This window comes from Alkalimonas sp. NCh-2, assembly GCF_039631345.1.
Lineage (GTDB): Bacteria > Pseudomonadota > Gammaproteobacteria > Enterobacterales > Alteromonadaceae > Alkalimonas > Alkalimonas mucilaginosa.
This window is the reverse complement of record NZ_JBDIUV010000003.1, coordinates 57672-115342: the sequence shown is the minus strand read 5'-3', so window position 1 is coordinate 115342 and position 57671 is coordinate 57672. Positions and strand designations below refer to the sequence as shown.

Below are 57671 nucleotides of genomic sequence, written 5' to 3'. Positions count from 1 at the left end.
ATGCAGTTTAAGGAATTCCGATATGGCATTCAGTGAATCAGAAAAAGCAGCGTTGCTCCAAGTGAAGGGGGTAGGGCCTACGGTGGTAAAACGCTTTGAGGAAATCGGTATACATTCATTTGCTGAGTTAGCGCGCTATGAGCCCAAAGACATTGCGGAAAGAGTGGCGTCTATGCTCAGAACTACCTGCTGGAAGAATAGTCCTCAGGCCTTGTCGGCAGTACAGTCGGCAATAGACAGGGCAAGGCAAGGCTTGTAAAGGCAGGGTACCGCTTGGTTTATGGTAACCAGATAACACTTAGGCTATACTGCGTCCCCAAAATTCAGGATGAGGAACAGAGCAGTGGAGTTGTTCGGGGTTATCAAGTTAGTACTCATAATTATTATTTTGGTCGCATCTTTTTCCAGCTACCTGGTGTATCAGGGGCGCCGCAGGGACTCAGCTCGAACCTTATCCGCCATCCGTAATGAGCTCTCGCCCGAACGACGGCTGACGCCGCAGGAAAGAGAGACTCTTTCCCCGCTGTTGATAGACCCCCACAAGCACGAAAAGGCACTGCACCTTGAGGATGATGGTGTCTATGTGTTGGAAGGGGAGTACGCCCGACACGGATTGGATACTAATGGAGCGACCACCTGGCACGATACCATTGCCGGTGTGGAAGTCATTTTGCCTTTTGATGCGGAGCTTTTTCTAGAGTTGCAGAACCGGGCAGAAGTCGTCTTTGCCGGGCAATATGCGATTGTGTTGCGACTCAACAATGCATTTGAGCTGCTGGCAGGCCTGGAGCGGGATAAGCAGCGGCAAAAAGAGAACGCAGCCTGGGAAGCAGGCGTGCGGGGCACCTTGCACGATAGTACCGCTGATGAAAATCTGCCAACAAAAGAGTTGTCGTCAACTCAGGAGTCGGCATCGGACCGTGTCACCATACTGAGCCAACGGGATGAAACCCCCGCTGAAATTGAATCCCGGGAAGGCCGTGGTATCGGCATTTTGTCTGCTCTTTGCTGGACTCTGGGCTTTATTGCTCTGGCTATCGCTACTATCTATGATCTGCAATCATCACGCTATATCTGGATGGCTGTGGCGGCACTTTTCATTGGCCTGGGGCTGTGGCAGTTCTGGCGGCGCTGGCGTCTTCCTCCACCACAAAAAGTCAACCAAGTCGTGGGCCCTTTTCACCTTCATGCTCTTGTGACCGAAGCTCAGCCTGATAAAGTGACTGTCCAACCTATGTTGGGGGATAAACTGGCCTTTACCGTACCCGAACCCTGGCAGTTCGCCCTGGAAATGCCGCAAGGAGCCCGCATTGAAGCAGAGTTGCGGGTAGCGGATTGCAGCGCAGTTCGCTTTGGTAAGCAGCTGTCAATCGATGAGGAAGTACGTCGTTTTCCTTTAGTGTGGTGGGGGCGTCATTTTACCCTGGCGCTGGTGGGAGCGGTGGCTTTGATGTTTGCCTTGTACGCTTCCCCAGGCGTGCGGGCGGACTTAACGCTGGCAATGCATTGGCTCACCAATACCACCCCAGTGCTGTACACGGACCCCGACGCGCTGGCGGCAGAGCTGCCAACAAAAGGCGCGCTTATCACCCTTCAGGGGGAGGGCCGTTGTCAGGTTCAGCCACCTGAGTGGGACCGCAGCAGCATTAGCTGCCAACACCTGCGTTGGGGCGGTGCTATGCCTGTAGCACAAAACACTGTTCTGGAGCCGGCTGTCACAACGCTTAGCAAAGGTGATTTCATAAAGACCCGCCGCGACATACGTTTGGAAATGATGATGACGTTGCAAAGCGGGGGCGCGGGGCGAGGCACAAACCAGCCCCGGGTGGTGACCAATATTGAAGACATCGTAGCTATGGTCAATGCTGTTTGCCACCAGGTAAATGGTGAGGACAACCTGCAGGCATTTGGTAACTCCAGGCTACGGGATATTCCGTACCAGTGCCAGCAGTTACGTGATGGCCTGCTCGAAAGTATGCATCTGCCGGTGGATACGGAACCTGCCGACTGGGAAGCTATGCTAGGTATATTGGCTGAACCTTATGCTGATGGGGATGCCTGGGAGGCGGTGATTCTGGCTAATCAGGTGAATCGACTGCACCAACGTGGGAGAGGTCTGGCCAGCACGATAATAGCACACCGGGCAGAAATTCTGGCCAGCGAAATCATGGCCAGTCAGCAGGGTGGCATCCTGCTGGAAATAACCGATAGCAGCCCAACCGCTGAAACCCCTGGCCGGTCCAGAAGAAATCAGCCCGAACTCTGGTATGAGCTGCTTGCGCTGCTGGAACCTGCAAAGGTCGAGTCCTTTCAGATCACTGGCCTTGTGCTGGAGCTGGAAGAGGACTATAGCGGTGCTCCGGTGCTGGTGATCGATAGAGCGCGTCAGTTGGACCACCCCTGGCCAGCGACACTTCGAGCGCTGTGGCTGGTATTGGCTATGATGTTGCTGCTGATTCACGGCCCTTTATGCCTGCGTAACTACCTGGCAAAACGGGCGCGCACCCAAGCGATACAGCAGCGGTATCAGCGCACCTGATCGGGCTGTTTGGCGCCCCGGCTGGTGATGCCGGGGCTTCTCAACGTTACTTTGTTTACTTCCTGAAAAATTTAGGTATGGGTACGAGTGGTGGGTACAGCATGAATGGCTGTGCGAAATAGCACCTTCTGACAGAACTTTATCCGGGTAGTTGTTATACTTAGTATTTTCGAATTGGCTTTGCTTATGCTGCGCTTATCTTTTGTTCTCTGGTATTTTCTTGCTGGCAGCCTTGTTGCCTCGCAGCCGATACAGTTGATGCTGCCGTCTTCCAGCCATGCTGGTTCGGTGCAAAACCTTTACATAGAAAGTCTGTTACGTGAGTCCTTTGCCAGTTTGGGGCTGATGGTTGAGATTAGTTATAGCCAGCAAGAAATGAACAGCTCCCGCATTCGTCAATCGTTACAAACCGGGCGGTACATCAACCTGGCCTGGCTGGGGGCACGCCATCAGTCCGATCCTGAGCTTATCGCTATACCTATTGCCCTGTACAACAATGTGCATGGCCATCGTATTTTGCTGATCCAGCAGCAGCGGCAGGACGAGTTTAGCCAGATCACCAGCCTTGACCAACTGGCAGCTTTTGTTGGTTTGCAGCACCACAGCTGGTCTGACTACGAAATCATGATCAAGAATGGTTTAACCGTGGAGGGGGAGCTCAGTTACCCGGCGATGTACAAAGCGCTGGCAGAGGGGCTGGCTGATTACTTTCCTCGCTCTGCCATGACCATAGTGGCAGAGCACAGTCGTCATGCTGCTGAACATGTAGTGATTGAGCAAAGTCTGGTGCTGCGCTATCCAAATGAGTTTTATTTTTATACCCACAAAGCCGATATCGAACTGGCCAAACAGCTGGAGATTGGCTTACGTCACTTGCAGCAAAGTGGTCGTTTTCAGCAGTTATTTGAACAATTTTATGGCGACAGGTTGGATGCACTGGCGCTGGAGCAGCGTCGGGTGCTGGAGTTGCACCCCTAACTTTTTGGCCGAAATGGCTTGATCACATCTTCGTTGCACTCCAGGTAAGGCCCTTCCATTAAATCAATGCAGTAAGGCACGGCCGGAAACACCGCATCCAGGCACTGACGAATGGCTTTGGGCTTGCCGGGCAGGTTGATAATGAGGCAGCTGCCGCGCAGGCCGGCGGTCTGGCGCGATAAAATGGCGGTGGGCACGTATTTTAATGACTCTTGCCGCATCAACTCGCCAAAACCAGGCATCATCCGATCACACACCGCTTCGGTAGCCTCTGGCGTGACATCGCGTTTGGCCGGGCCGGTGCCACCTGTGGTAACGATCAGGCAGCAACCTTCACTTACCAAATCTTTCAGGGTTTGCTCAATCTGCGGCTGTTCATCCGGGACCAGCCTGTACTCGGCCTGCCAGTCGCTGACAAGGTAGTCTCTTAAGGTGTCACGAATCGCCTGGCCGGACATATCTTCATAAACCCCGGCACTGGCCCGGTCACTCACAGTAACAATACCAATCTTTGCTTGCTGTCCCATCAAATCTCCAAACTAATCATTCAACATTCAACATTCAACATTCAACACTCAACCCACTGCCATCCCAGCCAACTGCAACCAATAACCATTGCAATCACCGCCAGGCAACGGCTGCGGCGCCTCACCATGCAAATTGGCTTTAAATTTAGCCAGCCAGTCAAAAGTGCCTTCATGCTGTGGGCTTAACCGCACAATGTCAACCAGACCCTGCATCTGTGGTAACTGGTTGATCAGGTTGTAACGCTCACCAGACTGGGTTTGAATGCCATTGAGTACAAACACCTGCTTGCCATCCTGGCTGGTGACGGTACGTCCCTCGGGGTACTTGATGCAGCAGAGCTCGCACTGATCCTTGCTACGATTTTCCGAGCGGGCGGTAAAACAGCGACCCGACCAGGCCAGCGGCAAATGACCAAAAGCCAGCAGCTCGGTCTGAAAACAATCACGGATATCCTGAATGCAGCTTTGGCTGAGTAAATCGCGTAGCCACTGTTCGGATAACTCCACTGGCAGCACCCACCGCTGCAGCCCCATGCCAACCAAACGGCGCAGCGCATGCTGGTTGTAGCAGGAAATGGCTGGGCCACAGACAAAGGTGATGCCTTGCTCCTGCAGCATCTGAATGGCGCCGACATCGTTGGCCTCCACCAGAAAATCACCGTTTTCGCAGTAACGGCGCAGTTCTCGCAGCTCCGACGGGGCTTCCAGCAGCGTCATGGTGGACAGGCAAACCTGCTTGCCTGCTTCACGCAGCATATGGGCCAGTTGCAGGTAATCATCCAGTTTCAGCTCACGCCGCTTGCTGCAGACAGTTTCCCCCAGATAGACGATATCAATCGCGGAGTCCGCCGCCTGACGGTAAAACTGTTGCACTTGCGCTTTGGGCCAAAAATATTGGATGGGGCCAAGGGAAAACTTCATCAATAGACTCCTTATTTCCTAAGCTTTTATTTCCAGGAGCGGTGGTAAGCACCGAGCGTGGTCTGGCTGCCTTCGGATAAACCAGCCAGCACCTGTTGCCAGTTGGCCGCGACTTCAAAATGCGCTGGATCCTGCAGCAGTGTATCAATGGCCTGGCGCCAGACTTTGGTCAGCTGGGCAACGTACGCCGGGCTGCGCTGACGGCCTTCAATCTTCAGCGAGACAATGCCTTCTTTGTAAAGCTCTGGCAGCAGGCTCAGGGTATTTAAGCTGGTCGGCTCCTCCAGCACATGGTAGCGCTCTCCATCCACATCAAAACGGCCTTTGCACAACGTCGGGTAGCCGGCGGTTTCATCTGGCGCAAAACGATCAATCAACACGCCGTTTAAACGCGATTCCAACTGGCCGTCGTGTTCATCCCAGCGCACAAAAGCGGCTGGTGAGCAGGCACCGGCGGTATTGGGTGACTCGCCGGTAAAATAAGAGCTCAAATAGCAGCGGCCTTCCGCCATAATGCACAGGCTGCCAAAAGCGAAAACTTCCAGATCGATGCTGCAGCTGCGTGCCAGCGCCCGCACTTGCTGCAGCGACAGCACCCGAGGCAGCACCACCCGAGATACGCCGTACTGTCGGTAAAACTCAATGGCGGCGGCATTGGTGGCCGAGGCCTGCACCGACAAATGGCGCTCAACTTTGGGGTAGCGCTCGGCAGCATAACCCAGCACCGCCATATCGGCCAAAATCAAGGCATCGGCACCGGCTTTTACCGCGCTATCTACCGCATCTTGCCAGCGTTGCCAACTTTGCGGGTGAGCAAAGGTGTTGATGGCGACATGCAACTTTCGGCCATGGCGGTGCACATAGTCCGCCGCCTCGGCCAGTTTTAACTGGTCGAGGTTCAGCCCGGCAAAATGGCGGGCATTGGTTTCATCTTTTAAGCCGACATAGACGGCATCGGCACCATGTTCAATGGCGGCTTTTAAGGCTGGCACGCTGCCAGCCGGGCAGAGTAATTCCATAACAGTTCCTGCATCGTGGGAGCATTAGTTTGGCAGTGATAAAGGCGGCAAACTTTGATGTAGATTAAACAAGCGCCGCTTGTTTTCAGTATGATGAGTGTATCGGATCTGTGCTTTGGAAGTTATTGAATGATAAATAAAAAATGGGTTACTCAGCAGGTGGTAGCGCGCGGGCCTTTGTGGGTAGGCACTGCATTAAAGTATGTGCCGAAGCCAATTAGTAGCTTTGGGCTGGGCCGGCAGCTGAACTGGTTTTTTCGCCAGGAGCTGCAGCAGGGCGAACTGGATTTTCTTGCCGGGAAAACGGTGAAGGTGGAAGTACCTGATTTGAGCTATCAGTTTTACCTGGAAATGCAGCAGAGCCGGTTCAAAGTAAGCAGCGAGCAGGCTTCTGAGGATGTAGTGTTCCGTGCCAACAGCCAGTACTTACTGCAGCTGATCACTCAGCAGGCTGATCCAGATACGCTTTTTTTCCGCCGTAAACTGGCACTGCTCGGTGATACTGAGCTGGCGTTGTCGATAAAAAACTTGTTAGATAGCATTGAGCTTAATAAGCGATTGCCCAAATCCTTGGTAAGGGTGCTCACGCAATTGGCAACAGCTGTACCGGCGATGGAGAAGGGCCATTTAGCAGAAAAACCGGGCTAATTTTTGCACTGTATACCTCTGGCCTCTTGCTCTGCGTGCTCCAGGATCACAGGGCCGGTGCCAGATGCACCCAGAGTATCGTCCGGGTTATACAGCGGGCATTGGCTCATACTTAAGCAGCCACAGCCGATGCAGCCGGTCAGGTTATCACGCAGGGTTTGCAAGTACGCAATGCGGCCATCCAGCATGCGTTGCCAGTTTTTGGAAAGCAGCTGCCAGTCTTCCAGCGTTGGGGTACGGTTATTGGGTAAGGATAAGAAAGCCTGCTTAATCTCCTCCAGGCTAACACCGACTTTCTGTGCAGCTTTGATCACCGAAATCCGTCGCAACACTTCTGGCTTGAAACGTCGTTGATTGCCGGCATTTCGCCAGCTTTGGATCAAGCCTTGTTGCTCGTAAAAATGCAGGGTACTGACTTTTACCCCACAACGCTTTGCTACCACGCCAACACTTAACACCGCTTCTGCCATCGGTTGCTCCTGAATCTATTTACTATTTCTTTGCAAAAAAAGCTTTACCTCAACCATTATTGAGGTTTTATCCTGTTGGTCGACTTAATGCAAGGAGACTTTAATGCAATTAAATGCTGAGAGCTGGCAGAAGGAGATAATGGGATGAAGCTGGCAGTTGTGTTTCACTCTGCATCAGGTACCACCCGGCAGTTGGCACAGGCGGTAGCGGCAGGAGCGGCTGAGGTAGCTGGCGTTGATGTTGTGACGGCAGACATTGTGGGAGCTGATATTGTACAAGGGCGCTTTTGCAACAGTGCTCTGCTGCAGCAATTAAGCAGTGTCGATGCCATTGTTTTTGGTTCACCGACCTATATGGGCTCTGTATCCGCGCAGTTTAAGGCGTTTGCCGATGCCACCGGTGAGCTTTGGGCTGAACAAGCCTGGGCGAATAAGCTGGCCGCAGGTTTTACCATAGGGGCGAACCTGAGTGGCGATCAGCTTAATACCATTCAGTATCTGCAAGTTTTTGCCGGACAGCATGGCATGCTGTGGGCTGGTCTGGATATTCCTGGGGCAGGTTCTGCCAAGACTAGTGATCCGACAAAGTGGAACCGGCTAGGTGCTCAATCAGGCCTGATTGCGCATTCAGCGGATGGCAGTGTCCATAAAACCGATCTGATTACAGCGCAGTATCTGGGACAACGTGTAGCGCGGCTTGCTACGTCCTGATAACGGCGTGAGAACAGTGTGCTAACTCTGGTGTTTTCCAGCTGGATCCAGTAGGGTACGCTTTTAGCCGTGGTGGCTTGCAGAGCAATTCTTTACTCAAGAAGATTGGTTTATGGCGTATGAGGCGTTACAGCTGGAGCTGGCGAAGGAAACTGAGTTGGGGATTTTGATGTCTTGGTTTCATGACCTGCAAAGTTGCCGAGACTGGGGTGGGCCAGATTTTCGTTTTCCTTTTAGCAAACAAAGCTTCCAAGCCGATCTTCGCTGGGAACTGTATCGTGGCTATGTGCTGAAAGGCCGGAGCAATACGCTGCTTGGTTTTGGTCAGTTTTATCAGCGCAACGGGCGCTGTCATTTGGCCCGGCTCGTAATAGCGCCGGATAAACGAGGTCAGGGGCTTGGCAAAGTGCTGGTTAAGGCCTTGATGGCCGAGGGCTGCAAGCAATTGCAATTGTCCGGCTGCTCGTTGTTTGTGCTTAAACACAATGCCGCAGCAAAGGCATGTTACCAAGGTCTTGGCTTTCAACCTGCAGAGTATCCGGAACCCATACCTGAGTTGGCGGGTTGTGACTATCTTATCTGCAATTAATCGATCAGCCGCCTGATAGGCGGTTGCAAAAAGGAGAGAGTGATGTACCAAGGCAGTTGTCTGTGTGGGGAAGTCACCTTAGAAGTACTGGGGCCTATTGAGTCCATTATTCATTGCCATTGCAGTAAATGCCGTAAAAACAGTGGCACCGCCTATGCCACCAATGGCTTTGTCGCGACCAAGGATTTAGAGATTCACAGCGGGCAAGCGCATATTCGCTATTATGAAACCTCGCCGGGTAAAAAACGCCATTTTTGCGGCACCTGTGCCTCACCCATCTACAGCAGCAACGACCAGGTACCTGACAAAGTGCGGCTTCGGCTGGGTATTCTTGACTCGGATATTACTGAGCGACCCGGCTCGCACAATTTTGTCTCATCCCGTGCCAATTGGGATGATTTGGATGACGAATTACCGCGCTACGATGGCCACGAGCCAGGGCGTTAGTTCATAGGAGGGATGATGCTCATTATAGCTTCACTACTACTGGTGCTGTGTGGCATTGCTCACTCAATCCTGGGCGAGCGCTACATTCTTATTCGCCTGTTTCGACGAGATAATTTGCCGCACCTGTTTGGCGATGATCGGTTTACCAAAGGTACGCTCCGTTTTGCCTGGCATATCACAAGTTTTGCTTGGTTCGGATTTGCGGCACTCCTGCAATTGCTGCCAGACGCCACCAGCCTGCTTTTAACCGTCAGTTGTGTGTTTGCATTAAGCGGTGCGCTTTCAGCCTACTGCACCAAGGGGAAGCATTTATCCTGGTTGGTTTTTTTCGCCATAAGTGCCTTAACACTGCTTAGTGCGTTTTAAGGGCTGACAGCTATGAAAAAGAATCAACAGGAAACAGCCAACCAACAACCGGCCAGCATGATGGCACTGCTGACACTCATTGCATTGTTGCAGGGGCTGGCTTTACTTTATTTGCATCAGGCCATCGAACTGCATTATTGGCCACACAATCAGCCACCCTGGTTGTTTGCCTGTTACAGTGTGGCTTTTATCTGGCCAACCATGTTGCTGCTGGGGCTTGATGACAGCAACATCGGTACTTTAGTAAAACTCACTTTGCCTTTTGCGCTGCTCAGTGCATTGCTGGGTTACTACGTCGGTCTTCAGGTCGTTCCCCTTGAACACATTCGCTTTAACGCCTTGCTGTTCAGCTTCATAGTCACTATGGCCATCGCTACCTTTAAAGCCTTGATGTATAGCCAGCAGTGGGCCAGTGGTGAGCGCTTCAGCTACAGCGCTTTGTTTCTTTGGTCCTGGCGCAATTTTCTTACTTTGTCGTTGGCGCTGCTCTTTGCTGGCTGCTTCTGGCTGGTGCTGGTGTTGTGGGGGGCCTTGTTTCAGTCCATTGGGATCGACTTCTTCAAGGAGCTGTTTCAGCAGCGCTGGTTTTATTATCCTGCCATTGCGCTGGCGAATGGCTTCGGTGTTATTATCTTTCGCAATCTTAGCCGCATTATCGATACCATCGCACGGCTGCAACAGGCGTTGATGAAATTTCTTCTGGTGGTATTGTCACTGGTATCCCTGTTATTTCTCGGAGCCTTACCCTTTACTGGACTAAGCCCTTTGTGGGAGAGTGGTGGCAGCAGCCTGATTTTATGGATGCAGGCATTGATGTTGTTTTTCGTCAATGCGGTTTATCAGAGTGACGCAGACAACAGGCCTTACCCGCTGTGGTTGCACCGTTTTATTTATATTGGTGTTGCGTTGCTGCCTGTCTACAGCCTGATCAGCTTCTATGGCCTTAGTCTGCGTATTGACCAATATGGTTGGAGCCTCAGCCGGTACTGGGCTTACCTGATCTGGTTTTTGCTGGCGTTGTTTCCCCTTGGTTATTGGTGGGGTATTGTTAAATTCCGGGATCGCTGGACACAGCAACTGAGCCGTACCAACGTTGCTGTTGGGCTGGTTGTGCTGGCTGCAATGCTGCTGGTCAATTCACCATTACTGGATTTCAGAAAAATGGTGGTGGAACATCAACTGCAGCGGCTGGCGGACAACAAGGTGAGCGTTGACGAATTTGATATTCACTATTTCCGCCACCACCTGGCTCGTCCGGGGTACAAAGGTTTGCAAACTCTTAAGGCGCAGTATGGTGAAACTCATCCCAACCTGCTGTTAAGAATTAACGCCTTGTATGCCGATAGAGTCAATGACTTACCCAGCTCCAGCCGTGACGAGTTTATTGCTGCGATTACACTGTTAACCGATAACCCGCCAGATGAGTTGCTGACCGTGATTTATAAGCAGGAAACCAGGTCTCATTGGAGCATGCAGCATACACAGCGCTATTTCTTGCATGCCTTGGATCTAAACCAGAATGGTGAGCTGGAGTACCTCTGGATCGAAAAGCGTCGTAGCTACACTGAGATAAAACTGTTTTTCCAGCAAGATAACCAATGGCAATCAGCCTACATCGGTGGCTTTCGAACCGATCAGGATAATGCTGACAAGTTGCATCAAGCGATCCTAGCCGGTGAGATCGAGATTGTGCCATCACGCTGGCATGATCTTGTGATAGGTGAACAGCGCTTTCAGGTGAGACAGAATGATTAGTTGGTAGCTTGATGATAACCATTCAACAGCGACAAGACTCAACCCGGTTGCGCCGCCTTGCCTTTAGCGGGTGAGCCTGACAGAAGTGTACCCATAACAGTTGGGGCAGCATGTACTTAATGCGTTAGGACAATAAAAGTGATGTTGTATGTTTGAAAAATCAGTGCTGATCAGGCTCATGCAAGCCAGTGATGCGGATGCGGTTAGTACCATCTGCATGGCTGCATTCACCCAATCGGTGGCGGATACCTTGCCTGTAGAAGGGGTGGAAACCTTTGCCAACATCGCCGCAAGCAGTGCATTTTTGGCGCGCATGCAAGGCGATAACCGGATGCTGGTGGCAGAGCTGGACGGCAGCATTGCGGGGGTTATTGAGCTGAAAGAAGGGCGTCATGTCGCCATGCTTTTTGTCTGCCCCAGCTGTCAGCAGCAAGGCATTGGCAGAGCCTTGCTGCACGCAGCACTGGATGAGGCCAGGGTTGCTACAATAACGGTGAGTGCGTCCTTGTCTTCCGTTGCAGCCTATACAAAATTCGGTTTTGTAAGCAGTGGTGCTATAGCGGAGTCGGCTGGGTTAATCTATCAGCCGATGGTGTTGGAACGGCAGAAGGCCGCTACCGAGGGCCAGTAAACAATCACCTGATTTAGCCCGGCTGCACCGTCTTGCTTTAGCGGCAGAGGGGTTGCTGCAGGCGAGGACTTTTGGCCGGGTATGGCAGGGGCCCAGCGGGAAATGTAGCTCTCCGGTTATCTGCAGTTTGATACCATCTCGATTGTGTGGGTGGCTTGTGCTCACATCGAAGCTGTACCACAAGCTGCCATTTAAGCGCTCACTGAGCAAGGAAAGGATAATGAAATTTGTTGTATTGATAGTGAGTGCGGTGATTTTACAGTTCTCAACACAGGCTAATGAAGCCGAGTCCATTCGCGAGTGGGCTGCTATTGAGAGTCTGGTTCAGGAGCGGGGGTTCAATGGCTCTATTGTTATTGCGAAAGGCGAGCAGGTGCTTTTTCACCAAAACTTTGGTTATGCCGACGCTGCAGCTAGCATACCCCTTACGTCAAAGCATGTATTCAGTCCCGGCTCGGTTGGCAAAGAGTTTACGACAATCTCAATGATGCAATTGGCTGCCAGTAACAAGTTAACATATCAGGATAAAATCACAGACTATATCGACGGCTTGCCAGCCTGGGCCAGCGAAATAACCATTGAGCACGTGCTCACGCATACGTCAGGTTTGCCAGCTGTGCAGTGGAAGAAACATATCAGTACTGCCGATGCAGTGCAGCAGATCCAGCAGGGACAGCCTGTTTTTGAGCCGGGTGCCGGTTACCACTACACCAATTTAAATGTTGTGGTCCGTGCCTTGATAGTGGAGCGAATTACAGGCAAAAGCTATAGTGATTCTGTGGTTGATACCATTTTTAAAGTAGCAGGCATGACGGACTCCTTTCATCAGACTGACCGTCAGCCAGCAGCGAATACAGTGGTCGCGGGGGACTTTCCAACCCATATGGCTGGTCTGACTATTTATGTAACGCCACTTGATTTGTACAAATTTGAGCGTGCGCTCTGGAATGGTTCACTGGTGAAAGCTGAGCAGTTAAGACAGGTGTTAGAAGGGGATCGCTTATCGGGTCAACAAAACAGAGCCTATTTCGATTTTGGCCGGTTCATGCTCGATCAGGATGGCACTCTGCTTTCCTGGGAGCATGATGGCTCTAACCCCAGTCACCATACCATTAAACACCATGACTTCATCACAGGTTCTATCGTCGTGCTTATGTCCAGCGATGGCAATAAATCAACCTTGTATCAACTGTTGCATGCAATTCAGGCTGTTAAGCTGTGAAACTTTTGCACTGAGATAGCAGCCACCTTGGTGATGTTTAGATTGCTGATAACAGTAAGTGTGACAAGCGAATTACGATGCGTAAGTGCTGAAGCAGCGGCTTTGCTGGCAAAACACCAACCACCTCAACACTTGATAGCACATCAACTTGAACTAAGTAGATTCATCTATGAAACACTATGGCTTCTAATGAGCCATAGATGGAGCAAAATTGGCGAAATCGATGGTAAGAAGCTATTCGCGTTTTTAATGCGGCTGTCTTAACGATAAAACGCTTCCACCGTGCCTTTGATTTTCATCAGCAATGGCTGGCCGCGGCGGTCGACGGCTTTGCCGGCAGCGACTTTTACCCAGCCTTCGCTGATGCAGTACTCTTCCACATCAAAACGCTCTTTGCCGTTTACGCGGATGCCAATATCGTGCTCGAATATTGCTTTCACATAATGTGGGCTGCGTGGATTGACGGAAAGGCAATCGGGTAACTCTGGGCGTGCTGAGGTATCGGACATGGTTTGGCTCTGCTGCAAATTAAAAGTGCGTTATTGTAGGTAAATCCGTGGGGTTGCTCAAGTACAAACGCTGGCCAGGTTGTCTGTGATCGACTAGTGGGTTGCTATTAGCTAGCTCAATCTGTGCTCGATAGCGCGCAGCAATTGCACATCGATACCTTGATTGATAGTGATCGGATCCAACAGTATTTCAATATCCGGTGCAACGCTTTCGCTTTCTCCCCGCTATTCGTCATCCGGCGTATAAAAGTGGAAGAACGGCACTACATTGAAACCACTATCGATATAATTTGAGGCAATTTAGCGCAGGTAATGTTACTCTATTGTTATGTGGGTGTCTTGGAGGTGGCTGTATGCGGCGTGTTGTGGAGTTTAAGCAAAGGAAGCTCTGTGGATGGGGGGATGTCGATTTAGATGCCCTGAATGCACAAATTCAGCAAATCAGTGAAGAAGGCTGGGAGGTGCTCTCAGTTACTCCCAATACATGGATTACCGGCTTCGTGGTCTCTTATACTTTACTCATTGAGTGTAAGGCTTCAATGCAAGTAAAAGGCAAATCTACTTAGCGAACATAAGCAATACCTGAATAATTCGCCATTGGTCGAATACTTGCCATCTGCTGGCTGCTGTATCATGCTTGGTTGAATTTAACGCCCTGAAAGAGGTGCAGGCATGAGTGCGGTCTTTTTAATGCTGATGGGGCTTGGCGCAATGGCGCTGGGTTATTTTATTTATTCGAAGTTTATTTGCGAAAAGATCTTTCAGGTCGACCCTAACTTTCGCACCCCGGCGCACCAACTGCAGGATGGGGTCGATTATGTGCCGACCAACAAATACATTCTGTGGGGCCATCATTTTACCTCTGTAGCTGGCGCTGCGCCGATCCTGGGCCCGGCCATTGCTGTGATTTGGGGCTGGGTGCCAGCTTTTCTTTGGGTGGTGTTTGGCACCATTTTCTTTGCCGGTGTGCATGATGCCGGCGCCATCTGGGCCAGTAGCCGCAACAAAGCCCGCTCCATTGGTGCTTTAACTGGTGACATTGTAGGCAATCGCGCCCGCAGTATTTTTATGATTGTGATTTTTCTGGTGCTGTTGATGGTTAATGCCGTCTTTGCGGTGGTTATTGCCAATCAACTGATCAATTTCCCCAGTGCCACCTTGCCGGTGTGGGGCGCAATTGTGGTCGCGCTGATTATTGGTCAACTGATTTACCGCAAAATAATAGGTTTGCTGATGGTGACCATTCTGGGTGTCACCGCGCTTTACGGCATGATCTACCTTGGCCCTATGCTGCCGTTTTCGCTGCCGACAGAAACCGTGCTGGGCTTGACGGATCGCCAAAGTTGGATCGTGCTGCTGTTTGTCTACGCCGCCATTGCATCGTTATTGCCGGTCTGGGCCTTGCTGCAGCCGCGCGATTACATCAATGGCATTCAACTCTTTATTGGGCTGGGATTATTGTATGGCGCTGTGCTGCTGGCCAGTCCGGACGTAGTAGCGCCAGCGTTTAATAGTGACGTGCCAGAGGGCACTCCGTCCATTATTCCTTTGCTGTTTGTCACCATTGCCTGCGGCGCGATTTCAGGCTTTCATGGTCTGGTGGCCAGCGGTACCACCTCTAAACAACTGGATAAAGAGCCGGACCTACGTTTTGTGGGGTATTTTGGCGCCGTGGGTGAAGGGGCATTGGCACTGGCGGCTATTATTGCGGTGAGTGCTGGCTTTGCTACCCTGGCCGACTGGCAAGCCATTTACCATAATTTTGGTGAAGGTGGTGTTGCTGCCTTTACCCGTGGTGGTGCCAACATTCTGGAGCAGGGACTGGGGCTGGATACCGTGATGGCGCAGACGTTGCTTACCGTGATGGTGGTGCTGTTTGCCGGTACCACCATGGATACCGGGCTGCGCCTGCAGCGTTACATCTTTCAGGAGTGGGGGAGTATTTACCGCATTGGCTGGATGCAAAAAACGCTGCCGGCCACCTTGCTGGCGGTCGGCTGCTGCTTGCTGCTGGCCTTTGGGGCCGGCGGTGATGGGGCCGGAGGCATGCTGATTTGGCCGTTATTCGGTACCACCAATCAGCTGCTGGCTGGCTTAACCCTGCTGGTGATTACTGTGATGCTGGTGAAACTGGGGCGGCCGATGTGGTACACCCTGGCACCGCTGCTGTTTTTGCTGTGCATGACCACCCTTGGTCTTTTGATCCAGCTAAAAAGTTTTTATGACAAAGGCGACTGGTTCCTGTTCACGCTGGATTTGGTGATCCTGGCTGCTGCTATCCTGGTGATTTTGGAGGCCAGCTCGGCTTTAACCAAGCAGATCAAGGCCAATAAAGCGGCGGTCAGCAAGCCATGAAACTGGATGCCATCAAAGCCTGGTTTCGCCAGGCCAGCTTTTATGCCGAAGAAGCCTACAACGCGCCTTACCGCTCAGCCATTGCCCGGGCGAAGCGCGAGCAGGATGATCTCTTTATGCTGCTGGTATTCTCGGAAATGATGGGCGTGCCGAATCCGGCCAGTTATTACACCCTGGAGCTGCAACCTTTGTTGCTGGAGCGCTTTCATGACTGGCATCAGCGTATGGGGATGGAGCACTCACCATTGGATCAATTCCGATGCTGTTAACTGGCCAGCGCTTGCTGTTGATAGGCGGCAAAGGCGGGGTGGGTAAAACCACCGTCTCAGCGGCCTTGGCGGTGCTGGCCAGTCAGCGCGGCCAGAAGGTATTGCTGGTTTCGACCGATCCGGCGCACAGCCTGGCCGATGCCTTTGGCCGGGCGCCGATAGGCGATAGCATGACCCGGCTCGCCCCCAATCTGGATGGACTGGAGTTGGATCCGGATCGTGAGGTCGAGCAGCATTTGGCCAAAGTCAGCGCCCAGCTAAAGCGCTTTACCCGCCCTGAGATGTTCGTCGAAATTGAACGGCAGATGCGTCTGACCCGTCAGTCGCCTGGGGCTCAGGAAGCGGCGATGCTGGAGCGGATTGCTAACACCATCGAGCTTGGTTTAAGCGATTACGATCTGCTGATTTTTGATACCGCCCCAACCGGCCATACGCTGCGACTGCTCAGCCTGCCGGAAGCCATGGCAGCCTGGACGCAGGGACTATTGCAAGCCAATCAACGCTCCAAAAAGCTGGGCGATGTGCTGGAACACCTAACTCCCAAAGCCGGCCGTGATCTGGATAACCCCATGGGCGATCCCAACCAGCATGCCACCGCCGGGATGGATGAGCGCAATAAAGCCATCACCGAAACCTTGCTGGCGCGTCAGCGCTTGCTGCAGCGTACCCGTGAAATTTTACTGGATCATCAGCAAACGGCGCTGTTGTTTGTGCTGACACCAGAAAAACTGCCTATCTTAGAAACCATGCGAGCGGTCAGCAGTTTGCAGCAAGAGCAGCTGCCACTAGCCGGCCTGGTGGTGAACCGGGTATTGCCTGAAGACGCCGATGGCCATTTTCTGGCGCAGCGGCGTCAAACCGAGCAACAGCATCTGGCGCAGATCAACACTGAATTTGCCAAACTGCCGTGTTACCAGCTGCCGTTGCAAGCCACCGATATTCAGGAGCTTGAGGCATTGCAGCAGATGGCGGCTTTATTGAGCGAAGCCGGGTTTTAGTTGCACTCTTTCTGGTATACCATAGCCATACTTAGCTGAAACCCATAAGGATCTCCATGGAATACTATGTGCCGATCAAGCATTTGCATATGCTGTTTGCCTATTTAACGGCGTTGCTGTTTACCTTGCGCTTAGTGCTGGATGCGGTGGGCAAGCCAGGCTGGCGTCAGACACCGCTGCGCTTTATTCCACACATCAACGATACCTTGTTGCTGACATTTGCTGTGGCGCTTTGGCTGCTTGGTCCCTGGCAGTTGATGGCACATGGTTGGCTAGGGCTGAAAATTGTGCTGCTTTTCGGCTATATTGGCGCAGGTCTGGTGGCGCTGAAACCCAGCAAGCCTAAAGGTCTGCGGATTGGCTTTGCCGTGCTGGCGCTTGGCTTACTGGCGGCGATTTTCCACCTGGCCAAGGCTAAACCAATGCTGTTTGGTTAGGTATCGGCTATCAACTGATTGCGAATTAAGTTGCGCTCGACGCTTTGGCATAGTTTGCCAAAGCGTCGTAACTCATCAAACCTTGGCGCACGGCCTTGCCGGATGGCGCTTTCCCAAAAACACAGCTCCGAATCCACCATTTCCAGCAGCTTTTTCGGGCAACCCTGACAGTCGGTGTTGCGAATACCGCAGACATAAGTGTCAGGCTCGTACAGCGGAAAGCGGTTTTTGACCTCATCGATCAGCTGCAGCATGGCGGTTGCCAAATCAGGTTTTTTGCTCATGACTGTATCTGCATCGCTGCTCTGCGCGAACTGCAAGGCTTACTGAAACTGCAGCAATTCACCTTGCTTATTCACCGCCAGAAAATTCGCCACCTGGCCGGCTTCAATCCGTTGCACCATCAGTTTTAGTGGCTGAACCGCTTCGTCGGAGTTAGGTGCAAAGCCAGCGCGGCCTTCCATGCTGGAAATAAAGGCCAGATCCCAGTCGAGCTCGGTTTTTTTCGACTCATCAACAAAAGCCGCTAAATCCCGCACTTCTTCCGGCAGTTTATCGACACAAAGTACCGACTCCAGATAACCACCTTCGCCTTGCTCAAAGCGTGCTTTTTGCTCCGGGGTTGCGTCTTGGGGCAGTTGGACTTTTGCCAGCACAAACAACAATCGCTGCGGCTCGGCCTGATTACAGGCCATCTCAATAAACTGGGCGTAAGTTGAAAACACAGGAAGTACTCTTTTGTCCGTCAGAAAGGTTGCCATACTAACAATTAATCGCCTTGCATGTGACTGCCTGAAAGGGGTGGTGACCTACCTCTTTGGTTGTAGCCTTATGACAGACCAAAACTGCTACAATTACCTGAATTTACGACAGAATAGAGTGATTTAACGCCATGATTAGAGCGATCATTGATAATCTTGCCATCAGTAAGAAGCTGTATTTACTGTTGTTGCTGCCCACCTTATTGGTAATTTGGTTGGTCACCAGTCAGCTAATGACCAATTTTAATCAACTAAAAGTGAGCACTGCGGTCATTCAGGCGGTTGAGAATGCGTTGGTGATGAATGGGCTGACTGATGCACTGCAAGCAGAGCGGGGTGCCAGTGGGGTTTTTCTGGCCAGTCAGGGGGCTCGCTTTGCGGACAGACTGCAGCGCTTGCGCCAGCAGTCCGATGCGCAGATGCGCAGATGCGCACCTTTATGGCCTTGCAGGATCCCGAGCTGCAAGCGTTGCAGCAGCAACTGCAACAACTGACGGATCTTCGGCGTCAAATCGATCAATTTGCCATCACCAACACCGATTCTGCCGAGCGCTACACTCAGTTTATTACCCAGATGATAGCGCTCAATCACCAGTTGGAGCAGCAGTTGGTGCATCAACAGATGGCGCGTCAGTTGGCCACCTTGAATCAGTTTAGCGAAATGAAGGAGCGCGCCGGGCGGGAGCGGGCCATCCTGGGCCTGGTGTTTAGCCGGGATAGTTTTACGCCAGAGCTGTTAAGCAGGTACAGCAATAATCTGGGGGCATTTCATGCATTTGCGGCCAATTTTGAGCGGATGGCCGATGAGCCAATTTCCCAGCAGTGGCAGGCGTTGCAGCGCCAACCTGTGTTTTCCGAAGTAGCGCGTCTGCAACAGCTTGGTTTTAACGTACCGCCCGGGCAGTCGTTGCAGGTGAATGATGGCGACTGGTTTGAGGTATCTTCCAGCCGGATTGCACAGTTGGCGGAGTTTGAGCGTAGCTTGAACCTGCAACTGCTGCAAAGTGCAGAACTGGTGCAACAGCGTACTCTGTGGACACTGCTTGGCTTGATTATGGCTTTGCTGTTGGTATTTTCCTTGGTTATTGTGGTGACCGCGATGATTATGCGGCGTATTCGCTTTGCCGCGCAGGATATTGATGGCACCGTCGCCACTTTGGCACAGAGGGATTTGACGGTACGCTGCAACTACTCCGCAAAAGATGAGTTTGGTCGCATAGCCCAAAGCGTCAATCAAATGAGCTCTGAGTTAGCGCAGGTGGTACGGGAAATTGGCGAGGCTGCCAGCCAAATCGCAACTACGGCCGAGCAGGCATCGGCTGTGACTCAGGAAACCAGCCAGGGCGTGCGACAACAACAACAGGATACTGAGCTTGCGGCTACGGCCATGCATGAAATGAGTACCACGGTACGGGATGTTGCCAGCAGCACAGCAGAGGCTGCCGAATTATCTGCAAAAGTTCAGCTGGATGCAGCCAGTGGCCTGCAAAAATTACAAACTACCATTCAGCTGATTAAGGCTTTATCTGTTCAGGTTGATCAAACCTCGACCATTATCGATAAGGTTAAACAGGAAAGTGACAGCATCAGTTCTGTACTTGATGTTATCCGCAGTATAGCTGACCAAACCAATTTATTAGCGTTAAATGCTGCGATTGAAGCTGCAAGGGCCGGTGATCAGGGCCGTGGTTTTGCTGTGGTGGCCGATGAAGTACGCACTTTGGCGCAGCGGACTGCTACCTCTACGGGCGATATTCAGCGGATGATAGAAAGCCTGCAGCAAGGCTCAGAACAAGCAGCCCAGGCGATGCAACAAAGTTTGCAGCAAGCCAGTGAGGGTGCCAGCATTGTGGTTGAAACCGGTGATATCTTACAGCAACTGCTGTCAGGTATTGATGGTATGAATGATAAGAACATCCAGATTGCTTCGGCCGCCGAGCAGCAGAGTACGGTGGCAGAAGACATCAACGAAAAAATTATCCGGATCAGCGATGTGGCAACTCAAACCAGTTCTGGTGCGAGCCAAACGGCCGCGGCCAGTCAGGATTTGGCCAAGCTGGCGGAGCAGTTGGCTGGTTTGGTACAGCGTTTTCGCTTGGCTTAAATGAAACCCTGTGGCGGATAGCCACAGGGTTGGCGTTAAGATGTCACTGCTGCAGCGGGCACTACCAAGGTTGTTTGAGTCTGCTGAGGCATTCTGTGATAGTGCCGCAGCCCATGCTCTTTGCGCCGGCCGCTGCTAAAGGCCGAGACCCGTTTTAAATAGCCAATCACCCGGGTGCCGTGATCTACATCCAGGCTGCCGCAGTGGCTGCAATGGTGCAGGGTGCGTTTATCGATGGCTTCGCACTGATTGCAGATGGTGATTTTGACATTGACACAGAAATAATTGCAGCCGGTATGGGCGGCTATGTTCAGCATCGCCAGGTAGCCGTCTTCATCCAGCTTTTCATCCAGGTTCAGGTGCAGCGCCGAGCCACCGTCCAGGAAATCCAACAGCTCTTTGCCATGCAGCTGAAACTTATCCAGCGCATTGGTCTGCTCGTCTTCCACCACATAGAAGTAGGAGTTGTAGCAATCGCGTGGTACCTGATAGCCATCCTCCCGGTCCCATTTGGCGTTTTTAATCCCCAAGTTTTCAGCCGGCACAAACTCAGTGTTAAACAGATAGCCATATTTGGCTTTGGCGGCTTTGTTGGCGTCAAAAATGGTTTTTAGCTGCTCCCGTACAAAGGCGATGTAGGCAGGGTTGTTGCTGGCAACCAGGCCTTGCGATTCGGCTGCTTCCACCATGCCATTGATGCCGATGGTGAGAAACTGCTTATCCAGCGTGATAAAGCCAGCGTCGTATACGGTGAGCAGACCTGCGGCCAGATACTCTTCCATCAGCTTGCGGTAGGCCACCTGGTACTTGTGTATCTTATCGACTTCGGTGGCCAGATCGCGGCCATCCTGCACCAGCCGGTTCATATTGATGGTAATCACATTGATGGAGCCGGTGGCCACACCGCCTGCGCCCAGTGAGTAAGAAAAGGTGTTGTCGCTGATTTCGCTGCGCAGCCGGCAGCAAGAAGCCAGCGAGTCGGCATTGTCCGACAGATAAACAAAAAAGGAGCTGTCGTTGGCCAGTTGTTTGGCCATGCTTTTGGCAAAGTGCTGATCTTTGCACTGGCCCTGTTCGGTCAGCATGGCAACGGTAACCACCGGGAAGGTCAGGATGGTTTTTTGCCGCTCTTCATTAAACCAGTCGAGGAAAAAATGCTGCAGGGCATTCACCGACGACCAGTTGGGTTTGGTCAAGTCGTCATCCGGAAAAACAAAGTTGCCAAACATGCTGTCGAAGTAGTGCTGATCGTACACCGAAATGTTCCAGAACACGCTTTGATAACCGCGGGCGGCGGCAGGCTGGTTCAGCGCATAGACCACATGCTGCAAGTGATTGGCAATCAGCTTGGGGTGGGTTTGCAGGTAGTTGTCGCCGTAGTCTTTGCGGGCAAAGTAGTCGAAGTAGGTGAGGAACTCGACGGTGGCGACAGCGCCGGCAAATTGGCTGCTGATGGCAAACACAAAGTTGACGAAACAGCCGCAGAACGACTCCAGATGCTGGGGCGCTTTTGACTCACCGCCGAGCTTGGTCAGGCCATCGCGCAGGAAGGGGTACAGGGTCACCGAGACGCAGTAAGGCTTTAAGCTGGTTTCATCGTGCACATAGATCTCATGCTGCTCGATTTGGCGGCCGTACTCTTGTGCCAACTCAGGGCCAAACAGTTCAGCAATCTTCTGGCTGACTTTGCCACGATTGACCTGAATAAAGATGTCTTTCATCATTTCGGCTTCTAGGGTGGCGATGTTTTTCTGGGTAACATTGGCGTTGGCATCCATTTTCGAGCCATCGGCGGCGTTTTGCGCGCTTAGGTAATGGTCGATAAAATCCAGTTTTTGCTGCAGTTGGTCAGGTTGTAAACGTAACATAGTCAAGCTCCTTGCTTAGCGGATAAAACGGTGGTTCAGGCTTTGGCCTGTGCGTAAATCCACCAGTCGTTGGTTGGTAGTAAGGCTGTCCAGGCCACCGCGCTCAGGCAGCCAGCGGCCGGTTTTTAAATAGGTCAGTTCAGCTTTAAGCTTTGGCTCGATATCATCCAGCCCGGTGTAAAGGCAGGTGCGAAGGCCGTGCCGGCGCGCCAGCTTCAGCTTGCGTTCTAGTTCCGTGCTGTGCCATTCACCGCCCAAAAACAGCACACAGCTGATCAGGCCCCGGTACTGGTTCAGACGTTGCTCAAAGTAGTCATCGGTCAGCAGGGTGCCCTGGCTTGCATCCCAGGTCTCGGTGCTGTGGCAGCCTTTGCAGCCAAGTGTGCAGCCGGTGATGGTGTAGGCCAGCGAGACCTCCCCTGGAACCTCCTGCCAAACAACCTGTTCGATACTAAAACGCAGCATAAAAACCCATATATAGTGTTATTAATTTTTTTTGTATCTATATCTTGTGTTTCAGGGTAGGCCTTCTGCGGATGGAAAGCTTGATCTGGATCAAGGTTTAGCGGTCGCTCAAAGCTGCCAACTCCTCAGAGCCGCATCTTTGCTGGATCCTGTACCCCTTCATGGATAGTGCTGAGCCAAAGCGAAAAAAACCGCCCACTGAAAACCAGGGGCGGTGCAGAGGAGCCAGGAAAACTGGCTGTGAAGTTGGTAAGAAAGCAGAAGTTTTGCAGGGACAGTGACCGGGTAGCGCACGCAGACACGCCGTGAACCCATCCCTGGGGGCTCTGTTTTGTGAACTGCGTCCATGCAGTTCACCCTGCGGGCCAGCGGAGCTGTCCAAATCCGCTCCCTGCGAATTTGTGTCCATCCATGGCAAAAAAGGTCTGCTTAGCGTACCCGATCACTGTCCTCCGAGAGCTTCGGTGTTACAACAAACACTTAAATCGAATAACTCAGCATCAGCCAGAGTTTCCGGCTATCAACGGCAAAGCTGCTGGCCTGATAATCCGCCAGCTTTAGCATGCCCTGCAGCTGATTGCTGAAACGGTAACTGGCCGTCAGGTTCCACTCGCTGCCGTAGCGCCGGCCATCGGTATCGCTGTGGTAGCGGTGGTAGTTCAGCGCCAGTTGTACCGGTCCGGCCGGATGACGCACTCCCAACCACTGATCGCGCAAGCCATCGTTTGGTGTCACTAAAAACAAATCGGCAAAGCCCTGAAAGGCATGCAGGGTAGCCAGCGGCGTTTGAAAAGCGCTGCTGCCATCACCTGCCAGGCGCTCGGTGCCGGCAATCAATTGCAGTTTTTGCTGTTGCCAGCTCAGTTGCAGCCGGTGGTAATGGTGTTGGTAACTTAGCGGCGCATCATGGCGGTCTTGCTGTTTGGCTGCTGCTAACTGCAGGCTAAAGCTTTGTTGTTCGCCCAAGGCCCATTTGCCCTGGTAGTCCAGGCCAAAGGTCAGGCTGCTGTGCACGGCCCAGTCGTTAAAGTCCAGATCGTAGCCATAGGCTGCCAGTTGCTGATTAGGGTTGAGTTGCCAGCTTAAAAGGCCGGTATAAAACTCACCGCGCTGATTGGCTGCCGGGCCTTTGGGACCAAACACCCGATTGACGTTGTGCAAACGGGCCAGATCCAGTGTGATGGCCGGGGTAAAACTGTGCTGCAGCCGGTAACCATCATAGGTTTGTTCGTTCTGCCGCCAGCCGACACCGCCTAAAAAGCGTTGATTCAGGTGATTGATGCGCTGGCGTCCCATCGTAAAACTGGTGTCTTCACTCAGCTGGTATTTAAGGGCAGCCTGGTTGATATCGGTGCCTTTCGGATCGGCCACCACGCTGTACTGGCTGTTGCCATTGACGGTGCTGTGGTAGGTTTGGCCACCCAGCACACTGACATTGTCCACTTCCAGCAAACCAGATAAGCCATAAGCCTTGCCGGTGGTCAGGGTTAAACGGCTGCGCAGAGTGGATGCCAGGGCGTCTTTTAATGCATTGTTTTGTCCCACATGCTCGATGCGGTAGCGAAAATTGGCATTGATCTGGCTATCATTCAGCGCAGCGCTCAGGGTATTGGCGCTGCTATCTGCAGCGGCCAGCGTCAGGCTGGGGACCAGGGCGAGGCAAGGTAGGGCGAACAGTGGTGATTTCATGGCAATCTCCTGATGTGATTGCCGTTATCATAGGTAAGCTGTTGATGAAACCATTGATGAAGATCAATAAAATCATTCAGTTACCAATAGCTGGGTACTAGAGGCTACCTGCTCCGGGGGGCAAGTTGAGTCTGTGTTTACCTGTTTGGGTAGACTGACTGGATTAAACAGTCACCACCTGATTACGACCATTTTGCTTGGCCTGGTACAGGGCTTTGTCGGCTCTGGCAAAGACTTCATCAAAAAACTCTTCATGGGCTGAGCTCAGGCTGGTGACACCGATGCTGACGCTGGTCGTAATGCCTTCCGGTTGTAGCTGGTACAACAGCTGGCAGAGCTGGTACGCTTTGTCGGTGGCCATGGCGAGATCTTGCTGATGTAGCAGTATCACAAACTCCTCGCCACCAAAGCGGGCAATACAGTCGTGCTCGGCAAACTGTTGGCGCAAGGCTTCGGCAATCCGTTTTAACACCTTGTCACCAATATGGTGGCCGTGTTGATCGTTCACTTGTTTAAAATGATCGATATCTATCACCAGCAAGGACAGCGGTAACTCTTGTTTGCGGGCTTCGGCAAAGCGGCGCTTAGCCACTTCGCCCATAAAATGACGGTTGTACAGACCGGTGAGGTGGTCTTTGGTGGCAAGCTCCAGCAGCCGCTGTCGTTCCCGGGTTAATTGATCCACCAGCCGGTTGGCGGAAATCAGGTTGTTGATGCGGGCAAAGAGTTCTTCATCCAATACCGGCTTGGAAATGTAATCATTGGCACCGGATTGCAACGCCAGAATACGGCGATTGATGCTTTCCAGGCTGGTTACCGCCAGAATGGGGGTTTGTAGAAAGCGAGGCTCTGAGCGCAGTTGTTGGATAAAATCGATACCGGTTTCATTATCTTGCAGCACGATATCGGTCATAATAAGATCGTACTTATTGTGCTGCAACAGCTCCAGCGCCTGTTTGATGGAAAAAGCATGGTCCATCGAAAGGCCCAATCGCTTGAGCTTGGCATCGGTGGCTTTGGCAACGGTCAGGCTGTCTTCCAGATACAGGGCTTTGCCACTAATGTTGTAACGAAATGGGCCAAGCGGGATCAGGCTATGCAACGCCTCTTCCAGTCGTGGTAAGTCGTCTTTACGGATGATATCGGTAGCACCTGCGGCCAGGGCAGAGGACAAAAGCTCAGGGTTGGACTCGGACGTAACGATAAAAATCGGCAAGTGTTTGGCCTGATCGTCGGCGCGAACTTGCTGGCAAAACTCGATGCCGGTTAGATCTGCCAGGTACATGGCGACACAGATAAACTGAAAGTGGTGAGCACTCATGGCACGAAAGCCAGCCGTGGCAGTATCAACAAAAGTAATATCGAAGTCGTAGCTTTCCAGCATTCGGGACAAAATGCGCTGATAGGTTGGGCTGGGTTCAATGATCAAAGCGCGCATGCTATTCCTTTCTTAAAGAGCTTGCTATTAAGTCTAACCCACTGCCTCCCAATGGTAAAAATAAAGTTGTCGCTTTTTTGTGATACCAAGGCACCCGGCCGGTGCTTTAGGTCGGGTGCTTTGGTCTATTGCATTAAAGGAGAGTCTGATAAATTAAAATCGTAACCCTCAATAGTGGCCTGTACCACTAAGGTATGGATGTACTGGGCGATGGCTTTGCGCCGTACTTTTTCATTCAGATAATCGGCAATTTTCTGCTCTACAGCTGCAAAGGGCAGCGGCTGGCCGGCGATTTTTTGCTGAATAAAGACCACATGAAAGCCATAGCGGCTTTCAACCGGCGCGGGCATCAACCCTGCTTCGGCCGCAAACAGCTGGCGCTCAAATTCCGGCACGGTCTGGCCTTTGCTGATTTGGTCTAAGCTGCCACCGGTCTGGCTGGAAGGGCAGGCGGAGTATTTGCGCGCCAGTTCAGCAAAAGCCTGGCCTTGCTGAAGTTGCTGCAGCAATTCTTCGGCCAGCGCTTTGGCGTGTACCCGCTCTTGATCATCATCCGGCGCTGCGGCCAGCAGAATGTGTTGCACTTCCAGTAAAGGCGAGCTGGTAAAGCGTTGCGGGTTTTGCTGGTAGTAGTGCTCGCATTCTTGCCGGCTGGCGGTCGGGATTGGTACTTCGCGTTCAATCAGCTGTTCCAGGTAATCGTGTTCGCTGGTGCTGCTTTGATTGGTGGCTACTTCCAATCCAAGCTGCTGGGCACGTTGACGCAGTAGCTCGGCAATCACCAGCGACTCGGCAGCTTTTAGCATCGCAGCACGCTGCGAATCGGCTGGGTGGTACTGCATTTCTGCCAGGATTGCCTGTTCAGAAATTTGGGTTTGGTTGACTTGGATCATCGTCATCTCCAGCAGGCAATGCTGCCTGTTATAAAGCTTTGGTCCTTGGTTAGCGCTGCTGCGGAAGCCAATAAAGGGGAACGCCGTGGATCCATCCCTGGAGGCTCTTGACCAGCATCCATGCTGTTCAGGTCCCCTTTATTGCTTCCCCAGCATCGCCTTCAGGCATTGGTGTATAGTCCAGGCATTAATACTTAGTGCTGCTGCGTAAGCCAATAAAGGGGGAACGCCGTGGATCCATCCTTGGAGGCTCTTGATCAGCATCCATGCTGCTCAGATCCCCTTTATTGCTTCCCCCAGCATAGCCTTCAGACATTGGTGTTTAAGCCTTACGGCCACCAAAGCGACGGCGTACCACCTGATAATTGCGACCGAAGTACCCAACCGGCACGCTCCAGATATGCACCAGGCGGCTGAACGGGAACAGCACAAACAAGGTCACCCCCCAGAAGATATGGGCTTTGTAAATCCAGTGCAGATCCGCGACAAAACCAATGGCTTCAGCCGGACGGAAGGTCAGCAGGTAACGCGACCAGCTCATCAGATCTTTCATCACATAGCCGTCCATATGACCGGTGGAGACAAAGATGGTCAGGATGCCCAGGATCAGCTGCCAGTAAATCAGCAGCAAAATCAGCGTATCCATGGTCGAGCTGCTGGCACGTACCCGTGGATTGAACAAGCGGCGGTAGACCAGCATGGTCATGCCGATAAAGCAGATCACCCCGAAGAAGCCACCGACACCCATGGCAATCAGCTGCTTGCCGGCCAGGGTAATGCCGAGGAAATCCCAGACTTCGTACGGGATCACCAAACCTGCAAAGTGACCAAAGAAAATCATGATAATACCGACGTGGAAAAACACACTGGCCACGCGGAAGTACTTTTTATCCAGCATTTGACTGGACTGGGCTTTCCAGCTGTACTGCTCGCGATCATAGCGCAGCAGACTGCCCAGAAAGAAAATCACCGAAGCAATGTAAGGGTAGATCCCAAACAACAACATATCTGTAAAGTTCATGACGCAACTCCTGAGCGGACAGTGTTTCCGGGTGCCTGGCTGGCATCGGTCCATTGCAGTGGCACGTGGTGATCGCGCCGCTGCTTTTCAGAGGGTTTGTGGCCAGTACCGCAGCCATCCTGTTCTGAGCCCGGGCCAAAGGTCACCATTTCTTCTTCCCAGACTTTATCCAGCGCTTCTTTGGTATCGTCACGCTGCTCGTTTTTCAGCTGCTCGCGCACTGAATCCAGTTCCACATCGACACCAGACAGTTCCAGCAATGCACTGAACAGCACCTGATAATTGCAGTTACGCTGCTCCAGCCGGCACAGCAACACCGACAGGATATGCGCCACTTCAGCCAGGCCCAGGGCGGCATTTTCGTCGCCCTGGGTGCTTAAAAACTCCAGGTAAAGCGGCAGGTGATCCGGCAGCTCGCGCACATCAATCTGCAGGCCAGCCGACTTGTACTGATTCATCAAATCGACCATGGCCTGACCGCGGTCGCGCGACTCACCATGCAGGTGTTCAAACAACAGCAAGGACAAGGAGCGACCGCGCTCGAACAGGCCGTCGTAATCGGACTGCCAGTCCATCAAATCGCCGCTAAAGCGTTGCTCGATAAAATCGAGCAGGCCTTGCTGCTGCGCTTCAGACAGCGGCGATTCGGCCACCAGCTGCCTGGCGTCGGCTTTTGCTGTCAACAGCGCTTCGGTTGGGTATTCCAGCAACAGGGAAATCAGTTGTAGTATGCGCATGCCTTACTCCTTTACCGTGACCGGGATCACTTTGCGGACCCCTTTGCTGCTGCCACCAAAGATGTTCAGCTTGCTGTCACCACCGCCGCAGCCATTGCCGAAGCTAAAGCCACATTCGCCTTTTAAATCGTAGGCATTCTCGGCGTAAGCCCGGTGGCTGGTGGGGATAACAAAACGATCTTCAAAGTTGGCCAGCGCCATGTAGCGGTACATTTCCTCCACCATCTCTTTGCTCAGGCCGACCTGCTTCAGTACTTCCAGATCTTCCACGCCATCCACCTGCTGCGAGCGTTTGTAAGCACGCATGGCGATCATCCGCTCCAGCGCCCGAACGACCGGTGCCTCGTCGCCTGCGGTCAGCATGTTGGCGAGGTAACGCAGCGGAATGCGCAGCGATTTCAGATCCGGAATTTCACCGTTCATCCCGACATGGCCGGCTTCGGCCGCGCTCTGAATGGGCGACAGTGGCGGCACGTACCAGACCATCGGCAGGGTGCGGTACTCCGGGTGCAGTGGCAGCGCCACTTTCCAGTCCATCGCCATCATGTAGACCGGCGAGCGCTGGGCGGCTTTTAACCAGTTATCCGGAATGCCTTCCTTGCGTGCCGCTTCAATCACCTTGGGATCGTGCGGGTCGAGGAACAGGTCCAGCTGCGCCTGATACAAGTCTTTCTCGTTGGCAACGCTGGCCGCGGCTTCAATTTTGTCGGCATCGTACAGCAGCACGCCAAGGTAGCGGATGCGGCCAACACAGGTTTCTGAACAGGTGGTTGGCTGGCCGGCTTCAATCCGTGGGTAGCAGAAGGTGCATTTTTCCGACTTGCCGGTTTTCCAGTTGAAGTAGATTTTTTTGTACGGGCAGCCGGACACACACATCCGCCAGCCGCGGCATTTGTCCTGATCAATCAGCACAATGCCGTCTTCTTCGCGCTTGTAAATGGCGCCACTCGGGCAAGAGGCAACACAGGTCGGGTTCAGACAGTGTTCGCACAGCCGTGGCAGGTACATCATAAAGGTCTTTTCAAACTGACCGTAGATGTCTTTTTGCACCACTTCGTTGAAGTTCTGGTCTTTTTTCCGTTTTTCGAACTCGGTACCAAGAATTTCTTCCCAGTTTGGGCCCCACTCAATTTTTTCCATCCGCTGGCCGCTGATCAGCGAGCGGGGCCGGGCGACCGGCTGGTGCTTGCTGTCTTTGGCGTTGTGCAGGTGCTGGTAATCAAAATCGAACGGCTCGTAGTAGTCGTCGATTTCCGGTAAGTCCGGGTTGGCAAATAAATTCGCCAGCACCCGCAGTTTGCCACCGATTTTGGGCACCAGCTTGCCGTTGCTTTTACGCTGCCAGCCGCCTTTCCACTTGTCCTGGTTTTCCCATTCTTTTGGAAAGCCAATGCCCGGCTTGGTTTCAACGTTGTTGAACCAGGCGTACTCTACGCCTTCGCGCGAGGTCCAGACGTTCTTGCAGGTGATGGAGCAGGTGTGACAGCCAATGCATTTGTCCAGATTCAGCACCATGCCGATTTGTGCTCTGATTTTCATGATAACTCCTTACTCCAACCTTATTCGGTATCCAGCCAATCGACCTTGTTCATTTTGCGAACAATGACGAACTCGTCGCGGTTGCAACCGACGGTGCCGTAGTAGTTAAAGCCATAGGCCTGCTGGGCGTAGCCACCAATCATATGGGTTGGCTTCATCACGGCCCGGGTCACCGAGTTGTGAATGCCGCCGCGGCTGCCGGTCATTTCCGAGCCCGGTACGTTCACAATCCGCTCCTGAGCGTGGTACATCATGCTCATGCCTTCCGGCACCCGCTGCGACACCACAGCACGGGCTGAGATAGAACCATTGACGTTGAAGATTTCGATCCAGTCGTTGTCTTCAATGCCGGCGGCTTTGGCGTCGATTTCACTTAACCAGACAATGGGGCCGCCGCGGGATAAGGTCAGCATCAACAGGTTGTCGGAGTAGGTGCTGTGAATGCCCCATTTCTGGTGCGGGGTGATCCAGTTCAGCACAATTTCCTTGTTGCCATTGGGCTTTTTGTTTAACACCGGTTGCACCGTTTTCAGGTTGATTGGCGGCTTGTAGCTGCACAACTGTTCGCCAAAGTCGCGCATCCACTCGTGATCCTGATAAAACTGCTGGCGGCCGGTGATGGTGCGCCATGGGATCAGCTCGTGCACATTGGTGTAGCCGGCGTTGTAGGACACATGCTCATCTTCCAAACCCGACCAGGTGGGGGAGGAGATGATTTTGCGCGGCTGCGCCACGATGTCGTTGAAGCGGATCTTTTCCTCTTCTTTCGGTTTGGCCAGATGGGTGTGATCGCGGCCGGTAATTTTACTCAGCGCGCCCCAGGCTTTTACCGCCACATGGCCATTGGTTTCCGGTGCCAGCGATAAAATCACTTCGCAGGCATCGATGGCCGATTCAATTTTGGCCAGGCCTTGATTGATGCCTTCGCCGGTGTGGGTGCGGTTCAGTTTACGCAGGAACTCGACTTCTTCTTTGGTATCCCAGCCAATGCCTTTGCCGCCATTGCCGATGTTTTCCATCAGTGGGCCAAGCGAGGTAAAGCGGGCATAGGTGTTGGGGTAATCGCGCTCCACCACATTGATGTGCGGCATGGTTTTGCCCGGAATGGCTTCGCATTCGCCTTTCCACCAGGCTTTGACACCATAAGGCTGGGCCAGCTCGGCCGGAGTATCGTGGTGCATCGGCGTAGTGACCACATCGGTTTCTTTGCCCAGGTGGCCAACGCAGACGCGGGAGAATTCTTTGGCAATGCCTTTAAAGATTTCCCAGTCGCTGCGCGCTTCCCACACCGGGTCAATGGCGGCGGTCAGCGGGTGAATAAAGGGGTGCATGTCCGAGGTGTTCATGTCGTCTTTTTCGTACCAGGTGGCCGTTGGCAACACGATGTCGGAATACAGACAAGTGGTGGACATCCGAAAATCCAGCGTCACGAACAGATCGACCTTGCCTTCGGCTGGCTGGTCGGTCCATTCCACATCTTCCGGTTTTTTGCCGCCAAATTCGCCCAGATCTTTCCCCAGCAAACCATGCTTGGTGCCCAGCAGATGGCGCAGCATGTACTCATGGCCTTTGCCGCTGGAGCCCAGCAGGTTCGAGCGCCAGATAAACATATTGCGCGGGAAGTTTTGTGGGTTTTCCGGCTGCTCGCAGGCAAACTTGACTTTGCGATCTTTCAGTTGCTGCAGCACATAGTCTTTTAGCTCCACCCCGGCAGCTTTGGCTTCGGCTGCCAGGCCCAGTGGGTTGACCCCAAGCTGAGGCGCGGAAGGCAACCAGCCCATGCGCTCGGCGCGGCTGTTGAAGTCGATAATGCTGCCAGACCACTTGTCTTTGTTGGCCAGCGGCGAAATCACTTCGCTCATATCCAGTTTTTCATAGCGCCACTGGCTGGAGTGGTTGTAGAAAAAGGAGGTACCGTTCATATGGCGCGGCGGACGCTGCCAATCCAGCGCAAAGGCCAGTGGCGCCCAGCCGGTTTGCGGCCGCAGTTTTTCCTGGCCGACATAGTGCGCCCAGCCGCCGCCGCTTTGGCCAACACAGCCACACAGCATCAGCATGTTAATCAGGCCACGGTAGTTCATGTCCATGTGGTACCAGTGGTTCAGCGCGGCACCGACAATGACCATGGAGCGACCACGGGTTTTATCGGCAGTACGGGCGAACTCGCGGGCAATGCGAATCACATCGGCGCGCTTGACGCCGGTAATGGCTTCTTGCCAGGCTGGGGTGTACGGCACATTGTCGTCAAAGCTTTGGGCGCGATTGTCATCGCCCAGGCCATTGTCGACGCCGTAGTGTGCCAGCATCATGTCAAACACAGTAGCCACTAACGCGGTGCTGCCATCGGCCAGTTGCACCCGTTTGGCCGGGATTTTACGCAGCTGGGTGTCGCTGTGCTCGGTGTGCTGGAAGTACTGGTACTCGTGCGGTGCGCCGCCAAAGTAGGGGAAGGCGACTTCAACCAGTTCGTCGTGCTGATCTTTTAAGCTCAGTAGTAAATCAACCTCACCCTGACGGTCTTTTTGCTCCAGGTTCCACTTGGCGGCATCTTCGCCCCAGCGGTAACCAATGGCGCCATTCGGGCTGGTCAGACGCTGATCTGCCGCATTGATGGCGATGGTTTTCCAGTCCGGGTTGTTGCTTTCACCCAGCTGATCAACCAAATCGGCCGCCCGCAGGAAGCGCCCCTGGGTTTTGTGGTCGCCGGCCTCGTCCAGCAGCACCAGCATTGGCATGTCGGTGTAGCGTTTGATGTAGTCAGTAAAATAAGTGCTTGGGTTATCGACGTGGAACTCTTTTAAAATCACATGGCTAAAGGCCATGGCAAGGGCGGCATCGGTGCCCTGACGCGGGGCCAGCCAGGTGTCGCCAAACTTGGAGGCTTCGGAGTAGTCCGAGGTAATGACACAGGTTTTGGTGCCTTTGTAACGCACCTCGGTTAAAAAGTGTGCATCCGGCGTGCGGGTTTGCGGTACGTTCGAGCCCCAGACAATGATGTAATTGGAGTTGTACCAGTCGGCCGACTCCGGCACGTCGGTTTGCTCGCCCCAGATTTGCGGCGAAGCTGGCGGCAGGTCGCAGTACCAGTCGTAGAAGCTCAAGCAGTTGCCGCCAATCAAGGATAAGTAACGGGCACCGGCGGCGTAGGACACCATCGACATCGCCGGAATGGGCGAGAAACCGGTGATGCGATCCGGGCCATAGGTTTTGGCGGTGTAGGTGTTGGAAGCGGCTATCAGCTCGTTCACCTCATCCCAGCTGGCGCGGACAAAACCACCCAGGCCGCGGCGCTCTTTGTAGCTTTTGGCTTTGACCGGATCGCTGACGATGGACTCCCAAGCTTTGACCGGATCGCTGTGCTGCGCTTTGGCTTCGCGCCACAGTTTCATCAGCTGGCCACGCATCTTGGGGTACTTTAAGCGGTTGGCGCTGTAGATGTACCAGGAGTAACTGGCACCACGCGGACAGCCGCGTGGCTCATGGTTCGGTAAATCCGGCCGGGTGCGTGGGTAATCGGTCTGCTGGGTTTCCCAGGTGACCAGGCCATCTTTGACGTAAATTTTCCAGCTGCACGAGCCGGTGCAGTTGACGCCGTGGGTCGAGCGCACCACTTTGTCGTGCTGCCAGCGCTGGCGGTAGCCTTGCTCCCAGCTGCGGTCCTGATCGGTGGTAACGCCATGCCCGTCGGAGAAGGGCTCTTTGCGCGCGGTAAAATAGCGCAGTTTGTCGAGTAGGTGACTCATCGTACACTCCTGGTCTTGTCCTGCATGAACAGACGGTTTTTACTTATTCAGTAGGCACATCATAGAAAGAACCGCTTAATGATGCTTGATTTGGATCAAGGCTGCCACTTAGCTAACTTACTGATTAAGAAGGGTAATACCTACTAAGTGGTAGTGTGTTTTGGGGCTAAATGCCTGAAAATGCAGGGGCTGAAATCACGGAACTACCCCCTTGGTGTGGCGCGCTAACCCGGGCGGGGCAAAGGGGGTAGCTCGATTGTGCCGGCTGCAGGAACAATCGCGGCTGCACGCTGCTGCTTTTCAGGTTATGCTTAGATGAATTCGCATTGGAGATACTATGCGCCCTTTTTCCGTCGTTACCCGTATCAACATTGCGCTGGCTTGCATCGTGACGCTGGCGCTGACCACCATGATGGTGTCGTACTGGTTGTCGGATAAAGCTGACAGCGATGCCCATGCGGTCAATGTGGCGGGTTCCTTGCGGATGCAAAGTTACCGGCTGGCCTGGCTGAAATTGCAGCAAGAACCTGAGCGCTTAGCCGGGGCAAAACAGCAGCTAAACAGCAGTTGGCAGCATCCGGTATTTAAACGCTTTTTGCATCAGCCAGAGATCCAGGCCAAGTACGATACTGCTTATCAGCATTGGGTGACGGTGGCACCGTTGCTGGCGGCCGAACAAACCGATATTGCTGAGCTGGAGTCCGTATTGACCGAGCAAGTCCGATTGCTGGATGAGCTGGTACTGGCCATTCAGCAGGATGCTGAGCAAAAAGTACGGGCCTTTCGCACCGTCCAGGTAGTGGCGGTGCTGGCGACCATTTTGCTGTCCATTGTTGTGATGTATTGGCTGAGGGTGATGGTGCAGGAGCCATTGCAGGACTTGATAAAAGGCGCCAGACGCATTGCGCAGGGCGATTTTACCCATCGTATTACAGTGCAGCAGCAGGATGAACTGGGCACTTTGGCGCACAGCTTTAATAAAATGAACAGTGCCATTGGTTACATGTACGGCAATCTGGAAAAGCGGGTGCAGCAGCAAACCGAAGCGCTACAGCACAGCAACACCCGTTTGCAGTTTTTGTTTGATATTGCCCGCAGCATCAGCGAGCACAGTCTGCACTCGGCCGATTTTTCCGAGCTGGTGACCGAGCTGCAGACCATTTTAAGTACCGATGAGCTGGAGCTGTGCCTGTTAACCGAGCAGGGCTCCAGCCCCTACTTACAAGTGCAACCGGAACAAAATCCACACATGCACTGCGTTAAAACCAGTTGTCAGGATTGTGTGTCGCAAGGGCAGGATATCCGTACCGAGCAAGCGCAGCTGGTGTATCGCTATCCTCTGGACAGAGAGCAGCACCACTTTGGCGTGCTGGTGGTTCGGCAGGCTAAGGATAAGCCTTTGCACGACTGGCAGCAGCAATTACTGCAATCGGTGGCTGATTTGCTGGCACTGGCGCTAAGTTTAAAAGGCGAAGAGGAGCAGGTACGACGTTTGGCCCTGATGCAGGAGCGCTCGGTGATTGCCCGTGAGCTGCACGACTCTCTGGCCCAATCCTTATCCTACTTAAAAATCCAGGTAACCCGGCTGAATAAAGGCCTGGCCAGTGACAACAAAGCCATGCTGCAGGATGTAGCCGATGAACTGAAAGAAGGTTTAAGTTCGGCCTACCGGCAGCTGCGAGAACTGCTCACCACTTTCCGGCTTAAGGTGGATGGGGCAGGGTTGCACCAGGCTTTGCAAACCACCGTCAAACAACTGACTGAACAATCCAGCCTGCGGATCCGCCTGGATTATCAACTGGAGCACTTGCCACTGACGCCGACCGAAGAAATACATTTGCTGCAGATCATTCGCGAAGCCAGCCAAAATGCCGTGCATCACAGCCAGGGCTCAGAGCTGTCGATAGAGCTGCGTCAGGGCAAAGACAAAGCGATCGAGTTACGACTGGAGGATAATGGCGTGGGCCTGCCGGCGCAGCCGGAAAAGCTCAATCACTATGGCCTGGCCATTATGCAGGAGCGCAGCCGGCAGCTTGGTGGCGATTTACAACTAAAAAACCGGCCTGAAGGAGGCACCGGTCTTTATTTCCGCTTTATACCTGAGTGCATGGCGCAACTGGCCAGCGCTTAATCAATCGTAAAAGTACCGGGCCCTGATTTGAGCCAGTTCACCACTGGCATAGATATGCTCCAGTGCTTGCTGCAAACGCTGTCGGGCTTCTATGGGTAAAGCTTTGGCTACTACCAGATACTGTGGCTCTTCTTTTAGCACCAGAGGTAGAAAATGGATCTGCTGCTCGATCCCCATGGCTCGGGCCGTATGCAGCACCCCCAGGTCGGTGGAATAGTAAAAGCGACCGCGTTCAGACAGCAGCTTTAACAGGTTTTGTTCTCGGGTATTGGCACCACCATCGATACGCAAACCTGGTATGCTCTGCAACCAGTTATGGTGAGCCGTACCTCGATCTACCAATATCACAGCATCACGCCCCATTGCCACCACATCCTTCAGACTTCCAATCACTAAGCTGGCATCCTGTTGCCGCACCAATAGACGGTTTTGTGTGGAGTAGAGGGCTGGCTCCAGGTAATCGAACAACTCTGCCCGTTCATCCGTGTAGATGGCACCAACAAAGGCATCAATTCTGTTATGCTGCAGTTCATGCACAATACGGGGAAATGGGGTATTCAAGCGGTCAAACTGGAATGCCAAAGTGCCGTCGGCACGTTCTAACGCTTGCATAATGTCTATGGCGAGGCCGGTATAGCTGCCATCCGCTTGCTCGATGTACTTTGGTGCACTGTCTTGCAGCATGGTTTTGATGATAAGTTCAGAAGCTTCATTGCCGGCTACTGCATAATTGCCAATGACCAGGCAGGGTAAGGCAAACAGCAAGGTTAAGATACTCATCGAATAATGCCTTTATTTTCCATAGCGTTAACCATAGGCTGAGTTGCTAACAAAGACAAGTCGAAGCGTTGGATACGCTGTTTTGATGCAACCAGGACAGTAATTCAGGTATTGCCAATGCAGGTGCATACAAATAACCCTGCGCTATGCTGCAGCCCGCTTCTAATAGAAAATCCTGCTGTTGCGGGTGCTCCACACCTTCGGCGATCACATCCAGACCCAATGCTTTGGCCATGGCGATAATGGCCTGAGCAATTTGGGCGTCTTCGCTGTTGTCGGGCAGTTCATCAACAAAGCTGCGGTCAATCTTCAGACAATCGATCGGTAGTCGGCGCAAATAGGACAGTGAGGAATAGCCGGTACCAAAATCATCGATGGAAATACGAAAGCCTTGTTGTCGCAGGTGAGTGAGCAGGGCCAGAGTGGCATCAGCCTGCTCCGGGATCAGGCAGCTCTCAGTGAGCTCCAGTTCAATGCACTGAGGTGCAATCTGGGCTTGCTTTAACTGATGTTGCAAGCGGTGGCTAAATGTTGGATCCAGCAGTTGCATGGCCGAAATATTGACGGCAACCGGCATGGTCAGTTGGTAATGGCGAATATCACGGCAGACTTGAGTGATTACCTGATCACTGAGCAGGGAAATAAGCCCAAGCTTTTCCGCCAGCGGAATAAAACTGGCCGGGGAAATAAAACCATGCTCACGATGCTGCCAGCGTACCAGGGCTTCCAGACCGGTAACTGTGCCTGTTTTCAGGCAGACCTTCGGTTGGTAATAAACCTCCAGATGTTGCTGCTGCAGAGCCTGACGAAGTGCTTGCTCCAGTTTCAGCTCATTCTGTGTTTGTTGGCCTATGCTTTCCTGATAAAAACAAAACTGATTGCGGCCGGCATTTTTTGCTTGATACATCGCCACATCAGCATGCTTGATCAAGTGATCGGCGCTTTGCGCATCATCAGGGTAGACACTGATGCCAATGCTGGTGGTAAGAAAAAAATCCTGCTCCAATAAACGAAAGGGGTGTTCAAACTGACTAACCAGCCGTTTTGCCAGGCTGCTCAGCGAGTCGACGCTCTCTACTTCAGGCAATAAAATGGTGAATTCATCACCTCCCAACCGGGCGACAGATTCCCCCTCCCGAACCGTGGCCTGCAATCGTTTAGCCACTTCTTGTAAGGCATCATCACCGGCCTGATGTCCTAGTGTGTCATTAATACGCTTGAACAGATCCAAATCCAGAAACAGCACCGCCATCTGGTGTTGATGGCGATGGGCATTGGCCAGTGCCAGCTTAAGACGGTCCATAAACATCCGGCGATTGGCCAGACCGGTCAATTCATCCAGGTAGGCCAACTGATGAATCTTATTTTCCTGATATTTGCGTTCGCTGATATCGCTAAAAATAGCCGCAAATTGGCAAATATCACCATGTTCGCCCCGAATGGCGGTAATGGACAGCCACTCCGGGTAAATTTCGCCATTCTTGCGCTTGTTCCAGATCTCCCCTTGCCAGTGGCCTTGTTCCAGCAAGGTGGTCCAGAGTTTTTTATAAAAATCTTTATTGTGTAAACCGGAACTCAGCAGAGCAGGGGTTTGACCAATGGCTTCTTTGGCGCTGTAGCCGGTGAGCTGGCTGAAGCTGGGGTTGACGGATTCAATCACGCCATGCAGGTTGGTAATCATGATGCCATCCAGCGATGCATCAATCACTTTTTGTGCCAGTCGCAGGTAATCGGCCGAGGTGCGTAGCGCCTGATCGCGCATTTGCAGTGCCTGCTTCAGTTGCTCCACATAGGCGTACTCCACGTTAATCAGAATATCGCTGAACGACAGCAAACCGCAAATTTGCTTCTGTGGATTGCTCACAGCGATATGACGGAAGTTTTTTTCTTTCAGTAAGTCGACCGCTTGCAGCAAGCTGCAATCTGCCGTTACGGTTAGTACCGGACGTTTCGCCAGTTGCCACAACTCAGCATTGAAGTTGCCATCGGCAATCAGCCGGATTAAATCGCGTTCGGTAATAATGCCTGCACAACCATCCGGGTAGTCGACGATGGCCGCTTCGGCATTGTGCTGATGCATCATTTTAACCGCCTGATTCAGTGGCATACTGCTGGGTAAACAGAGTGGCGGTTTAGAGATGCTGGAGCCGACATCGCGCAATTTCAGGTAGTGCTCAATGCGCTGTTGGCGAATGATATCGCTTTGTGTCAGCATGCCAAGCGGTTGCTGCCGTTCATCCACTACCAACAAGCGGCGGATACGTTTTTGTAGCATCAGGCTGGCTGCCTGATTGAGGGGGGTATCCGCCTGCACATGAATGACCGGGCTGGTCATTAACTGCCAAATCGGCTGTTGGTAAGCATCGATTTGTTGGCAGTTCAGCCGCTTCGCATCGGCTTCAGTCCATATCCCCAGCACTTTACGATGCTCGGTCACCAGAATACAGCTGACCTGATTCTGATGCATCAGACGGGCGGCTTGTTGCACCGGTGTATCGGGTGGGCAGCTAATCAGTTGCTTGCTGATCAGCTTAGAGACACAAGGCTCAGGCTCCTGAGCCTTGACAAACAATTCGGTCAGATGAGCTACCACAAATCACCTTGGCTGAGTAAAAAACAGCCGGCAGTATAAGAGTGGGTGAACAGTTACTGTTTGATCCAGCGCAAAGCACTATCCCAAAATGGGTAAATTACGACCAGGTTGCCTGGGCAGCAGCCTAACGGCTGCTGCCAGCTTGAGATCAGGGGTTGTAAAACTCACCGGATTTACGCAGGTAGTAAAACCAGTTCAGTACCAGGCATAGTGCGTAGAACACGGCAAAACCGATCATTGCGTACTCTGGCGTTGCCGCTTTAATTTGCTCGCCAAAGACCTGCGGGATGTAGAAGGCCCCATAAGCGGCCACTGCTGAGGTCCAGCCCAGTACCGGGCCGGCTTGCTCTTTTGGGAACACTACAGCGATGGTTTTAAAAGTTGAGGCATTGCCAATACCACTGGCCGCAAAAAGCAGCAAGAACAGCAAGAAGAAGGGCATAAAGTACTGCTCTGGGGTAGCTGATTGATAGGCCTGCTGCATAAAATAGGCAGCACCCAGCGCTGCAATTACCATTACCACAGCACAGACCTGAGTCACCAGGGCTCCACCTAAACGGTCAGAAATCCAGCCACCGACCGGGCGTATCAAGGCGCCGATAAAAGGGGCTATCCAGGCATAGGTCAGCGCACTTGGCCCATTCGGGTTGGGCGTGTTGTGCGTCATCACGCCATCCACCATGATGTGGCTGTAGCCAAAAATCACCTGAATCGACAGCGGCAGGGCAGCGGCAAAGCCAATAAAGGAGCCAAAGGTCATCACGTACAGTACGCTCATCACCCAGGTGTGCTTGTTATTGAAGATACGGTATTGTCGCTCCAGGCTGGTGCGAATAGCTCCGGGCAGGAATTTCAATGCCATAACGGTGGCCAAAGGCACCAATACCAGCACGAGCTCTTTTGGAATACTAAAACCAGAGCCATTGGCCGACTCAGGTAAAATCAGCCACAAACCAAGCACCGAGGTGACTAAACCAATACCATACATCGCCAGTTGAATAGAGAAAGAGCCAACCGCACTCGGCAGTTTGGGGGTTACTTCCTCGGTGTGAATGTTGTTCATACCAAACCAGATAGCAAACGCCAAAGGAATCAGCAGCAACAGCCATAAAAAGCCGGCATTTTGCACCCAGGTCTCGCTGCCTGCGGGGATACTGCCAATCAGGGTGCCACTGGCCTTTTGCAGTACCATGGGTTCACCACCACCCAGCAAAGTAAAGGCACCGAAGGTCATAAAGAGAGGGATCAGGATCTGCATGGTGGTGACGCCGAAGTTGCCAAGGCCGGCATTCATGCCAAGGGCCAGGCCCTGTTTTTTCTTCGGGTAAAAAAAGCTGATGTTGGACATCGAGGCAGCAAAGTTACCGCCCCCAATACCGGACAGCAAGGCCATTAGTTGGAACACCCAGAGTGGGGTATTGGGATCCTGCAGCGCCATGCCGGTACCAAAGGCTGGGATCATCAGCAAACTGGTGGTTAAAAAGATGGTGTAACGCCCGCCGCACAGCCGGACGAAAAAGCTGGCCGGAATACGCAGGGTTGCCCCGCTAAGACCGGCAATGGCGGCCAGGGTAAAAAGCTCCGATGCCGAATAGGGAAACCCTAAATTAAGCATCTGCACACTGATAATGCTCCACATCATCCAGACCGCAAAACCACACAACAGGCTTGGAATGGAAATCCAAAGGTTGCGGGTGGCGATGCGGTTGCCTTCTTGCTGCCAGAAGGTATCGTTTTCCGGCTCCCATCGTTTTAGATCAGACATAGTCAGACTCCTGTTTGCTGATGTGCTAACTATGCGTGCAGTGGCCTTGGACAACAATGTAACTCTGGGGTTAGCTCCAATGCGCCATCAACTATACCTGGGTACCCACAAGTAGGTATCCACCTGCAAACTTAAAAAAATTAAATTTTAAAATCATATGGTTAAGATGCTCCTTTATTCTTTGTTTTGCTGCCATCCATGCTTGTTACCTGAGGGTAAATAGACCAAACTATGACTTGAATCAAAGAATCCAAGCCATAAATCGCGGCTAATAGCCGGATTAGAAAGCACCGATGGAGTAACCCATGAATTCTGAAGCGGCCAGCGTCATGCTGATTGATGATCATCCTTTATTGCGCAAAGGGCTCAGACAATTGCTGGAATATGAGGATGATCTGGATGTGGTGGCGGAAGCCAGCAGTGGTAAAGACGCTATCCCTATTGCCGTAGAGCTGGATCCGGATTTGATTATCCTGGATTTAAATATGCAGGGCATGGATGGACTGGCTACCTTGCAGGCGCTGCGTAAAGAAGGGGTGACTTCACGCATTGTGATGCTGACGGTATCGGATGCTGATGAAGATGTGGTGCAGGCCATTACACTGGGTGCTGATGGTTACCTGTTAAAAGATATGGAACCTGAGCAGCTGCTGGAACAGATTCGCCGCGCTGTGACCGGCAAAATGGTGCTCAGCGAGTCGGTCGCCGCGGTACTGGCTACGGCGCTTAGAAAACCCGGCCCCAAACCCAATGCTGAGCTGAATAGCCTGACCAACCGTGAGTATGAAATTCTAAGTTTGATAGCCAAAGGCATGAGCAATAAGGTGATTGCCCGTGAACTGGATATCTCCGATGGTACCGTGAAGGTGCATGTGAAGCATCTGCTGAAAAAGCTGGGGCTGCGCTCGCGGGTCGAAGCTGCGGTCTGGATGGTGAATCAGCAAGGAGCTAAGGCATGAGCATGATGCCGGTGCAAGATGCGATTGATGCCATGCTTAGCCAGGTAATGCCACTTGCTGACACCGAAACTGTGGGCTTAACCCGCGCACTGGATCGGGTATTGGCGCAGGATATTCGGGCGGACATCACAGTGCCAGCCTTTGATAATTCGGCGATGGATGGTTACGCGTTTCGATTTGCCGAGGCAGCAACGGGCAAATCATTGCCATTGGCAGGCATTGCACTGGCAGGCCATGCCTTTGAAGGAGAGATCCCTGCCGGCTACTGCGTGCGGATTACCACGGGTGCCGTTCTACCCGATGGGCTGGATACGGTGGTGATGCAAGAGCAGGTAGAGCAAACCAATGCAGGCATTCGGCTGCTGGATACCCCCAAAGCTGGTGAGCATGTGCGACGGGCCGGCGAGGATATTGCACCTGGTCAGTTATTGTTTTCCCAAGGGCATCGGTTAAACACTGTGGATATTGGTTTGTTGGCCTCGATTGGCCTGGCGGAAATTGTTGTGCTGCGCCGGCTGAAAGTGGCGGTGTTTTCCACGGGTGACGAGCTGGTCGCGCCAGGGCAGTCGTTGCCGGCGGGGCATTTGTACGATAGCAACCGTTATGTGCTGCAGGCGATGTTGCAGCGTTTAGGAGTGGCGGTGCTGGATTTAGGTTTGCTGCCGGACAAGCCCGAGCCCATTCGTCAGGCGATTTTGCGCGCCAGTGATGAAGCCGATGTGCTGATCACCAGTGCCGGGGTGTCGGTCGGCGAAGCCGATTACACCCGTCAGCTGCTGTCTGAGCTGGGCGATATTGGCTTTTGGAAGGTAGCGATGAAACCAGGCAAACCTTTTGCCTTTGGTACCCTGGGTAGCTGCTGGTTTTTTGGTTTACCCGGCAATCCGGTTGCCACGGTAGCCACCATGGATCTGCTGGTGCAACCGGTACTGCGCCGTTTGGCCGGTGAAAAGCGGTCGCAACCTGAAAGCTTGCAGGCCATCGCTTCTGAGCCTTTGAAAAAGTCCCCCGGCAGAGCAGACTTTCAACGCGGTTTTTACCAACAGCAGGATGGACAGTTGCAGGTGAAAGCCATTGGCAAGCAAAGCTCTGCCGTGCTTAGTGGCACCGCCAGAGCCAATTGCTACATAGCACTGGAGCAAGAGCAGGGGCCAGTGGCTGCTGGCGAAAAAGTCAGTATCCTGCCGTTTTATCAGATGTTGCGTTAGTCTTACTGCTTCGAGCCAGCCTGGGAAATGATTGGTGTTGAATGACCGCATCCTGGTCGCAGCAGGCGGCTCTTTGACAGCAGCTGGCTTGCGAAAAAAGCAGTGACTAACCATACTTGGCGCATCGATTTGGGACGAAAGAGGACCTCGTTTATGCTGCGCTCAGGCTTTTGTTACTGCCTACTACTGCTGGTGATCACATCCTTGTCTGCTTGGGCTGACAACAGGTCGGAGCCAGAAGCATCGGTTACGGTGTTTGACCAGGTGCAAGTGCTGCCAATGGACTCGGACCAGGTGCTCTCCAATCAGCGGGTGCTGGTTAAAGGCGATCGCATTGTCGCGGTAGCAGCTGCGGCGGAGCTGGAAATCCCACAAGGGGCAACGGTCATTGACGGCCAGGGCCGATACTTGCTGCCCGGACTGGCAGAAATGCATGGCCATGTGCCACCTACCGTTGATTTCAGTGGCATGCCCGCCCGTTATCTGGATGATGTGTTGCTACTCTATGTCGCCGGTGGTGTAACTACCGTGCGTGGCATGCTGGGCCATGAACATCAGCTGCGATTAAAAGACGATATTGCCACCGGCAAGCGGCTGGGGCCAACCTTGTATCTGGCGGGTCCCAGCTTTAATCAACATACGGTGACCTCACCAGAGCAAGCCCGCGAGCGCGTGCGCCAGCACAAAAGTGAGGGCTGGGACTTACTAAAAATTCACCCAGGCCTGAGCCTGGAGCAGTATCAGGCCATTGCCGATGAAGCCAAAATGCAAGGCATTGACTTTGCCGGCCATGTGCCGGAAGCCGTTGGGGTGGAGCAAGCGATTCAGCTTGGTAGTCGCACCATTGATCATCTGGATGGTTATATGGCGGCGCTGGGTGGTTTTGATACGCCTTTAACCGAGCAGGATATGGCGGAGCTGGTGGCCCTGACCAAAGCGCATCAGGTGGCGGTAGTGCCTACCCAGGCGTTATGGGAAACCATTATCGGCGCTGCTGATCGTGAGCTGCTGGAAAGTTTTGACGAGCTGAAATACATGCCAACCCGGGTGCTAAGCGGTTGGCGGCGCTATCTGGACGCGGCCAGTGGGGCCTATTACACCGGTGAAACAGCCGCTATTCATGCTGAAAACCGCCAGCGCTTGCTAAGTGCACTGTATCAGGCTGGGGTGACCATCCTGATGGGCACCGATGCACCGCAGCTGTTCAGTGTGCCGGGTTTATCCTTGCGCCGTGAGCTGCCATTGATGGCGGCTGCGGGCATGAGCCATTACGATATCCTGCGCAGTGGCACTGTGCTGGTGGGGGAGTATTTTGCCGAGCAGGATACTTTTGGCCTGGTAAAAGCCGGTCACCGGGCCGATCTGCTGCTGGTGGATGCCAATCCTTTGGATGACTTGTCGGCGCTGTACCAGCCAGCCGGTGTGATGGTGCGTGGGCAGTGGCTAAGCCGGGCAGAGCTGGATGCGAAACTGGCTGAAATAGCCGCCGCCCGCAGTGCCGAACAGCGAGGGCGTTAAGATGCTGTACTTTGCTTATGGCTCCAATCTATCGCTGGCCCGGCTGCGCCAGCGGGTACCGAGCGCTGAACGGCTTGGCGTGTACCGGCTACCTGGCTATCAACTGCGTTTTCATAAAGCCAGTACCGATGGTTCGGCCAAGTGCGATGCCTTTTTTACCGGTGATAGCAGCCATCAGGTGTTTGGTGCCGTCTATAAGATGGATCCGGCCGAGCGGCCGGTGTTGGATCAGGCAGAAAGCTTAGGCACCGGTTACAACGCCAAACAGGTTTGGGTGCAACACAGCGACGGTCACAGCCTGGAAGCGTTAATCTATTATGCCATCCGTATTCGGGATGATGTGATCCCATACGACTGGTACAAACATCATGTGCTGGTGGGGGCGCAGGAGGTGCAGTTGCCGGGCTATTACCTGCAAAGCATCGAAGCAGTGATGGCAGTGCCGGACCCGGACCGGCAAAGGGCCGGCAAGGAGTGGGCAATTCATGGTGTTCTCAGGGACACGAGCTAGAAGCGTCGCCACTGCCGATTGCGTTGGCTGGTTTGTACCCAACTGACTTCCAACCGATGGCTGGCCAGTATGGTTTCGCCTTGCTTAAGATAAAAGGTACGGGAGTTTGTTTCGACAAAGCGGTATTCAAATTCAATTCGCTGTTCTTGTTGCCAGCAGCGTAGTTGTTGCTGCTCCAAATACAGGCAAACTGGACTTTCTCCGGATAGTTGCCAGCGGAATTGCACAGTGGCATGGCAGTCCCGGCCTTGCTGCAGGGTGACGCAGGTGGCAGGCGAGGCAAAGAAGTCTTGCTCTGCCCGAACTTTTCCAACCCAAGTGAGCATAATCAGACTGAAACCTATAGATAGCCAGTAGTTAAAACACATAGCGAACACTGGAAAAACTCACAAGCTCCGGAGCACTGCGGGTGAGAGGACTGTGGGTAAAAGCGCTGGAGTAGAGGTTAACACCACTGCCTAGCTCGAAAATCCAGCGTTTGCTTAATGGGTAAGCCGCGATAGCACCCAGATGCAGGCGCTGGCCGGAACCGGCCTGGTAAACAGGACGATCTGGGCGTGCTTCAGCTTCAGTGACACCGTAATAATAATTTATCAAGCCAGAACGATACAGAGTTAGCTCGGTGCTCAGGTAGAGATCCCAGTTACTAAGCTCAAACCGGTAGCCATAGTAAAGCTCGGCAAAAAAATCGTAATGCGCAATTTGATCTTTTAATAGGTGCACTGAAAATAGACTGGCACCAGCCTGATGTTGAAATCGTATACCGACAGCAAAATCCGCTTTACGATCATCCAATCCTTCCAGGCCCGGGATGGATAGCTGCATTGGATCCCGGCTGGAGGCTGCGGTAAAGCCTAAATGATAATGGTTGATGGTGAGTGCCCATTGTTGCTGTTCTGTTTCATACAGGCGAAAACCAGCTACATCGGCAGCCACTGGTGAGATCCGCTTTTGGATCGGGCCAGGTTCAATAAAAAAACGTTTGTAGTTTACATACACAAAGATATGCAGATGCAAAGGGCCATTGATCTCGCTGTCCATACCTTTCAGTAAGCTCTTTGTGTACAGAGCGTAATTGCCAATATCAAGCTGCCATTCAAAATCGGAGGAAGCGGACGTCATCTTGGTTTGCTCTGCCTGCAAAGGTGCACTTAACAGGGTGCCTAGCAACAAGGTAAAGCGAAGTTGTTTCAACATCTTGTATTATCTGCTTCCATTGATACTGCCAGTGTGCCACAGCAGGTGCGTTGAAAGTGTATAAAAATTGTCAGCATGGCGGCAGTAATAAGTCAATTCGTGCCCCTCCTAATTGCCGGCAACGACTTACCTTCACGCTGCCCTGATGCCAATTGAGCACTTGCACCGCGATGGCAAGACCCAGCCCAAAGTGTTCACTGCTGTCTTTCCCTGTAATTTCAGAACTTTTTTTGTAAAAAGGCTCCAGTACCTTTTGTTGAATGCGGGCATCAATGCCCGGCCCATCGTCACTGATGCGGATACAGCAGTGTTGTTTGTTGCAGGCAAGCTCTATGCGGATCACCTGATGTGCATAACGGCAGGCATTGCTAATCACATTGCCAAGCGCCCGCTCCAGCCAATCAGCATGAATGCGAGGATGCAAGCAATGCTCTGGTCGCACCAGTATAAGTTGCAATTTTTTTTGTTGCAGCAATGGTTGATAGTGGTGCTGTACAGAATTCAACCAGTCGCTCAGTTCCAAGGCAGCAAATTGCAGTTTGCTGGCAGTACGAGATAAGCTGGCGTACTCCAAAAAAGAGTTGACCATACTTTCCATCCGATCGGCATCTTGCTCCAGACGCTTGAGATAGTGGTTTTTCTGCTCTGCCTGCCTGGCATCCAGCGCTGCTTCCAGGCCAAACCGAAAGCAGGCGAGTGGGGTGCGCAAATCATGCGACAGGCTGCTGGCCAGCAATTGGTTTTCCTGCATTAACTGATCAATCTGACTAGCCATGCGGTTAAAGCTTTGCTCCAGACTGGGAATGTAACTGAAGCGGGATAAGGGCATCCGGACCTTGGTATCACCAGAGCCGAAACGTTCCGCCAGTCGCGTCAGAAGATTTAATCGCTTGAGCAGTGGGTACAGCCAAAGCATCAGCAGCAGGGCCATGCCAAAGTACAGGCTGATAGTCAGCCACAGGCTCAGTGGATGATGCGGATCTTCATCATCCAGTGGCAGTCGTAGCAGCCACTGTGGATGTGCGCTTAGCTGGCGCAGTAAATACAATTGCTGGTTACTGGCCAGCAGTAACCCCTCTGGCTCGGTCAGTTGATGCTGCAACTCTATGGGCAACTGGATATTGCTCATGGCTTGCAATTGCAGAGGTAATTGCCAGGCCACACTTTGTTGCTCAATAAAAGCGGCCAATTGCGCAGTGGATAAACCGGCAGTTTGCTGATCCAGTTGCAGCATTAATTTACCAGCTAACTGTTGGTAGCCAGGTTCCGGTAGCTCATCCTGATGCACTATTTGGTCCAGTAGCTGACTCAGTAGAAATAGCGATAGTAATGTGGTGCACAACAAACCTAGCAGTAAACGGCTCATAGCGCGTCCCAGGCATCGGTCACAAACAAATAACCTTTGCCCCAGATGGTTTTAATCCGGCGAGGGGCCGCGGCATCATCCTGTAATTTCCGTCGCAATGAGGAGATCAACATATCTACCCGGCGGTCCAGACCGTCGTATTCACGGCCAGTCATGCTTTGGAAAACATCTTCTCTGCTGACCACCTGGCCGCCCCGGCTGGCAAGCAGCCACAGCAGTTGAAACTCATTACTGGTCAACGGCACCTCATACTGGTTCAATTGCACCCGATGTGATTTACGATCCAACATCAGCAAACCAAAATGCAATTGCGCAACGTCATTGTTGGCTAATGAGGTTGTGTTTTGCCGCAAGACAGCATGGATACGAGCTAACAAAGCTCTGGGGCGAATGGGTTTGATCAGATAATCGTTAGCCCCAAGCTCCAGCCCAAGCACCTCATCAAATTCTTCTCCTTGTGCGGTTAGCATGAGAATAGGGACTTCACTGTGCTGGCGGATATGTCGGCATAACTCCAAACCGTTTACCCCCGGCAACATCAGATCAAGCAGAATAACATCTGGTTCCAGGCTGGCCCATTCAGCCATAGCCTGATCGCCTGTTGCCAAGTGAGTAACCTGCAAGCCTTTGGTTTGAAGAAAGTCACGGATCCAGGTCGCCAAAGACAGATCATCTTCCACCAGTAGCACCGATGTTGCTGTCATTTCACTCTTGTTCCTTTGCATGTGCGTTGTCAGAACCATAGTTTCATCCCAACATAGGGGAAAATGCCCAGGTCTACATCTTTGTTGATGCGATAGCCTTCCGGCTCTTTTGCATCGTGCAACAGATAGTAGCCAGAGACATTGTTGCGATTCAATACATTTCGGATGGCAAAAGTAAACTCTGCTGGATAACTGAAAATGTTGGCGCTACGTTTTGCTTCAATATCCAGCCTATGGTAGTAAGGTAAGCGCTTACTATTGAACTCACCATAGATGGGGAGTAAATAGCCCTCATAGTGCGGGTTTGGTTTGACACCAATAATAGGGGAATACAGCATACCAGAGCGGCCGGTCAGCACAGCAGCATACTGCCAGTGGTTGCCTGGCCGGTAGTTGATGACGGCACTTAACACCAAGGGCGTTTCCATCCGGTAACGACTTTTTTGTCCGCTGTTCGGATCATAGCGACTGGAATGCGAATAACTTGCTGACAGCCAGCCACTCCAGCGGCCGTCGCCCAGGGCTTCGAGCAGCAGTTCGATACCTTTGCTTTCACCACGCATATCGCTGACATAGCGGAGTTGTTGTGGATCTTGTGCTACCGGAATCGCTCTGGCCAGTCGGTGCATGGTTTGTTGGTACAGATCCAACCGCAGTCGCCAGTCATGATTGAGCTGAAGTTGGGCTGCCAGGTTGTAATGGTTGGCCATGGGGGTATCCAAATCTGGATTGCCAATACGTGGCAGTATTTTCTCCAGATCGGCCAGGCGTTGGTGGCGACCAGCAGATGCGATCAGTTCCAATTGTGGCACAGGAAACCAGTGAATACTGGTTCTGGGCTGCAAGCTCGATTGATTGGTATAGTCCTGGGTTTCGTAGCGACTACCCAGTACCCACTGCAGTGACGGGTGCAGCTGCCACTCGGCGCTGATGAAAGCCGCTTTGCTTTGTATTTTTAGCGTATCCTGATCCTGTTCCCTACCGCCTCGGTTGTCATCGCAATCGGCTTGGTGATCCGTGCAGTAGTACAAAATGGCATCGAACTGATAGTCCAGCTCCAGTCGGTCCAGCTCGATGCCTGTTATCAATTGAATCGTGCCAGTCAGCGGCTGGTGCCAGTGCAGGGCCAGTTGCTGACGTTGCTCTTTGGAGCGGATAAATTGCTCATCACCATAACCAAAATGTTCATTTTCGGTCAGATTGGCTGCGCGAAGCACCCATTGTTGCCGTGGTGCTGCAAAAAATTCATAGCTTAATTGCTGACTATGCCAACTGCTGTTCAGAAACAAATCGCCGATATACTCGGGATTGGTGCGTCCAGCTTCTGAGGCTTCCGATAAATTCAAACCGGCTTTTTCAGAAGCACCCAGTGCTGTGAGGGTCCACTTATGCTGAGTGCCGGGTCGCCACTGGTAACGCAGCTGATAATCATCCAACACAGGCACTCGGGTGATGTTTTCGCCATCGTCCAGTTCATCGTTTTCCGTTATAAAGTACTGAATGGTACTGCGCCGGTATCCAGCATAAAAAGATTGATTATCATTCAGTGCGCCCTCAACCAGAAAAGAAGTTCTAAGCATATTCAAGTCTAAAACAGCACCTGGCTTTTGCTGCTTGGGGTCCCGTAACTCGGCAGCAAAGACCCCCCCGGTTGCCCAGCCGTATTTAGCAGCATAAGCGGCTGAGTGCAGTTTGAAATCGCGCAGCAGTTCCGGATTCAGGGCACTACCATAGATAACATTCACCAAAGGGCCGGTGCGCTGCCCATCAAGTAAAAAAGTGGTATCATCTGGTGAGGTCCCTCGCACCACAGGTTGTCCAAATTGGCTTTGCACTACACCAGGCAAAGTATAAATAGCTTCCATCGGATCGCCCATCAAGCCAGCGACAGACAAAAGTCGTTGTGTTTGTTCGGTTGCTTCACTTTGCGCCTGGTTGCGTCGGCCAATAACATCCAGGCGCTCCACCGAACTCACTTCCGGGGTAGTCATGGTAGCGCCAGGGTTGGTCGCTGTACCTACCAATGCTGCAGCCACTCCTGTGGCAAGCAGAGAAAGTGTTATCATGCTGTTTCTCCTTGTTTTGATGCTGCTATTATCAATGCTTATCAACAGTTGATCTGTGCCGACTTTGTGGCTGAAATGTCAGATTGTGTAGAGGAGCCTCGGTGTGAAGTGAGCAGATTGAGGCGTTCGTTAGGCTTTTTTTCGAATTTTAGAGGGGCGTGCTAAATGCATGAATTTGATGATTTAAAAATCTTGTTTCAGGCGCGTAGCCCACTGATCCTCATTGAAACCTATGAAGAATTACGGGCTTTGCAACTGATCCGGCGGTTGGCGGTAAATTTATTCCGGCCCTTGTTTCAGTGGACTTGCACGGAAGGTTTAAGGCGGCTGGATGTACCTTCAGAAGCGCAGAGCTTTAATAGTGAGCCCCATCAAGTGTTGTCGCAGATCAAGGGGACGAAGAGTCCGGGTATTTATGTGCTCTGTGATTTTCATCCATTTTTATCTGAACCCAGGCATATCCGTTTTTTAAAAGAAATTGCTTTATTGCATGATACGGTTGGTCATACGGTGGTACTGCTAAGTCACTCACTTAGCGTGCCGCCAGAGCTTGCGCGCTTGAGTTATCGTTTTGAGCTGCATTTACCCAGTGATCAGCAAATCCGGCAACTGGTGTTGGAGGCTGCGGAGCTGTACCAGCAAAAAAGTGGTGAGCTGGCCGATCTGGAACCCGTGTCAGTGCAACAACTGGTGCAGAACCTGCGAGGCCTGACGTTTGAAGAGGCCAAACGACTGGCCTATAAAGCCATCGCTAATGATGGTGCCATCACTGCGGCGGATGTCAGCCGTGTCAATAGCGCCAAGTTTCGCCTGTTACAAACCGATGGCGTGCTCAGCCAGGTGTATGATACCCGCTCATTGGATGATGTGGTGGGGCTTAGCAACCTGAAAAACTGGTTGCTGCAGCGTCGTCACGCTTTTATTGAACAGCAGCGTGATACCCCCAAAGGTGTGTTGTTAACCGGAGTACAAGGTACTGGTAAAAGTCTTGCAGCCAAAGCGATTGCCGGTGCTTTTGGTGTGCCTTTGCTCTGTCTGGATATGGCCAGCCTGTACAATAAGTACATTGGTGAAACTGAAAAGAATCTGCGTCAGGCGTTGCAACTGGCGGATGCCATGGCACCATCCGTGTTGTGGATTGATGAAATCGAAAAAGGCCTTAGCTCAGGTCAGGGCGATCAAGGGGTAGGCCGCCGCTTACTAGGTACTTTACTCACCTGGATGGCAGAGCGTAAAGCTCAGGTTTTTCTGGTAGCTACCGCTAACAACATTCATGAGCTGGCACCGGAATTACTGCGCAAGGGCCGTTTTGATGAACTGTTTTTTGTTGACTTACCTGAAGAAACAGAGCGTTTGGCTTTGCTGCAGTTGCATCTGACCAGACGCAATACGGAACTTGAGCCAGCAGCCTTGCAAGCTTGTTTGGCGTTGACCGAAGGCTTTTCGGGTGCCGAATTAGAGCAAGCTGTAGTGGGGGCTACCTTTCGAGCTCACAGCGCCGGTGAAGAGCTCGCTGCCAGCCATCTGGCGCAAGAGCTCAGCCAAACCCAACCCTTATCGGTAGTCATGGCTGAATCTGTTATGGCGCTGCGGCATTGGGCCAGCTCGCGCTGTGTTCGGGCTTGAGGGTGACGGCATGATGTACAAGCACCAGTTGCGAAACTTTTATATCCCGGAAGAGCAATCGTTTTATCTGCTGAACGCGAACGATGCCCGTAAATTAAAAGAGTGGGTAGCGCTCTGTATATCTGAGTTGGAAAAGCTGGGCTATCAGCAGATCGAACTGATTGGCAAAGGGGCTTATGGCTTTGCGTTTGCCGGGGTCAGCTTGCAGGGGGAACAGTGCGTCTTTAAATTCTCCCGTATAACCTTGCCACTTCACATTCAGGAACGTTTAGCGGATGAGGCCTATATGTTGTCGCAGGTGCAGCATCCGGCCGTCCCTCGTTACATTACCTATCAGTTGATTAAAAAGCAGGGCATTCTGATGATGGGGCGAGCCAGGGGCATTGATCTGGAACAGTACAGCCTGAAGCATGGGCGTTTGTCAGCTCGCTTGCTGGTAAAATTGGCAGTGCAGTTGGCAGAATTGCTGCAGTTGCTGCGCCAGCATAAAAAAGATGGCTTGTCTGCGCCAATAGTGCACGGTGATATCAAACCCTCCAATCTGGTGTTCGACAGTGAGACTGAGCAAATCAGCCTGGTGGATTGGGGTTCATCGGTGTTTGCGCAAACGGATGAGCAGGGCCAGTTTATCAGCAACGATGTGATGGGCCTGATGTCCGCTGATTTACAACACTCCAATGCCCGCTTGGGGGATGTCTATTTTATTGGGCCAGAGCAGCGTAGCGGCGCCTTATCCAGCCCTCGTTTTGATGAGCAAGGAGCTGCCAGTACACTCTATGCATTGGCCTCAGGACAGTCCTGCCGTTTTGGTTACAAAGCCATTCCAGCCAGAAGTCTTGGTTTGCCACAGGCCTTCGCTACCATGCTCGATTCCCTCTTGTCTGAAGATGTGCAATTACGGAATCAGGCCGGGGATTACTTTTTGCAGCAGATGCCTTTTATGCAGCAGTTGGTGCTGCCTGAGCTGCCACTGTTTGACGACAAGCCATTGTTGCCTGTCTGGGTGAGCCCAATCCGGCATGATCTGGATACCGTGGTCTACTCCTCACGCAAGTCTTTTTTACGTGAACACAGTGTCGAGGATGGTATTGGTTTTGTGGATGATGCCCAATTGGAGCGTTACTACAAAAATTATTTAGAAGGTATGGGCGATACGGAAAAAGCCTTTATTGCTGCTGTCAGCCGCTTGGCCCGCTATCCTGTAGTGGGCGGTTTGGCTATCCATTGGCAGCCAAAGGGGGTGTACATTGACTCGAGCCTGAATTTATACGATGACAGCTTACTAACGGCTTTTGCACTGGCGGTGAATAATGTGGTGCAACTGGCTCAGGCTATCGGACGGGTAGGTATTTTCAAAGCCTGTTTATTCAATGCCAGAAATACGATCCATATTAGCCGGGAAACAATGGCTCATCCGTTTATAGCGCCTGAAGGGGCTAAAATCCCGTACCGCATTGCGCCGGTATTAAGCAGTGATGCATCCAGCAAGCAACATTCGTATTTTGAAGATGGCAAAGATCCGGATGAACAGTTGATTCTGCCAGATTGTATTATGGATGATATTGCCCGTTTGAATTTAATACGCCATACCGGCTGTCTGATATTTGAAGTGACCCCCTTGTATATGAAAATCCACAGTTATTATCGTCTGCTGGATGTAACTGCGGAAACTGAGTTTGCCAGGTTACTGGCCAGCATCTTACAAAAAGTACCGCAAATTACCGGGGAAGGCGTTGGAGGCTTTATGAAGCTGCCACACAAAGATACCCGCTTTTTTCAGCATCAGTTGATGCAGGTTACGCGTTATTATCCGATGAATCCAAAAGGCTGGACAGCTGCTGATGCGACCTAACTGTTTATTTTATCTTCATCAACCAGAGCAATTGCGGCTTTTGGTAAAGAAATGGTTTAATTTTTCGGCCAAACCAAGTAATGTTAGGCCTTTGAAGCCTTGTTAGATTTGAAGTATGAGCACACCGGATACTGAGCTTTACCCACTTCTGTTGCAGCAGGCCGCTGCACTTATTCAGGATGAACCCGATCTGATCGCTAAAATGGCCAATCTGAGTGCATTAATTTATCACAGCTTGCCCGAGTTAAACTGGGCTGGTTTTTACATTATGCGTGACGGAGAACTGGTGCTGGGGCCATTCCAGGGCAAAGTTGCCTGTGTGCGGATCCCGGTTGGCAAAGGTGTTTGTGGCACGGCAGTAGCCACTGGAGAAACCCAGCGCATTGCAGATGTGCATGCCTTTCCCGGGCACATTGCCTGTGATGCGGCCAGTGAGTCTGAGTTGGTTATTCCTGTTCGGGACAGGGCAGGTATCGTTGCCGTACTGGATATCGATAGTCCTGTTTTAAACCGGTTTAGTGCTATGGATCAGCAGATGTTAGAGCAATTAGTCAGCTTGTTGGAGCATAGCCTGGTATGAAAGCTTTGATGCTGGTACAGGATTATTTGTTCAGTCCGCGGGATGTCGGAGACTGGGATGGTGAAGAAGAGTTGGTCGCTGATCAGATGAATGCCATTTATCATGCCGTTTGGTCGCTCATTCCGGATGATACTGCAACCAGCCAGGTCGAAAGTTTGTTAAGTCAGCTGTGGCAACAGTTATCAGCAGATTCTTTATTGCTTGAAGCAAGTGAAGATGAGCTGATTGACTGGTCCACAGCCTTTGTAGAGAATCAACTGACAGCCGAAATTGATCAGTTGGATGAGGATGATGAAGAGTAATTTTGCATGACTACCCCCAATACTGATAGAGAGCCACAAGCAACGCCAGTGAAACTTAGCACGGTGAAAGAAGTGATTGCGTATTTAGCAACCCAGTATCCTCAGTGCTTTTCGATTGAAGGACCTGCCAAGCCATTAAAGGTTGGAATTTTTCAGGATCTGGCAACAGGGATCGCTGAAGATAGTCCCATCAGCAAAACACAGCTGCGCCAGGCCCTGCGTGTTTATACCTCCAGTTGGCGCTACCTTGAATCCATTCAGCCAGACATTGCTCGGGTCGATTTGCAAGGTGCAGAAGTTGCTAAGATTGATTCGCAACAAGCTGAGCACGCTGCGAAGACACTAGCCGAAAGCAAAGCCAGAGCTGCGGAATTACGGAAACAGCGCGCCAAAGTTGCTCAGGCTGAAAAAGCAGACAAGAAAACGACCAATACCCCAAATAAAAAGACTGTGAACAAAAAGCCCTCTGGCCGTTCTAACCAACAGGTTCTAAAATCTAAAGTAAACCAACCGCAACCTTCGAAGGTACAACATTCTGTCCAGGCAAATTTGGCGGTAGTTTCTGAAGCAGAACTAAAAGCAGGTGTGCATGTATTGGTGCGTTTAGGTCAAGCACCGATGCCAGCTACTGTAGTTGAAGTGACCCGCAACGATGTGACTGTACAATTGCAATCAGGTATGGTGATAAAAACCAACCGTGACAGCTTGTTCCAGCAGGAATAAAAAGTCACGGCCAAGTAGATGAGAGTATTATGAGACAAACTTTTGCTTTATTGATGGTGTTGGTTCTGTGGCAATCCAGTGTCTGGTCGACAGAACAGGAGGAACAGCAGAGTACTGAGCTCCCTGTGCTGGTACAAGAGTCCCAACATGCCACGGCCAGCAAACGTATCTCAACTCTTTTTACGCGTGGTCATTATGCACCTGTCCAGTTGGACGAGGCTTTTTCTGAACGGGTATTTGAACGCTTCTTAAAAAGCCTCGATTACAATAAGACGATCTTACAGCAAGCCGATATTGAGCGCTTTGAACGTCATCGCCTTCAGTTTGCCGATGCGTTGAATAAAGGCAACCTGGCGTTCGCTTTTGATATGTTCAACCTTAGCCTGCAGCGTCGTTATGAGCGTTTTGGCTTTGCCTTAGAGCTACTGGAAACTGAATTTGATTTTGAAGAGGCCGATCACTACGTCTACGACCGTGAAGAAGCTGATTGGGCAGCAAACTCGGCTGAACTTGATGAGCTGTGGCGGCAACGAGTTAAATTTGACACCCTTAATCTGAAACTCACCGGCAAAACCCAGGAAGAGGCAAAAGAGTTGCTGGAGCGTCGCTATTCCAACGCCCAAAAACGTTTGCTGCAAACCAACAATGAAGATGTGTTTCAGTTGATTATGAATGCCTACGGTCGCAGCATCGAAGCGCATACCTCTTATCTGTCGCCACGCAATGCCGAGCGCTTCCAGCAGGATATGAATTTATCGTTGGAAGGTATTGGCGCGGTGCTGCGGGCAGAAGATGATTACACCGTCATTCAGAGCCTGGTGCCCGGAGGCCCGGCCGATTTAACTCAGCAGCTCAAGCCTAAAGATCGCATTATCGGTGTTGCACAGGCTGATGAAGAGTTTGTGGATGTGATTGGTTGGCGCTTGGACGATGTGGTGGAACTGATTAAAGGCCCCAAGGGAAGTACTGTGCGCTTGCAAGTACTGAGTGGTGGTTCGGTTGTATCTGGAAATACCGAAGTGGTTTCCATTACGCGGGATAAAATCCGGCTGGAAGACCGAGCTGCCAAAGGTGAAGTCTTTGAGCCGCTATTATCCGAGCTGGATAAGCGCATCGGTGTTATCACCATTCCTGGATTTTACAACAACTTGTCTGAGGATGTGAAAAAAGAGCTGGCGAAACTGCAGGAAGCCAAGGTAGATGCCATTATCATCGATTTACGTGGCAATGGCGGTGGCTCCTTGCAAGAAGCAACCTTGCTCACGGGGCTTTTTATTGATCGTGGTCCGGTGGTGCAAATTCGTGAAGGCTCTGGCCGGATCTCTGTCAGCCAGGATCGGGATGGTGTCAGTTACTACGATGGTCCATTGACGGTGTTGGTTGATCGTTTCAGTGCTTCGGCCTCAGAGATATTTGCAGCCGCGATGCAAGACTATGGCCGCGCCCTTGTCGTAGGTGAGCAAACCTTTGGCAAAGGGACAGTGCAGCAACATCGTGGGCTTGGGCGTATTTACGATATGTTTGAAAACTCACTGGGCAGTGTGCAATACACCATTGCCAAGTTTTACCGCATTGATGGTGGCAGTACCCAGCACCGAGGCGTGATCCCGGATATTGCTTTCCCATCAGCGATTGACCCGGAAGACTGGGGAGAAAGCCGTGAAGAAAATGCGCTGCCATGGGATTCAATACCTGCTGCACGTTATCAGCAACTGGACTCATTGCAACCATACCTGCCGGTGCTACTGCAACGGCATCAGGGGCGGATAGCGACCAATCCAGAGTTTGCCTATCTGGCCGATGATATTGAGGAGTATCGTCGTCAACGGGATGAAAAATCAGTTTCTTTGGTCAAAGCAGAGCGGGTGCAGCAGCGTGAGGAGCGTGAGCAACGGCAGTTGGCGCGCACTAATGCCCGTCTTGCTTTGCTAGGCAAGGAGCCTGTTGAAAACCTGGATGACTTGCCGGAAATATTGAATGAGTTGGATCCATTGTTGGAAGAAACTGTGTTGATTACCGCAGACTTTCTGCAACTGGGACGTTACGCGAAACAATAAAACAACTGAAAAAGCTGGCGACCAGGGTCGCCAGCTTTTTCTATATAACGATTACAATAAATAATAATAGGGTTGGTGGTATGT

At 52.3% G+C, this 57671-nt stretch carries 53 protein-coding genes (1 of these 53 only partly in view); 29 read left to right on the top strand and 24 right to left on the bottom strand.

What is annotated here, in order from left to right:
• The first annotated feature begins 22 nt into the window (after positions 1–22).
• The 3 genes from ABC502_RS09585 to ABC502_RS09575 all read left to right on the top strand — a co-directional run bounded on the left by ABC502_RS09585 (position 23) and on the right by ABC502_RS09575 (position 3517).
• The gene (locus ABC502_RS09585; protein ID WP_330086842.1) at positions 23–259 is read left to right on the top strand and encodes a helix-hairpin-helix domain-containing protein; all 237 of its coding nucleotides are present in this window, start codon (positions 23–25) and stop codon (positions 257–259) included.
• A gap of 84 nt (positions 260–343) precedes the next feature.
• Positions 344–2539 (top strand): IgaA/UmoB family intracellular growth attenuator, encoded by a 2196-nt coding sequence (locus tag ABC502_RS09580; RefSeq protein ID WP_345915730.1) that lies wholly within the window; start codon positions 344–346, stop codon positions 2537–2539.
• A 186-nt stretch (positions 2540–2725) separates the two neighbouring features.
• Positions 2726–3517, top strand: coding sequence for a hypothetical protein (locus tag ABC502_RS09575; RefSeq protein WP_345915729.1), 792 nt, complete (start codon positions 2726–2728; stop codon positions 3515–3517).
• Here the strand turns inward: ABC502_RS09575 and mog are convergent.
• From mog to ABC502_RS09560, 3 genes are read right to left on the bottom strand one after another with little or no spacing between them, the layout of a single operon-like run.
• Positions 3514–4044 (bottom strand): molybdopterin adenylyltransferase, encoded by a 531-nt coding sequence (mog, locus tag ABC502_RS09570; protein ID WP_345915728.1) that lies wholly within the window; start codon positions 4042–4044, stop codon positions 3514–3516. The genes ABC502_RS09575 and mog overlap by 4 nt on opposite strands.
• A gap of 48 nt (positions 4045–4092) precedes the next feature.
• Positions 4093–4965 (bottom strand): U32 family peptidase, encoded by an 873-nt coding sequence (locus ABC502_RS09565; protein WP_345915727.1) that lies wholly within the window; start codon positions 4963–4965, stop codon positions 4093–4095.
• 26 nt (positions 4966–4991) lie between these two features.
• A complete protein-coding gene (locus tag ABC502_RS09560; RefSeq protein WP_345915726.1) occupies positions 4992–5984 on the bottom strand; it encodes a peptidase U32 family protein in 993 nt (330 codons plus the stop codon).
• Positions 5985–6113: 129 nt separating this feature from the next.
• On the opposite strand from ABC502_RS09560, the gene ABC502_RS09555 reads away from it, so the two are divergent.
• On the top strand, positions 6114–6632 hold the full coding sequence (locus ABC502_RS09555) for an SCP2 sterol-binding domain-containing protein (protein ID WP_345915725.1): 519 nt from the start codon (positions 6114–6116) through the stop codon (positions 6630–6632).
• Here ABC502_RS09555 and soxR read toward each other — a convergent pair.
• Positions 6629–7102: a redox-sensitive transcriptional activator SoxR gene (soxR, locus tag ABC502_RS09550; RefSeq protein WP_345915724.1), complete on the bottom strand. Its 474-nt coding sequence runs from the start codon at positions 7100–7102 to the stop codon at positions 6629–6631. The genes ABC502_RS09555 and soxR overlap by 4 nt on opposite strands.
• A 144-nt stretch (positions 7103–7246) precedes the next feature.
• Between soxR and ABC502_RS09545 the strand changes: the two genes are divergently transcribed.
• The 6 genes from ABC502_RS09545 to ABC502_RS09520 all read left to right on the top strand — a co-directional run bounded on the left by ABC502_RS09545 (position 7247) and on the right by ABC502_RS09520 (position 12823).
• Positions 7247–7813: a flavodoxin family protein gene (locus ABC502_RS09545; RefSeq protein WP_345915723.1), complete on the top strand. Its 567-nt coding sequence runs from the start codon at positions 7247–7249 to the stop codon at positions 7811–7813.
• A gap of 112 nt (positions 7814–7925) precedes the next feature.
• Positions 7926–8402, top strand: coding sequence for a GNAT family N-acetyltransferase (locus ABC502_RS09540; protein ID WP_345915722.1), 477 nt, complete (start codon positions 7926–7928; stop codon positions 8400–8402).
• Positions 8403–8444: 42 nt separating this feature from the next.
• Positions 8445–8849: a GFA family protein gene (locus ABC502_RS09535; RefSeq protein ID WP_345915721.1), complete on the top strand. Its 405-nt coding sequence runs from the start codon at positions 8445–8447 to the stop codon at positions 8847–8849.
• Positions 8850–9227: 378 nt separating this feature from the next.
• Complete coding sequence (locus tag ABC502_RS09530) at positions 9228–10970, top strand: DUF4153 domain-containing protein (protein WP_345915720.1); 1743 nt, start codon at positions 9228–9230, stop codon at positions 10968–10970.
• 178 nt (positions 10971–11148) lie between these two features.
• Positions 11149–11601: a GNAT family N-acetyltransferase gene (locus ABC502_RS09525; protein ID WP_345915975.1), complete on the top strand. Its 453-nt coding sequence runs from the start codon at positions 11149–11151 to the stop codon at positions 11599–11601.
• A gap of 220 nt (positions 11602–11821) precedes the next feature.
• Positions 11822–12823, top strand: coding sequence for a serine hydrolase domain-containing protein (locus tag ABC502_RS09520; protein ID WP_345915719.1), 1002 nt, complete (start codon positions 11822–11824; stop codon positions 12821–12823).
• 260 nt (positions 12824–13083) lie between these two features.
• On the opposite strand, the gene ABC502_RS09515 is transcribed toward ABC502_RS09520, so the two are convergent.
• The gene (locus tag ABC502_RS09515) at positions 13084–13332 is read right to left on the bottom strand and encodes a DUF3297 family protein (protein WP_345915718.1); all 249 of its coding nucleotides are present in this window, start codon (positions 13330–13332) and stop codon (positions 13084–13086) included.
• 353 nt (positions 13333–13685) lie between these two features.
• Between ABC502_RS09515 and ABC502_RS09510 the strand changes: the two genes are divergently transcribed.
• The 5 genes from ABC502_RS09510 (at position 13686) to ABC502_RS09490 (ending at position 17391) form a co-directional block, all read left to right on the top strand.
• The gene (locus tag ABC502_RS09510) at positions 13686–13898 is read left to right on the top strand and encodes a hypothetical protein (RefSeq protein WP_345915717.1); all 213 of its coding nucleotides are present in this window, start codon (positions 13686–13688) and stop codon (positions 13896–13898) included.
• A gap of 106 nt (positions 13899–14004) precedes the next feature.
• Complete coding sequence (locus ABC502_RS09505) at positions 14005–15687, top strand: carbon starvation protein A (protein WP_345915716.1); 1683 nt, start codon at positions 14005–14007, stop codon at positions 15685–15687.
• Positions 15684–15956, top strand: a complete 273-nt coding sequence (locus ABC502_RS09500) for a cory-CC-star protein (protein ID WP_305944576.1) — start codon at positions 15684–15686, stop codon at positions 15954–15956. The genes ABC502_RS09505 and ABC502_RS09500 overlap by 4 nt, the downstream gene beginning before the upstream one ends.
• Entirely contained in the window at positions 15947–16954 is a 1008-nt protein-coding gene (locus ABC502_RS09495; protein ID WP_345915715.1) for an ArsA family ATPase, read from the top strand. The genes ABC502_RS09500 and ABC502_RS09495 overlap by 10 nt, the downstream gene beginning before the upstream one ends.
• 56 nt (positions 16955–17010) lie before the next feature.
• The gene (locus tag ABC502_RS09490; RefSeq protein WP_330086857.1) at positions 17011–17391 is read left to right on the top strand and encodes a SirB2 family protein; all 381 of its coding nucleotides are present in this window, start codon (positions 17011–17013) and stop codon (positions 17389–17391) included.
• Here ABC502_RS09490 and ABC502_RS09485 read toward each other — a convergent pair.
• Positions 17388–17675 carry a hypothetical protein gene (locus tag ABC502_RS09485; RefSeq protein ID WP_330086858.1) on the bottom strand — a complete coding sequence of 96 codons (288 nt, stop codon included), beginning with the start codon at positions 17673–17675 and terminating at the stop codon, positions 17388–17390. The two genes, ABC502_RS09490 and ABC502_RS09485, sit on opposite strands and share 4 nt — an antisense overlap.
• A gap of 39 nt (positions 17676–17714) precedes the next feature.
• Positions 17715–18086, bottom strand: coding sequence for a ribonucleotide reductase subunit alpha (locus tag ABC502_RS09480; protein WP_345915974.1), 372 nt, complete (start codon positions 18084–18086; stop codon positions 17715–17717).
• A gap of 197 nt (positions 18087–18283) precedes the next feature.
• On the opposite strand from ABC502_RS09480, the gene ABC502_RS09475 reads away from it, so the two are divergent.
• Both ABC502_RS09475 and ABC502_RS09470 read left to right on the top strand, forming a co-directional pair.
• Positions 18284–18646, top strand: a complete 363-nt coding sequence (locus tag ABC502_RS09475; RefSeq protein WP_345915714.1) for a nitrate- and nitrite sensing domain-containing protein — start codon at positions 18284–18286, stop codon at positions 18644–18646.
• A complete protein-coding gene (locus ABC502_RS09470) occupies positions 18580–20256 on the top strand; it encodes a methyl-accepting chemotaxis protein (protein ID WP_345915713.1) in 1677 nt (558 codons plus the stop codon). Before ABC502_RS09475 ends, ABC502_RS09470 begins: the two co-directional genes overlap by 67 nt.
• Before the next feature lie 35 nt (positions 20257–20291).
• On the opposite strand, the gene nrdD is transcribed toward ABC502_RS09470, so the two are convergent.
• The 9 genes from nrdD to ABC502_RS09425 form a co-directional block, all read right to left on the bottom strand.
• Positions 20292–22124, bottom strand: a complete 1833-nt coding sequence (gene nrdD / locus ABC502_RS09465; protein ID WP_345915712.1) for an anaerobic ribonucleoside-triphosphate reductase — start codon at positions 22122–22124, stop codon at positions 20292–20294.
• 15 nt (positions 22125–22139) lie between these two features.
• Positions 22140–22589, bottom strand: coding sequence for an anaerobic ribonucleoside-triphosphate reductase activating protein (nrdG, locus tag ABC502_RS09460; RefSeq protein ID WP_345915711.1), 450 nt, complete (start codon positions 22587–22589; stop codon positions 22140–22142).
• A 480-nt stretch (positions 22590–23069) separates the two neighbouring features.
• Positions 23070–24278 carry an alginate export family protein gene (locus ABC502_RS09455; RefSeq protein WP_345915710.1) on the bottom strand — a complete coding sequence of 403 codons (1209 nt, stop codon included), beginning with the start codon at positions 24276–24278 and terminating at the stop codon, positions 23070–23072.
• Between the two features lie 163 nt (positions 24279–24441).
• Positions 24442–25716, bottom strand: coding sequence for a diguanylate cyclase (locus ABC502_RS09450; RefSeq protein WP_345915709.1), 1275 nt, complete (start codon positions 25714–25716; stop codon positions 24442–24444).
• Positions 25717–25841: 125 nt separating this feature from the next.
• Positions 25842–26609: a peptidylprolyl isomerase gene (locus ABC502_RS09445; RefSeq protein ID WP_345915708.1), complete on the bottom strand. Its 768-nt coding sequence runs from the start codon at positions 26607–26609 to the stop codon at positions 25842–25844.
• A gap of 322 nt (positions 26610–26931) precedes the next feature.
• Entirely contained in the window at positions 26932–27630 is a 699-nt protein-coding gene (gene narI / locus ABC502_RS09440) for a respiratory nitrate reductase subunit gamma (protein WP_345915707.1), read from the bottom strand.
• Positions 27627–28367 (bottom strand): nitrate reductase molybdenum cofactor assembly chaperone, encoded by a 741-nt coding sequence (gene narJ, locus ABC502_RS09435; RefSeq protein ID WP_345915706.1) that lies wholly within the window; start codon positions 28365–28367, stop codon positions 27627–27629. The genes narI and narJ overlap by 4 nt, the downstream gene beginning before the upstream one ends.
• 3 nt (positions 28368–28370) lie before the next feature.
• Positions 28371–29906 carry a nitrate reductase subunit beta gene (gene narH, locus ABC502_RS09430; RefSeq protein ID WP_330129402.1) on the bottom strand — a complete coding sequence of 512 codons (1536 nt, stop codon included), beginning with the start codon at positions 29904–29906 and terminating at the stop codon, positions 28371–28373.
• A 20-nt stretch (positions 29907–29926) separates the two neighbouring features.
• Positions 29927–33649 carry a nitrate reductase subunit alpha gene (locus tag ABC502_RS09425; RefSeq protein WP_345915705.1) on the bottom strand — a complete coding sequence of 1241 codons (3723 nt, stop codon included), beginning with the start codon at positions 33647–33649 and terminating at the stop codon, positions 29927–29929.
• A 337-nt stretch (positions 33650–33986) separates the two neighbouring features.
• Here ABC502_RS09425 and ABC502_RS09420 point away from each other — a divergent pair, with 337 nt between their 5' ends.
• Positions 33987–35780, top strand: a complete 1794-nt coding sequence (locus tag ABC502_RS09420) for a histidine kinase (protein ID WP_330086868.1) — start codon at positions 33987–33989, stop codon at positions 35778–35780.
• On the opposite strand, the gene ABC502_RS09415 is transcribed toward ABC502_RS09420, so the two are convergent.
• The 3 genes from ABC502_RS09415 to ABC502_RS09405 form a co-directional block, all read right to left on the bottom strand.
• The gene (locus tag ABC502_RS09415) at positions 35781–36560 is read right to left on the bottom strand and encodes a transporter substrate-binding domain-containing protein (protein ID WP_330086869.1); all 780 of its coding nucleotides are present in this window, start codon (positions 36558–36560) and stop codon (positions 35781–35783) included.
• A gap of 46 nt (positions 36561–36606) precedes the next feature.
• Positions 36607–39153: an EAL domain-containing protein gene (locus ABC502_RS09410; RefSeq protein WP_345915704.1), complete on the bottom strand. Its 2547-nt coding sequence runs from the start codon at positions 39151–39153 to the stop codon at positions 36607–36609.
• Between the two features lie 148 nt (positions 39154–39301).
• Positions 39302–40918, bottom strand: a complete 1617-nt coding sequence (locus ABC502_RS09405; protein ID WP_330086871.1) for an MFS transporter — start codon at positions 40916–40918, stop codon at positions 39302–39304.
• A gap of 305 nt (positions 40919–41223) precedes the next feature.
• Here ABC502_RS09405 and narL point away from each other — a divergent pair, with 305 nt between their 5' ends.
• The 4 genes from narL to ABC502_RS09385 all read left to right on the top strand — a co-directional run bounded on the left by narL (position 41224) and on the right by ABC502_RS09385 (position 45114).
• Positions 41224–41877, top strand: coding sequence for a two-component system response regulator NarL (gene narL / locus ABC502_RS09400; RefSeq protein WP_330086872.1), 654 nt, complete (start codon positions 41224–41226; stop codon positions 41875–41877).
• The gene (gene glp / locus ABC502_RS09395; RefSeq protein WP_345915703.1) at positions 41874–43085 is read left to right on the top strand and encodes a gephyrin-like molybdotransferase Glp; all 1212 of its coding nucleotides are present in this window, start codon (positions 41874–41876) and stop codon (positions 43083–43085) included. Before narL ends, glp begins: the two co-directional genes overlap by 4 nt.
• 279 nt (positions 43086–43364) lie before the next feature.
• Positions 43365–44603, top strand: a complete 1239-nt coding sequence (locus ABC502_RS09390; protein WP_345915702.1) for an amidohydrolase family protein — start codon at positions 43365–43367, stop codon at positions 44601–44603.
• Position 44604: 1 nt separating this feature from the next.
• A complete protein-coding gene (locus ABC502_RS09385; protein WP_345915701.1) occupies positions 44605–45114 on the top strand; it encodes a gamma-glutamylcyclotransferase family protein in 510 nt (169 codons plus the stop codon).
• On the opposite strand, the gene ABC502_RS09380 is transcribed toward ABC502_RS09385, so the two are convergent.
• From ABC502_RS09380 to ABC502_RS09360, 5 genes are all read right to left on the bottom strand, one after another.
• Positions 45111–45440, bottom strand: a complete 330-nt coding sequence (locus tag ABC502_RS09380) for a DUF3019 domain-containing protein (RefSeq protein ID WP_345915700.1) — start codon at positions 45438–45440, stop codon at positions 45111–45113. The genes ABC502_RS09385 and ABC502_RS09380 overlap by 4 nt on opposite strands.
• Before the next feature lie 31 nt (positions 45441–45471).
• Complete coding sequence (locus tag ABC502_RS09375; protein WP_345915699.1) at positions 45472–46311, bottom strand: MipA/OmpV family protein; 840 nt, start codon at positions 46309–46311, stop codon at positions 45472–45474.
• A gap of 70 nt (positions 46312–46381) precedes the next feature.
• On the bottom strand, positions 46382–47677 hold the full coding sequence (locus tag ABC502_RS09370) for a HAMP domain-containing sensor histidine kinase (RefSeq protein ID WP_345915698.1): 1296 nt from the start codon (positions 47675–47677) through the stop codon (positions 46382–46384).
• Entirely contained in the window at positions 47674–48381 is a 708-nt protein-coding gene (locus ABC502_RS09365; protein ID WP_345915697.1) for a response regulator transcription factor, read from the bottom strand. Before ABC502_RS09365 ends, ABC502_RS09370 begins: the two co-directional genes overlap by 4 nt.
• Positions 48382–48410: 29 nt before the next feature.
• Positions 48411–50447 (bottom strand): TonB-dependent receptor, encoded by a 2037-nt coding sequence (locus ABC502_RS09360; RefSeq protein WP_345915696.1) that lies wholly within the window; start codon positions 50445–50447, stop codon positions 48411–48413.
• A gap of 165 nt (positions 50448–50612) precedes the next feature.
• Between ABC502_RS09360 and ABC502_RS09355 the strand changes: the two genes are divergently transcribed.
• From ABC502_RS09355 to ABC502_RS09325, 7 genes are all read left to right on the top strand, one after another.
• Positions 50613–52073: an AAA family ATPase gene (locus tag ABC502_RS09355; RefSeq protein ID WP_330086877.1), complete on the top strand. Its 1461-nt coding sequence runs from the start codon at positions 50613–50615 to the stop codon at positions 52071–52073.
• A 13-nt stretch (positions 52074–52086) separates the two neighbouring features.
• Complete coding sequence (locus ABC502_RS09350; RefSeq protein WP_345915973.1) at positions 52087–53925, top strand: protein kinase; 1839 nt, start codon at positions 52087–52089, stop codon at positions 53923–53925.
• Positions 53926–54040: 115 nt separating this feature from the next.
• Positions 54041–54505: a GAF domain-containing protein gene (locus ABC502_RS09345; RefSeq protein WP_330086878.1), complete on the top strand. Its 465-nt coding sequence runs from the start codon at positions 54041–54043 to the stop codon at positions 54503–54505.
• Positions 54502–54807 carry a hypothetical protein gene (locus ABC502_RS09340; RefSeq protein WP_345915695.1) on the top strand — a complete coding sequence of 102 codons (306 nt, stop codon included), beginning with the start codon at positions 54502–54504 and terminating at the stop codon, positions 54805–54807. Before ABC502_RS09345 ends, ABC502_RS09340 begins: the two co-directional genes overlap by 4 nt.
• 6 nt (positions 54808–54813) lie before the next feature.
• Entirely contained in the window at positions 54814–55530 is a 717-nt protein-coding gene (proQ, locus tag ABC502_RS09335) for an RNA chaperone ProQ (RefSeq protein WP_330086880.1), read from the top strand.
• Between the two features lie 29 nt (positions 55531–55559).
• Positions 55560–57587: a carboxy terminal-processing peptidase gene (prc, locus tag ABC502_RS09330; RefSeq protein WP_345915693.1), complete on the top strand. Its 2028-nt coding sequence runs from the start codon at positions 55560–55562 to the stop codon at positions 57585–57587.
• Positions 57588–57667: 80 nt separating this feature from the next.
• Positions 57668–57671: the start of a sodium-dependent transporter gene (locus ABC502_RS09325; protein ID WP_330086882.1), read on the top strand. The gene runs 1403 nt beyond the window's last position; 4 of the gene's 1407 nt are visible here — the first part of the coding sequence; its start codon is at positions 57668–57670; its stop codon lies beyond the right edge, outside the window.

Coding starts and splice junctions, on each gene's coding strand:
- ABC502_RS09585 (WP_330086842.1), top strand. CDS start 23: ATGGCATTCAGTGAATCAGAAAAAGCAGCGTTGCTCCAAGTGAAGGGG.
- ABC502_RS09575 (WP_345915729.1), top strand. CDS start 2,726: ATGCTGCGCTTATCTTTTGTTCTCTGGTATTTTCTTGCTGGCAGCCTT.
- mog (WP_345915728.1), bottom strand. CDS start 4,044: ATGGGACAGCAAGCAAAGATTGGTATTGTTACTGTGAGTGACCGGGCC.
- ABC502_RS09565 (WP_345915727.1), bottom strand. CDS start 4,965: ATGAAGTTTTCCCTTGGCCCCATCCAATATTTTTGGCCCAAAGCGCAA.
- ABC502_RS09560 (WP_345915726.1), bottom strand. CDS start 5,984: ATGGAATTACTCTGCCCGGCTGGCAGCGTGCCAGCCTTAAAAGCCGCC.
- ABC502_RS09555 (WP_345915725.1), top strand. CDS start 6,114: ATGATAAATAAAAAATGGGTTACTCAGCAGGTGGTAGCGCGCGGGCCT.
- soxR (WP_345915724.1), bottom strand. CDS start 7,102: ATGGCAGAAGCGGTGTTAAGTGTTGGCGTGGTAGCAAAGCGTTGTGGG.
- ABC502_RS09545 (WP_345915723.1), top strand. CDS start 7,247: ATGAAGCTGGCAGTTGTGTTTCACTCTGCATCAGGTACCACCCGGCAG.
- ABC502_RS09540 (WP_345915722.1), top strand. CDS start 7,926: ATGGCGTATGAGGCGTTACAGCTGGAGCTGGCGAAGGAAACTGAGTTG.
- ABC502_RS09535 (WP_345915721.1), top strand. CDS start 8,445: ATGTACCAAGGCAGTTGTCTGTGTGGGGAAGTCACCTTAGAAGTACTG.
- ABC502_RS09530 (WP_345915720.1), top strand. CDS start 9,228: ATGAAAAAGAATCAACAGGAAACAGCCAACCAACAACCGGCCAGCATG.
- ABC502_RS09525 (WP_345915975.1), top strand. CDS start 11,149: ATGCAAGCCAGTGATGCGGATGCGGTTAGTACCATCTGCATGGCTGCA.
- ABC502_RS09520 (WP_345915719.1), top strand. CDS start 11,822: ATGAAATTTGTTGTATTGATAGTGAGTGCGGTGATTTTACAGTTCTCA.
- ABC502_RS09515 (WP_345915718.1), bottom strand. CDS start 13,332: ATGTCCGATACCTCAGCACGCCCAGAGTTACCCGATTGCCTTTCCGTC.
- ABC502_RS09510 (WP_345915717.1), top strand. CDS start 13,686: ATGCGGCGTGTTGTGGAGTTTAAGCAAAGGAAGCTCTGTGGATGGGGG.
- ABC502_RS09505 (WP_345915716.1), top strand. CDS start 14,005: ATGAGTGCGGTCTTTTTAATGCTGATGGGGCTTGGCGCAATGGCGCTG.
- ABC502_RS09500 (WP_305944576.1), top strand. CDS start 15,684: ATGAAACTGGATGCCATCAAAGCCTGGTTTCGCCAGGCCAGCTTTTAT.
- ABC502_RS09495 (WP_345915715.1), top strand. CDS start 15,947: ATGCTGTTAACTGGCCAGCGCTTGCTGTTGATAGGCGGCAAAGGCGGG.
- ABC502_RS09490 (WP_330086857.1), top strand. CDS start 17,011: ATGGAATACTATGTGCCGATCAAGCATTTGCATATGCTGTTTGCCTAT.
- ABC502_RS09485 (WP_330086858.1), bottom strand. CDS start 17,675: ATGAGCAAAAAACCTGATTTGGCAACCGCCATGCTGCAGCTGATCGAT.
- ABC502_RS09480 (WP_345915974.1), bottom strand. CDS start 18,086: ATGGCCTGTAATCAGGCCGAGCCGCAGCGATTGTTGTTTGTGCTGGCA.
- ABC502_RS09475 (WP_345915714.1), top strand. CDS start 18,284: ATGATTAGAGCGATCATTGATAATCTTGCCATCAGTAAGAAGCTGTAT.
- ABC502_RS09470 (WP_345915713.1), top strand. CDS start 18,580: ATGCGCACCTTTATGGCCTTGCAGGATCCCGAGCTGCAAGCGTTGCAG.
- nrdD (WP_345915712.1), bottom strand. CDS start 22,124: ATGTTACGTTTACAACCTGACCAACTGCAGCAAAAACTGGATTTTATC.
- nrdG (WP_345915711.1), bottom strand. CDS start 22,589: ATGCTGCGTTTTAGTATCGAACAGGTTGTTTGGCAGGAGGTTCCAGGG.
- ABC502_RS09455 (WP_345915710.1), bottom strand. CDS start 24,278: ATGAAATCACCACTGTTCGCCCTACCTTGCCTCGCCCTGGTCCCCAGC.
- ABC502_RS09450 (WP_345915709.1), bottom strand. CDS start 25,716: ATGCGCGCTTTGATCATTGAACCCAGCCCAACCTATCAGCGCATTTTG.
- ABC502_RS09445 (WP_345915708.1), bottom strand. CDS start 26,609: ATGATCCAAGTCAACCAAACCCAAATTTCTGAACAGGCAATCCTGGCA.
- narI (WP_345915707.1), bottom strand. CDS start 27,630: ATGAACTTTACAGATATGTTGTTGTTTGGGATCTACCCTTACATTGCT.
- narJ (WP_345915706.1), bottom strand. CDS start 28,367: ATGCGCATACTACAACTGATTTCCCTGTTGCTGGAATACCCAACCGAA.
- narH (WP_330129402.1), bottom strand. CDS start 29,906: ATGAAAATCAGAGCACAAATCGGCATGGTGCTGAATCTGGACAAATGC.
- ABC502_RS09425 (WP_345915705.1), bottom strand. CDS start 33,649: ATGAGTCACCTACTCGACAAACTGCGCTATTTTACCGCGCGCAAAGAG.
- ABC502_RS09420 (WP_330086868.1), top strand. CDS start 33,987: ATGCGCCCTTTTTCCGTCGTTACCCGTATCAACATTGCGCTGGCTTGC.
- ABC502_RS09415 (WP_330086869.1), bottom strand. CDS start 36,560: ATGAGTATCTTAACCTTGCTGTTTGCCTTACCCTGCCTGGTCATTGGC.
- ABC502_RS09405 (WP_330086871.1), bottom strand. CDS start 40,918: ATGTCTGATCTAAAACGATGGGAGCCGGAAAACGATACCTTCTGGCAG.
- narL (WP_330086872.1), top strand. CDS start 41,224: ATGAATTCTGAAGCGGCCAGCGTCATGCTGATTGATGATCATCCTTTA.
- glp (WP_345915703.1), top strand. CDS start 41,874: ATGAGCATGATGCCGGTGCAAGATGCGATTGATGCCATGCTTAGCCAG.
- ABC502_RS09390 (WP_345915702.1), top strand. CDS start 43,365: ATGGACTCGGACCAGGTGCTCTCCAATCAGCGGGTGCTGGTTAAAGGC.
- ABC502_RS09385 (WP_345915701.1), top strand. CDS start 44,605: ATGCTGTACTTTGCTTATGGCTCCAATCTATCGCTGGCCCGGCTGCGC.
- ABC502_RS09380 (WP_345915700.1), bottom strand. CDS start 45,440: ATGCTCACTTGGGTTGGAAAAGTTCGGGCAGAGCAAGACTTCTTTGCC.
- ABC502_RS09375 (WP_345915699.1), bottom strand. CDS start 46,311: ATGTTGAAACAACTTCGCTTTACCTTGTTGCTAGGCACCCTGTTAAGT.
- ABC502_RS09370 (WP_345915698.1), bottom strand. CDS start 47,677: ATGAGCCGTTTACTGCTAGGTTTGTTGTGCACCACATTACTATCGCTA.
- ABC502_RS09365 (WP_345915697.1), bottom strand. CDS start 48,381: ATGACAGCAACATCGGTGCTACTGGTGGAAGATGATCTGTCTTTGGCG.
- ABC502_RS09360 (WP_345915696.1), bottom strand. CDS start 50,447: ATGATAACACTTTCTCTGCTTGCCACAGGAGTGGCTGCAGCATTGGTA.
- ABC502_RS09355 (WP_330086877.1), top strand. CDS start 50,613: ATGCATGAATTTGATGATTTAAAAATCTTGTTTCAGGCGCGTAGCCCA.
- ABC502_RS09350 (WP_345915973.1), top strand. CDS start 52,087: ATGTACAAGCACCAGTTGCGAAACTTTTATATCCCGGAAGAGCAATCG.
- ABC502_RS09345 (WP_330086878.1), top strand. CDS start 54,041: ATGAGCACACCGGATACTGAGCTTTACCCACTTCTGTTGCAGCAGGCC.
- ABC502_RS09340 (WP_345915695.1), top strand. CDS start 54,502: ATGAAAGCTTTGATGCTGGTACAGGATTATTTGTTCAGTCCGCGGGAT.
- proQ (WP_330086880.1), top strand. CDS start 54,814: ATGACTACCCCCAATACTGATAGAGAGCCACAAGCAACGCCAGTGAAA.
- prc (WP_345915693.1), top strand. CDS start 55,560: ATGAGACAAACTTTTGCTTTATTGATGGTGTTGGTTCTGTGGCAATCC.